The sequence below is a fragment of the Streptomyces sp. NPDC127100 genome, assembly GCF_042724095.1.
In the GTDB taxonomy this organism is placed as follows: domain Bacteria; phylum Actinomycetota; class Actinomycetes; order Streptomycetales; family Streptomycetaceae; genus Streptomyces.
In genome coordinates, this window is record NZ_JBHXFL010000040.1 from 1 (window position 1) to 55989 (window position 55989).

General features: G+C 70.3%; 54 protein-coding genes and 5 pseudogenes (1 of these 59 only partly in view). 28 read left to right on the plus strand and 31 right to left on the minus strand.

Features of this window, described 5'->3' with window-relative positions; all coding sequences use genetic code 11:
• Positions 1-519: 519 nt before the first annotated feature.
• A pseudogene (locus ACFWJB_RS27960) lies at positions 520-1153 on the minus strand (helicase associated domain-containing protein); the annotation flags it as partial.
• A gap of 8 nt (positions 1154-1161) precedes the next feature.
• Between ACFWJB_RS27960 and ACFWJB_RS27965 the strand changes: the two are divergent.
• Together ACFWJB_RS27965 and ACFWJB_RS27970 are read left to right on the plus strand one after the other, a co-directional pair.
• Positions 1162-1566 (plus strand): hypothetical protein, encoded by a 405-nt coding sequence (locus ACFWJB_RS27965; RefSeq protein ID WP_386925576.1) that lies wholly within the window; start codon positions 1162-1164, stop codon positions 1564-1566.
• 260 nt (positions 1567-1826) lie between these two features.
• Entirely contained in the window at positions 1827-3380 is a 1554-nt protein-coding gene (locus ACFWJB_RS27970; RefSeq protein WP_386925578.1) for an alpha/beta hydrolase, read from the plus strand.
• Positions 3381-3546: 166 nt separating this feature from the next.
• On the opposite strand, the gene ACFWJB_RS27975 is transcribed toward ACFWJB_RS27970, so the two are convergent.
• Both ACFWJB_RS27975 and ACFWJB_RS27980 read right to left on the minus strand, forming a co-directional pair.
• Positions 3547-4008 carry a hypothetical protein gene (locus ACFWJB_RS27975; protein WP_386925580.1) on the minus strand — a complete coding sequence of 154 codons (462 nt, stop codon included), beginning with the start codon at positions 4006-4008 and terminating at the stop codon, positions 3547-3549.
• A gap of 141 nt (positions 4009-4149) precedes the next feature.
• Complete coding sequence (locus tag ACFWJB_RS27980; RefSeq protein ID WP_386925582.1) at positions 4150-4779, minus strand: helix-turn-helix domain-containing protein; 630 nt, start codon at positions 4777-4779, stop codon at positions 4150-4152.
• Between the two features lie 227 nt (positions 4780-5006).
• Between ACFWJB_RS27980 and ACFWJB_RS27985 the strand changes: the two are divergent.
• Positions 5007-5617: pseudogene (locus ACFWJB_RS27985) on the plus strand (IS5 family transposase); the annotation flags it as partial.
• Between the two features lie 12 nt (positions 5618-5629).
• On the opposite strand, the gene ACFWJB_RS27990 reads toward ACFWJB_RS27985, so the two are convergent.
• Complete coding sequence (locus ACFWJB_RS27990; protein ID WP_386925584.1) at positions 5630-6025, minus strand: hypothetical protein; 396 nt, start codon at positions 6023-6025, stop codon at positions 5630-5632.
• 131 nt (positions 6026-6156) lie between these two features.
• Between ACFWJB_RS27990 and ACFWJB_RS27995 the strand changes: the two genes are divergently transcribed.
• The 3 genes from ACFWJB_RS27995 to ACFWJB_RS28005 all read left to right on the plus strand — a co-directional run bounded on the left by ACFWJB_RS27995 (position 6157) and on the right by ACFWJB_RS28005 (position 8257).
• Positions 6157-6963 (plus strand): class I SAM-dependent methyltransferase, encoded by an 807-nt coding sequence (locus ACFWJB_RS27995; protein WP_386925586.1) that lies wholly within the window; start codon positions 6157-6159, stop codon positions 6961-6963.
• Positions 6964-7254: 291 nt separating this feature from the next.
• Complete coding sequence (locus ACFWJB_RS28000; RefSeq protein WP_386925588.1) at positions 7255-7983, plus strand: alpha/beta fold hydrolase; 729 nt, start codon at positions 7255-7257, stop codon at positions 7981-7983.
• Between the two features lie 19 nt (positions 7984-8002).
• Positions 8003-8257, plus strand: coding sequence for a transposase (locus ACFWJB_RS28005; RefSeq protein ID WP_386925590.1), 255 nt, complete (start codon positions 8003-8005; stop codon positions 8255-8257).
• Here ACFWJB_RS28005 and ACFWJB_RS28010 read toward each other — a convergent pair.
• On the minus strand, positions 8175-8528 hold the full coding sequence (locus tag ACFWJB_RS28010) for a hypothetical protein (protein WP_386925685.1): 354 nt from the start codon (positions 8526-8528) through the stop codon (positions 8175-8177). The genes ACFWJB_RS28005 and ACFWJB_RS28010 overlap by 83 nt on opposite strands.
• Positions 8529-8871: 343 nt before the next feature.
• Here ACFWJB_RS28010 and ACFWJB_RS28015 point away from each other — a divergent pair, with 343 nt between their 5' ends.
• The 7 genes from ACFWJB_RS28015 to ACFWJB_RS28045 all read left to right on the plus strand — a co-directional run bounded on the left by ACFWJB_RS28015 (position 8872) and on the right by ACFWJB_RS28045 (position 16715).
• The gene (locus tag ACFWJB_RS28015; RefSeq protein ID WP_386925592.1) at positions 8872-9387 is read left to right on the plus strand and encodes a lytic polysaccharide monooxygenase auxiliary activity family 9 protein; all 516 of its coding nucleotides are present in this window, start codon (positions 8872-8874) and stop codon (positions 9385-9387) included.
• 680 nt (positions 9388-10067) lie between these two features.
• Positions 10068-10853, plus strand: a complete 786-nt coding sequence (locus tag ACFWJB_RS28020; RefSeq protein WP_386925594.1) for a calcium-binding protein — start codon at positions 10068-10070, stop codon at positions 10851-10853.
• Between the two features lie 369 nt (positions 10854-11222).
• On the plus strand, positions 11223-11762 hold the full coding sequence (locus ACFWJB_RS28025; RefSeq protein ID WP_386925596.1) for a hypothetical protein: 540 nt from the start codon (positions 11223-11225) through the stop codon (positions 11760-11762).
• Between the two features lie 198 nt (positions 11763-11960).
• Positions 11961-14054 carry a hypothetical protein gene (locus ACFWJB_RS28030; protein ID WP_386925598.1) on the plus strand — a complete coding sequence of 698 codons (2094 nt, stop codon included), beginning with the start codon at positions 11961-11963 and terminating at the stop codon, positions 14052-14054.
• Positions 14055-14406: 352 nt separating this feature from the next.
• On the plus strand, positions 14407-15159 hold the full coding sequence (locus ACFWJB_RS28035) for an alpha/beta fold hydrolase (RefSeq protein ID WP_386925600.1): 753 nt from the start codon (positions 14407-14409) through the stop codon (positions 15157-15159).
• A gap of 354 nt (positions 15160-15513) precedes the next feature.
• Positions 15514-15834, plus strand: a complete 321-nt coding sequence (locus ACFWJB_RS28040; protein WP_386925602.1) for a hypothetical protein — start codon at positions 15514-15516, stop codon at positions 15832-15834.
• 257 nt (positions 15835-16091) lie between these two features.
• Entirely contained in the window at positions 16092-16715 is a 624-nt protein-coding gene (locus tag ACFWJB_RS28045) for a hypothetical protein (protein ID WP_386925604.1), read from the plus strand.
• An 80-nt stretch (positions 16716-16795) separates the two neighbouring features.
• Here ACFWJB_RS28045 and ACFWJB_RS28050 read toward each other — a convergent pair whose 3' ends face one another.
• Both ACFWJB_RS28050 and ACFWJB_RS28055 read right to left on the minus strand, forming a co-directional pair.
• A complete protein-coding gene (locus ACFWJB_RS28050) occupies positions 16796-17677 on the minus strand; it encodes a restriction endonuclease (protein WP_386925606.1) in 882 nt (293 codons plus the stop codon).
• Between the two features lie 123 nt (positions 17678-17800).
• Complete coding sequence (locus ACFWJB_RS28055; RefSeq protein ID WP_386925608.1) at positions 17801-18799, minus strand: ArsR/SmtB family transcription factor; 999 nt, start codon at positions 18797-18799, stop codon at positions 17801-17803.
• A gap of 243 nt (positions 18800-19042) precedes the next feature.
• Between ACFWJB_RS28055 and ACFWJB_RS28060 the strand changes: the two genes are divergently transcribed.
• The 6 genes from ACFWJB_RS28060 (at position 19043) to ACFWJB_RS28085 (ending at position 21900) form a co-directional block, all read left to right on the plus strand.
• Positions 19043-19492, plus strand: a complete 450-nt coding sequence (locus ACFWJB_RS28060) for a peptidoglycan-binding protein (protein ID WP_386925610.1) — start codon at positions 19043-19045, stop codon at positions 19490-19492.
• A gap of 37 nt (positions 19493-19529) precedes the next feature.
• Positions 19530-19931: a peptidoglycan-binding protein gene (locus tag ACFWJB_RS28065; protein WP_386925612.1), complete on the plus strand. Its 402-nt coding sequence runs from the start codon at positions 19530-19532 to the stop codon at positions 19929-19931.
• Positions 19932-20083: 152 nt separating this feature from the next.
• Entirely contained in the window at positions 20084-20482 is a 399-nt protein-coding gene (locus ACFWJB_RS28070) for a peptidoglycan-binding protein (RefSeq protein ID WP_385464904.1), read from the plus strand.
• A 310-nt stretch (positions 20483-20792) separates the two neighbouring features.
• Complete coding sequence (locus ACFWJB_RS28075; protein WP_386925614.1) at positions 20793-21263, plus strand: hypothetical protein; 471 nt, start codon at positions 20793-20795, stop codon at positions 21261-21263.
• Entirely contained in the window at positions 21263-21661 is a 399-nt protein-coding gene (locus ACFWJB_RS28080) for an FtsX-like permease family protein (protein ID WP_386925683.1), read from the plus strand. Before ACFWJB_RS28075 ends, ACFWJB_RS28080 begins: the two co-directional genes overlap by 1 nt.
• Positions 21640-21900, plus strand: a complete 261-nt coding sequence (locus tag ACFWJB_RS28085) for a hypothetical protein (protein ID WP_386925616.1) — start codon at positions 21640-21642, stop codon at positions 21898-21900. The genes ACFWJB_RS28080 and ACFWJB_RS28085 overlap by 22 nt, the downstream gene beginning before the upstream one ends.
• 340 nt (positions 21901-22240) lie before the next feature.
• Here the strand turns inward: ACFWJB_RS28085 and ACFWJB_RS28090 are convergent, their stop codons facing one another.
• The 12 genes and pseudogenes from ACFWJB_RS28090 to ACFWJB_RS28145 form a co-directional block, all read right to left on the minus strand.
• Positions 22241-22765 (minus strand): hypothetical protein, encoded by a 525-nt coding sequence (locus ACFWJB_RS28090; protein ID WP_386925618.1) that lies wholly within the window; start codon positions 22763-22765, stop codon positions 22241-22243.
• 69 nt (positions 22766-22834) lie between these two features.
• Positions 22835-23404 (minus strand): GNAT family N-acetyltransferase, encoded by a 570-nt coding sequence (locus ACFWJB_RS28095; RefSeq protein WP_386925620.1) that lies wholly within the window; start codon positions 23402-23404, stop codon positions 22835-22837.
• 101 nt (positions 23405-23505) lie between these two features.
• Positions 23506-23864, minus strand: a pseudogene (locus tag ACFWJB_RS28100) (transposase); the annotation flags it as partial.
• A gap of 49 nt (positions 23865-23913) precedes the next feature.
• Positions 23914-24180 (minus strand): hypothetical protein, encoded by a 267-nt coding sequence (locus ACFWJB_RS28105; RefSeq protein ID WP_386925622.1) that lies wholly within the window; start codon positions 24178-24180, stop codon positions 23914-23916.
• A 180-nt stretch (positions 24181-24360) separates the two neighbouring features.
• Entirely contained in the window at positions 24361-25176 is an 816-nt protein-coding gene (locus ACFWJB_RS28110) for a hypothetical protein (protein WP_386925624.1), read from the minus strand.
• A 223-nt stretch (positions 25177-25399) separates the two neighbouring features.
• Positions 25400-25912, minus strand: coding sequence for an FAD-dependent oxidoreductase (locus tag ACFWJB_RS28115; protein ID WP_386925626.1), 513 nt, complete (start codon positions 25910-25912; stop codon positions 25400-25402).
• A 214-nt stretch (positions 25913-26126) separates the two neighbouring features.
• On the minus strand, positions 26127-28439 hold the full coding sequence (locus ACFWJB_RS28120) for an FdhF/YdeP family oxidoreductase (RefSeq protein ID WP_386925628.1): 2313 nt from the start codon (positions 28437-28439) through the stop codon (positions 26127-26129).
• Between the two features lie 37 nt (positions 28440-28476).
• The gene (locus ACFWJB_RS28125; RefSeq protein WP_386925630.1) at positions 28477-29073 is read right to left on the minus strand and encodes an SRPBCC family protein; all 597 of its coding nucleotides are present in this window, start codon (positions 29071-29073) and stop codon (positions 28477-28479) included.
• A gap of 233 nt (positions 29074-29306) precedes the next feature.
• Entirely contained in the window at positions 29307-30410 is a 1104-nt protein-coding gene (locus ACFWJB_RS28130; protein ID WP_386925632.1) for a terpene synthase family protein, read from the minus strand.
• A 116-nt stretch (positions 30411-30526) separates the two neighbouring features.
• Positions 30527-31387: an ABC transporter permease gene (locus tag ACFWJB_RS28135; RefSeq protein ID WP_386925634.1), complete on the minus strand. Its 861-nt coding sequence runs from the start codon at positions 31385-31387 to the stop codon at positions 30527-30529.
• On the minus strand, positions 31384-31989 hold the full coding sequence (locus ACFWJB_RS28140) for an ATP-binding cassette domain-containing protein (RefSeq protein WP_386925636.1): 606 nt from the start codon (positions 31987-31989) through the stop codon (positions 31384-31386). Before ACFWJB_RS28140 ends, ACFWJB_RS28135 begins: the two co-directional genes overlap by 4 nt.
• A gap of 360 nt (positions 31990-32349) precedes the next feature.
• Positions 32350-34584, minus strand: a complete 2235-nt coding sequence (locus tag ACFWJB_RS28145) for an MMPL family transporter (RefSeq protein WP_386925638.1) — start codon at positions 34582-34584, stop codon at positions 32350-32352.
• 346 nt (positions 34585-34930) lie between these two features.
• Here ACFWJB_RS28145 and ACFWJB_RS28150 point away from each other — a divergent pair, with 346 nt between their 5' ends.
• Entirely contained in the window at positions 34931-36193 is a 1263-nt protein-coding gene (locus tag ACFWJB_RS28150; protein WP_386925640.1) for a sensor histidine kinase, read from the plus strand.
• On the plus strand, positions 36190-36867 hold the full coding sequence (locus ACFWJB_RS28155; protein WP_386925642.1) for a response regulator: 678 nt from the start codon (positions 36190-36192) through the stop codon (positions 36865-36867). Before ACFWJB_RS28150 ends, ACFWJB_RS28155 begins: the two co-directional genes overlap by 4 nt.
• A gap of 259 nt (positions 36868-37126) precedes the next feature.
• On the opposite strand, the gene ACFWJB_RS28160 is transcribed toward ACFWJB_RS28155, so the two are convergent.
• On the minus strand, positions 37127-37624 hold the full coding sequence (locus tag ACFWJB_RS28160) for a cupin domain-containing protein (RefSeq protein WP_386925644.1): 498 nt from the start codon (positions 37622-37624) through the stop codon (positions 37127-37129).
• Positions 37625-37978: 354 nt separating this feature from the next.
• On the opposite strand from ACFWJB_RS28160, the pseudogene ACFWJB_RS28165 reads away from it, so the two are divergent.
• Positions 37979-38614, plus strand: a pseudogene (locus ACFWJB_RS28165) (SDR family NAD(P)-dependent oxidoreductase).
• A gap of 272 nt (positions 38615-38886) precedes the next feature.
• Here ACFWJB_RS28165 and ACFWJB_RS28170 read toward each other — a convergent pair.
• The 10 genes and pseudogenes from ACFWJB_RS28170 to ACFWJB_RS28215 form a co-directional block, all read right to left on the minus strand.
• Positions 38887-39639, minus strand: coding sequence for an ABC transporter ATP-binding protein (locus ACFWJB_RS28170; protein ID WP_386925646.1), 753 nt, complete (start codon positions 39637-39639; stop codon positions 38887-38889).
• A 12-nt stretch (positions 39640-39651) separates the two neighbouring features.
• Positions 39652-40233 carry a hypothetical protein gene (locus ACFWJB_RS28175; protein ID WP_386925648.1) on the minus strand — a complete coding sequence of 194 codons (582 nt, stop codon included), beginning with the start codon at positions 40231-40233 and terminating at the stop codon, positions 39652-39654.
• Positions 40230-41570 (minus strand): hypothetical protein, encoded by a 1341-nt coding sequence (locus ACFWJB_RS28180; RefSeq protein ID WP_386925650.1) that lies wholly within the window; start codon positions 41568-41570, stop codon positions 40230-40232. The genes ACFWJB_RS28175 and ACFWJB_RS28180 overlap by 4 nt, the downstream gene beginning before the upstream one ends.
• A gap of 667 nt (positions 41571-42237) precedes the next feature.
• Positions 42238-42798, minus strand: a complete 561-nt coding sequence (locus ACFWJB_RS28185; protein WP_386925652.1) for a hypothetical protein — start codon at positions 42796-42798, stop codon at positions 42238-42240.
• A 685-nt stretch (positions 42799-43483) separates the two neighbouring features.
• Positions 43484-44293: pseudogene (locus ACFWJB_RS28190) on the minus strand (IS5 family transposase).
• A 249-nt stretch (positions 44294-44542) separates the two neighbouring features.
• Entirely contained in the window at positions 44543-45460 is a 918-nt protein-coding gene (locus ACFWJB_RS28195) for an alpha/beta hydrolase fold domain-containing protein (RefSeq protein WP_386925654.1), read from the minus strand.
• Between the two features lie 17 nt (positions 45461-45477).
• The gene (locus tag ACFWJB_RS28200) at positions 45478-46443 is read right to left on the minus strand and encodes an amidohydrolase family protein (RefSeq protein ID WP_386925656.1); all 966 of its coding nucleotides are present in this window, start codon (positions 46441-46443) and stop codon (positions 45478-45480) included.
• Positions 46433-46684, minus strand: a complete 252-nt coding sequence (locus tag ACFWJB_RS28205; protein WP_386925658.1) for a DUF1427 family protein — start codon at positions 46682-46684, stop codon at positions 46433-46435. The genes ACFWJB_RS28200 and ACFWJB_RS28205 overlap by 11 nt, the downstream gene beginning before the upstream one ends.
• Positions 46681-46827 (minus strand): DUF1427 family protein, encoded by a 147-nt coding sequence (locus tag ACFWJB_RS28210; RefSeq protein ID WP_385465466.1) that lies wholly within the window; start codon positions 46825-46827, stop codon positions 46681-46683. The genes ACFWJB_RS28205 and ACFWJB_RS28210 overlap by 4 nt, the downstream gene beginning before the upstream one ends.
• 9 nt (positions 46828-46836) lie before the next feature.
• Positions 46837-47397 (minus strand): quercetin 2,3-dioxygenase, encoded by a 561-nt coding sequence (locus ACFWJB_RS28215; RefSeq protein WP_386925660.1) that lies wholly within the window; start codon positions 47395-47397, stop codon positions 46837-46839.
• A 455-nt stretch (positions 47398-47852) separates the two neighbouring features.
• On the opposite strand from ACFWJB_RS28215, the gene ACFWJB_RS28220 reads away from it, so the two are divergent.
• On the plus strand, positions 47853-48539 hold the full coding sequence (locus ACFWJB_RS28220) for a helix-turn-helix transcriptional regulator (RefSeq protein WP_386925662.1): 687 nt from the start codon (positions 47853-47855) through the stop codon (positions 48537-48539).
• A 189-nt stretch (positions 48540-48728) separates the two neighbouring features.
• On the opposite strand, the gene ACFWJB_RS28225 is transcribed toward ACFWJB_RS28220, so the two are convergent.
• Positions 48729-49676, minus strand: a complete 948-nt coding sequence (locus ACFWJB_RS28225) for a ScbA/BarX family gamma-butyrolactone biosynthesis protein (protein ID WP_386925664.1) — start codon at positions 49674-49676, stop codon at positions 48729-48731.
• A 1278-nt stretch (positions 49677-50954) separates the two neighbouring features.
• Here ACFWJB_RS28225 and ACFWJB_RS28230 point away from each other — a divergent pair.
• The 5 genes from ACFWJB_RS28230 to ACFWJB_RS28250 all read left to right on the plus strand — a co-directional run.
• The gene (locus tag ACFWJB_RS28230) at positions 50955-52190 is read left to right on the plus strand and encodes a cytochrome P450 (protein ID WP_385470886.1); all 1236 of its coding nucleotides are present in this window, start codon (positions 50955-50957) and stop codon (positions 52188-52190) included.
• A 39-nt stretch (positions 52191-52229) separates the two neighbouring features.
• On the plus strand, positions 52230-53204 hold the full coding sequence (locus tag ACFWJB_RS28235; protein WP_386925666.1) for an HAD family phosphatase: 975 nt from the start codon (positions 52230-52232) through the stop codon (positions 53202-53204).
• Positions 53201-53974, plus strand: a complete 774-nt coding sequence (locus ACFWJB_RS28240) for an SDR family NAD(P)-dependent oxidoreductase (protein ID WP_385470883.1) — start codon at positions 53201-53203, stop codon at positions 53972-53974. Before ACFWJB_RS28235 ends, ACFWJB_RS28240 begins: the two co-directional genes overlap by 4 nt.
• A gap of 121 nt (positions 53975-54095) precedes the next feature.
• On the plus strand, positions 54096-54761 hold the full coding sequence (locus ACFWJB_RS28245) for a ScbR family autoregulator-binding transcription factor (RefSeq protein ID WP_385470881.1): 666 nt from the start codon (positions 54096-54098) through the stop codon (positions 54759-54761).
• Between the two features lie 714 nt (positions 54762-55475).
• On the plus strand, positions 55476-55989 hold the 5' portion of the coding sequence (locus ACFWJB_RS28250; protein WP_386925669.1) for a ScbR family autoregulator-binding transcription factor. It continues 230 nt past the right edge of the window; the window shows 514 of its 744 coding nt (coding positions 1-514); it begins with the start codon at positions 55476-55478; its stop codon lies beyond the right edge, outside the window.

Genomic DNA, 55989 nt, shown 5'->3' on the forward strand with positions numbered 1-55989 from the left:
TCGCAGACCGCTACCGCGCGGGGGTTGTCCTGGCCTCCCTGATCCTCTGGCTCCGTGAAGCGGCCAGGTGATCATTTGTCAGACAGGCTCTAGGGCGGAGGTCTCGTCGAGTGTTTGACGCTGGCAAGACCCAAGCCCGTCGCCAGCTCTACTGGTCCCACCTCACGGGTCTGCACAAGATTGGCCACCGGTACTACGACCCGTTTCTCGGCCGATGTCGGAGCAGGAGGCCGAGGCCCGGATGGATGTCGTGGTCGACCGCGGCTCACTGCTGCTGGGCACCGACGGCTGTGGCGCGGCCCGCCCCACGGCGCGGCGGCAACCCCGTGTGCTGCCTGACGCCACAGCTGGGCGTCCTGTGCGCGAACATGGTCGGGGAGGCCGCGGAGACCCGGCCAGACGCGGAGGAGGGAAGCCTTCTGCCGCGGCCACGCACCCGTTCCTGCCCCGCCCGCCGGAAAACCCGTATGGAAACGCCGACAGCACCGGGCGACCTACCCGCCGCAGGACAGTCCCACATCGTCCGATGTCGTCGCCGTCGATCTGCACGCCGGGTGCAATGTCGGGCAGCAGGCCGCCGGGCTCGTCGGCGGCGAGGTGGGCGAGGTGGCGGTGGTGGCGTTGCCAGTCCAGTGGCCAGGGGCAGTTCCAGTCGGGGTCGATCGCGGCCAGCTGCGCCGCGCGCGCAGCCGCCCGCTCGGGGTCCTTGCCGAGTCCGCCCTTGCGGCGCAGGTTCGCCAGATACTGCCCGATGGGCACGAGGCCCTCGGCCCCGTTCTCGCCCCAGACGGCATCCTGCCCCCAGCCCGGTGGCGCGCCGGTAGGAGCGCAGCGCCGCGAGCTTGGTCTCCCATGCCTCCTCACCCGGCTCCCACACCATCCCGGCCCCGGTGCGTCCAGCAGGGTCTTGCGCCGCTCCTCCAGTTCCCCGGTCCGCAGTGTCTTTCTCTGCTGGTGGACCTATCAGCCAAGCGGAAGGGCCTTCGTCACTCCGATTTCGACCTCGACGTCGTAGGGAACGGCGTAGAGGCCCGTGGTCTTGTTCTCCTTCCGCCACCGCAGCAGCGCCCGGTAGCCCTCCAGCCACACCAGCGACTCCGACCCGGTAGACCCGGGTACACAGGAACGCGGCGATGGCCGCGACTGGACGTGGTCGGCCAGGTGACCGCGATGGTGGCGCTGGGCGCGCTGACGTACGGCGTGATCAAGGGCGGCGGCCTGTTCCGCCCGCAGGTGGTGGCGGTGTCCCTGGGGTCCGGCTTCATGCTCAACGCCGCCTACTACGGCGGGGTGTTCGTCTTCAGCCTGTACCTGCAACAGGAGCGTGGGCAGTCCACCCTCCACACGGGCCTGATGTTCATTCCGATGACGGCACTGGTCGCCGTGGTGAACCTGGCCTCGGCGAAACTGTCCTCGCTGTTCGGTCCGCACGTGCCGATGGTGGCGGGGCAACTGGTTCTGGCCGGCATGCGCTGGAGCATGCTGATCGCGGCGGCCGGGCTCCTCCTGACGGCCCTTGTGACGTTGACGCTGCCGGGAGGCCGGCGCCGGGAAGCGCAGACATGAGCCAGGCGGTGCGTCACGGCGGGGCCGGCTCCGGGTCACACATCGCGGTCGGTCCGCACGGTCGCCCGCGTCGAGGCCGTGGAGGAGAGCCCGCGCGATGTCCTCAGCGACATCCAGCCGTAAGGCCGTCGCGGACAGATGATTCGCAGGCGGCCGAAGTCGAGGCTTATACCCTGAACGCATTCGGCAATCGGACGATCACGGGTGCGGGCATGCGCGAACGGGGCGGGCGTTCCAAGGGTGGGAGCACGGGGATACAGATGAGTGACCCTCATCCGATACGAAGCCGCACACCGGGCCTCTCGGTCGGTGCGCGGATCATCGCCGTGGTCGTCCTCGCCGCGATCGGAGCCGTCGGCGCCTGGCTCCAGCACGACGCTCCCGGCCGGAGTGCGCAGCCGCGTACGGAGTTCACCGCGAACAATCCGCCCACTGGTCTGCCCACCGCGCTCACCACCGGCCAGCACCTCCACTGGTCCCGCTGTACCTCGCCCCCCACCGCGCGCAAGGGCTACGACTGCGCCGTCATGAAGGCCCCCCTCGACTACCGGAAACCAGATGGCAGGACGATCGACGTCGCCCTGATCCGCCGCAAGGCCACCGGCCCGAACGCCCGGCGCATCGGCTCGCTCGTCCTCAACTTCGGCGGTCCCGGCGTGTCCGGCGTGAGCGGACTGCCCGAACACCTCGACCAGTACAAGCCGCTCCTCGACCGCTACGACCTGGTCTCCTTCGACCCGCGCGGCGTTGGCGCAACCATTCCGGTGCGCTGCGGGAAGACCGCGGACGACACCGGCTACGACGGGGCCGACGCCTGCGCCGAGCACTCCGGGGCGTTCCTTCCGTACATCGGCACTTCGCACACCGCGCGCGACCTCGACCTGATGCGCTACCTCCTCGGCGACGAGCGGCTGCACTACTTCGGCGTCTCGTACGGAACGGCGCTCGGCGCGGTCTACGCCCACCTGTACCCGTCGCACGTCGGACGGCTCGTCCTCGAGGCGTCCGTCGATCCGACCGAGGACCTCGTCGAGGAGCAGGTGTCACAGGTCAAGGCGGTCCAGGCGGCGTTCGACCGGTTCGCCGCGCACTGCGCGGCCCGTATCCGCCGCTGCCCCACCGGTGATGGGCCCGAGGAGGCCGCGCGACGCATGGCGCGCCTGGCCGACCGCCTGGAGAAGAAGCCCGCCCCGGCCGGTGGAGGAAACGACCTCGACGCCGACGATGTCGCGTACGCCGTCAGCGACCATCTCGACCTCGGCACGGACGGCTGGTCGCCGCTCGCCGAGGCCCTCACCGCGCTGATCGACCACAACGACGGCGGTCCGTTGAGCAAGGGCGCGGACGACACCGGCTCCGCCGACCGCGCGGCGACCCCGCGCGACAACAGCGACGCCGCCCAGACCGCGATCACCTGCGCGGACTCCAGCCTGCGCCCCGGCTTCGAACGCCTCGACCGGGACGCGGCCCGCGTCAAGGCCGCCTCACCTGTCTTCGGCGCGGCCTGGTCCATCGGTGTCTATCTCTGCTACGACTGGCCGTTCGACGGCGAGCGCGCCACGCTCCCGGTGAACGCCGACGGCGCGGCCCCCGTCCTGGTGGTCGGCGGCACCGGCGACCCGGTCACCCCCTACGCTGGCGCCCGCCACATGGCCCGCGCCCTGGGCAACGGCGTCGGCTTCCTCCTGACGGCCCAGGAGGAGGGCCACGGCACGTATCCGCAGAACCGCTGCGTCGCGGAAAAGGTCGACCACTACCTCCGCACTGGTCGCACCCCGGCTCCGGGGACGGTGTGCCGAGGCAGCATGTCCTGAGGCTCGTGCGGATCCGCCGGGCGGCTTCGAGAGCCGCACCTCCGACCGCACGACCTGCGCCACTGGCCGGACGGGACGCCCCGCGCGCCGATGGGGCGCGCGTCCGGCGCCGGGCGGGTGGGGAGTACCCGCCCGGCAGGCCGTCGACGCGAGGGCGCCGGGACCGTCAGATGTCGATGACGCGGTAGGCGATGGTGTAGACGCCACCGGACCCCCCGAGCGAGCGGTACTGGATCTCGGCGCCCGCCTCACTGCCCGTCGCCAGCGTCGCACCCAGCTTGTCGTCGCCGCTCGTCGTGTCGTAGTCCCACAGTGTCATGGTGCGCGCCTGCTGCTTGCCGAGGACGAGGGCCGCGTTGCCGTTGCCATCGGTCATCGACCGGACGTAACCCGGGCCCATCGTCTGGTACTTGAGGCTCCCCGGCCACACCTTGACGGCGTTTCCGTTGGCGTCGGTGACCTTCAGGTAGGCCTCGTCGTGATCACCCTCGCTCTGCTGGTGACAGGTCAGCTCCAGCAGTTCGATGCGGACGTAGTCGATCGGCTCGGCCTGGGCCGCCGCGGCGAATCCGGCGACGCTGCCCAGCGAGAGCAGAGCGGCCGTGGCCACTCGAGCGATTCCACGCATGGTTGGTTCCCCCTTGAACGGTGTGGTGGCCCCGCGTTGTCCTGCGAGGCCCGTGCCGTCCCCCGGCACACGTCCACCCTGCCCGCTGTCACCGCCTCGCATCTACGCGCGTCCCACTGAGCGGAACACGGCCGGACGCCCTCACGGACGTACCGCGATCCCGGACCGGCCCAGTGCACGGGTGACGGCGGCGGCTGCTTCGGCGACCCGGTCCGCCATCACCTCCAGCCGCTGGCCGGCCTCGACCATCACGGCCACCGCCCCCACCACGGCTCCCGTCGCGAGCCGCACCGGCAACGCGGCGCAGCAGACCCCGGCCACCACATCCTCCCGGTCCAGGACGGCGCCGCTGCGCACCGGGCCTCGCAGCGCTTTGCCCAGCGCCGTGTCCAGCGAGAACGCCTCGCCGTTGCGGACCGGCACGAGTGGCTCCGTCCGGCCGGGCACCGAGCAGACCGTCAGAGCCCGTTCCTCGTGCATCACCGCCAGCACCGCACTGCCTCCGGTGGCGGCTCTCAGCCGGTGCAGCGGCAGGCGTCCCGCCATGCGCAGTCCTGGGTGCGGCTGCCACGCCTGGCCGAGCCGGTAGAGCTGTGCGCCCAGCCGGTAGCGCACGCCACGGCGCTCCACGGCCCCCAGGGCCACCAACTGCTCCAGCAGTCGGTGAGCCGTGCTCTTGGGCACTCCGCAAGCTACCGCCAGTTCGGTCACCCCTGCCTCATCGCCGTGCTGCCGCAGGGCTTCCAGCAGCGCGAACGCCCCCTCCAGCACTCCGCGTCCTCTGTCCGCCGTTCGTGTACGTACGGCTGTGTCCATGACATCCCCCCGATGGCGTGTCCCGGTCGCGCCCCCCACAACGGCGCGGCCCTCAACGTCCGGGACCATGTTCCCGGGACCGCTGTGCCGGGCGAAACCATTCCGGCGTGTCGCCCCGCACACACCGCGGATGCTCGAAGGCTGCTTCCGCGCCACCTGTCGGCGTACGGACTGTTCTTCGGCTGGAGCCGCACTTGCCGGCGAATCACGGGCGGGGTGGACGCTGGCAATGCCACCGTCGGCTAATCAACGGGATTCTGTTCCGGCAGCGGACCGGCCTCCCCTGGCGGGACCTGCCTCCCTGCTTCGGTAGTTGGAAGACGGTCCACGACCCTCATCGCAGGTGGTCGGCGGACGGCACGTGGGAGAGAGTCCCGCGGGCCGTCCAGGCCGACGCCGATACCGAGGGCCGGATCGACTGGAGCATGGTCAGCGGCGATTCCACGACCTGCCGCGCTCATCAGCACGCGGCCGGCGCCTCCACCCGCGCCCCCAGGATCCCGGGTCGGCGCAGGAATCCGGAGCGTCACCGCCCCGATGAGGCCCTGGGACGCTCGCGAGGCGGGCTCACAAGCAAGATCCACCTTGCCGGGGAAGGCGGGTGCCGCCCGCTCGGGTTTGTCATCACGCCCGGCCAGTGGGGGACGCACTGCAGATGATTTCCGTCCTGGAAGAGATCCGCGTGCCCCGGCAGGCTGGTGGACGACCTCGCACCCGGCCCGACCATGTCGGGGGCGATAGGGCGTACTCGTCACGCCGCGACCGGCGTCACCTGCGCAGACGTCAGATCAAGCAAGTGCCCCGTTCAGAGATCCTCGGTACCCGGGTAGTGGTGGCGAAGTTCGCTAAGTACCCGCTCGTCAACAGCCCTGACGTCCCACGAGGAACTGTCGAACTCGGTCAGGACGATTGCCAGCGTGTCCTCGGCGAACCCACGTGCTTCGGCATCGATCAACTGGAGAAAGGGGGTCGTCAGCGACAACAAGGTCAACGTGTCCATGCCGGCGTCGGCGGACCGTCTCTCCATCTCGACACAGCGAGGATCGACGATCCCGTCGAACTCGATGCGCCAGGTCAGGTCCAGGCCGAAGCTGCCGAGGCGAACCAGTAGCTCAGCCAGCGTCACGTAGTGCTTTCCGTGCCAGGCAGGAAACGTGATCCCCTTCATCCCCGCCTCTGCTTCAGCCCTGTCGCGTGCCATGCGGCCCCCTTCGTTCCAGCGAACAGTAGGCCACCCGCCTGATCAGCCCATACGACTCATCGGACAGGCCGCAGCTCCGGGGTGTGTGGCGGCGCGGCAAGGGTGAGGTTTCCTGACGTGGCGCTACCGTCATGGGGGTGACAGGAATTCATGCCGAGCGGCGATGGTCCGAATCCATGCCGGCGGCCTATGAGCAGTACCTCGTGCCAGTGGTCTTCCGGCCGTTCGCCGAGGACCTGGCCACCCGGGCGGCGGCACTTCGTCCTCGGCTGATCCTCGAACTCGCGGCAGGGACTGGCGTGTTGACAACGGGCCTGCTGGAAGCGGCTCCCTCGGCCGAGGTGACGGCCACCGACCTGAACGAGGCCATGGTCGCTTTCGGGTCGGCCCAGGCTCCAGGCGCGGTGTGGCGGCAGGCCGACGCGCAGCAACTGCCTTTCCCCGACGGAGGCTTCGACTTGGTGGTCTGCCAGTTCGGTGTGATGTTCTTCCCCGCCCGCATCGAGGCCTTCACGGAGATTCATCGGGTGCTGGCCCCGGGCGGCCGGTTCCTGTTCAACACCTGGGGCCCGCTCGGAACGCACGCCTTCGAAGTCGCGCTCCAGGCTGGGCTGGAGAGGGCCTTTCCGGCCGACCCGCCACGGTTCTTCCCGACGGTTCCGCACGGCTATGCCGACCCCGCTGTCGTAGCCGCTGATTTGGCGGCCGCCGGGTTCGCCGTCGAGGACGAGCAGGAGCTGACGCTGCAGGGCCGGGCCCCTTCGACCGCCGACCTTGCCACCGGCTACCTCACCGGGACTCCAGTGCGCGCGGCCGTTGAGGAGCGCGGCGACGGACCGGCTGTCCGGGCCACCGTCATCGAGGAGATGACGGCACGGTTGGGTCCGGGGCCGGTCACCGCCCCGATGGCGGCGTACGTCTTCCGTGCCGCGGCCTGAACGAGGGACGCGCCCGCGCAGAGGAGAGGAACGACGGAATTCGCTGACCTGCTGAAATACGCGGCTGGGCTCGGGTGGATATCTCGCGTGACGATGGGCGACTCCCGGCAGCCCCGATACCTCAGGGCCGGTCGTTGGAAGAAGCGCCACGACTGGCCATCCGGGTGGACCGGCCGTCGCCGCGCGGACGGCCCCATCAGCTCGTGCGACCACTGATCATGCTCTTACACTTCCGATATGCCGGATATCCAGCTCGCCAGTAGCCGCCGCGGCACAGGGCCGCCACTCGTTGTGATCCGGCAGCTGGACCGGGAGGGCTGGGCGCCCGTCATCGAGCTGTTGATCCGCGAACGCGAGGTCGTGGCCGTCGACCTGCCAGGATTCGGCGACAGCCCACCCCTGCCAGGTGGCATCGCCCCTACAATCCAGGCAATCGCCACCGAGGTCGCCACGTGGTTCTCCGCGGTCGGCCTCACACGCCCGCCCGTCGTCGGCAACTCGCTCGGAGGAGCCGTCGCACTCGAACTCGCACGGACCGGCGTGGTAGGCAGCGCCGTCGCCCTGTCCCCGATCGGCCTGTGGACCCGCCCCGAGGCCGCCTACGCCCTCGGCTCGCTCCGGATCGCGCGCACGATGGCAGAGAGCCTCGGCCCTCGCACGGCACGGGTGACCAGCAGCTCCCTGGGCCGCACGCTCACGTTCTGGCAACTCGTTGCGGCTCCCCGGCGGATGACGCCGGAAGCGGCCGACACCGCTCTACGAGACCTGGCCCGTGCGCCCGGCTTCAAAGCCACCCGCCGAGCAGCACGCACCTACCGGCTGACCGGCTTCACCCCCGGCGTCCCGGTCACGGTCGCCTGGGGCACCCGGGACCTTTTGACACCCCAGCACCAGGCCCGCCGGGCAGCCCGACTCCTGCCAGGAGCTCGCCATGTCCAGCTGCCCGGCTGCGGACACTCACCCATGTCCGACGATCCCGGCAGGATCGCCGACCTCCTGCTGTCCGCGAGCAGCGACTGAGAGCGTTGCGGCAAACCGGATGCACGTCGAAGTCGTGCGCCGATCCGACGGGTGGCGCGGATTCGTCGTCCTGGCCCGCAGGTGGGTCGTGGAGCGCACGCTGAGCTGGCTCGCCCGCTCACGCCGCCTCAACCGCCACCACGAACGCCGCCCCGACCACCACGCGGCGATGGTGTGGTGGGCCGCCGTGATCAGGCTGTCGAGGCGCCTGGCCGCAGACGCTCCGCGCTGGCCGGAGAAGCCTCCCGGCCGACTGCCCCGGGTGCGGGCATGAACCGTCCGTCCTTCGTCCGCACCTGCCAGCCCCACTTCTCCAGCACATAGGCACGGTGACGGATCTTCTCCACCTCGTTCGCGATCTCCGCCTCCCGGCCCACCGCCCGCGTCAGCTCCATCCCGTTCACCGGCCCCGCAGCAGCCACCACCGCGGCGAACACCTCCCGACACAGACCGCTGAGCACCTCCTCGCCCATGCCCGACCGCCACACCGGCGGCCTCTCGCCGTGCCCCGCGCCGGAGCCGCCCGACCCCACGGCGGCAGCCACGAGGAATTCGTCGGACCGGACACGGCCGATCCGGCCGCTCGTATCCGGGCCGGCGAAGATGCGGCCGCCTTCTTCCCTGCAGCAACTCGGCTGACGTCTCCGTGCAAGCCACGTGATCACGGTGCTTCAGCTGTTCGAACGCGTTCGTGAGAAGTGCGTGCAAGCTGCGACGAGACCGCTCCGAGACGCATTGGTCGTGCAGGAGCCTAGTTTGGTCTAGACCAAGAAGGGTACGGTTACCTCGCCACCATGGAACGCCCCACGGTCATGGTGGCGCTGCTTGACATGCTCATGCCCATCTACCTTCGGGTGAGCAGGCGCGAACCCCCACACAGGAGTTGTCATGAAGAGCAAGAGGATGCTGGCCGTCGCCATCGGCGCGGGAATCGCCCCGCTGCTGGCCGTGACCCTGCCGGCCGGCAACGCGAGCGCACACGGCTACATCTCCACGCCCCCCAGCCGCCAGGCCCAGTGCGCCGCCGGCACGGTCTCCTGCGGTTCCATCAAGTACGAGCCGCAGAGCGTCGAGGGTCCCAAGGGGCTGATGAGCTGTAGCGGTGGGAATTCCGCCTTCGCCGAACTCGACAACGACAACAAGGGCTGGAAGGTCACCCCGGTCAGCCGGACCACCAGCTTCAACTGGCGGCTGACGGCCCAGCACGCCACCTCCACCTGGCAGTACTACGCGGGCGGCCGCAAGATCGCGGAATTCAACGACGGCGGTGCCCGGCCGGGTGCCACCGTCACCCACCAGGTCAATTTCGGCAGCCTGACCGGCAGGCAGAAGGTGCTGGCCGTGTGGAACATCGCCGACACCACCAACGCCTTCTACGCCTGCGTGGACGTGAACGTGAGCTGACGCGGTTGCCACCACCCGGCCCTGCCAGGCCGGGTGGTGGCACGGTGCCGGGAGCGTTCGTCCCCCCGGGGTCCCGGCACCGGACCGCCTCTCCCTCACCCGGTCGTCCAGCGGTCGGGGACCATCGGACGACCGTACGAAAGGGTGGGTACGACGGTGGAGAGAACCGGCGCGCGAAGCCCTCACCTCCCTCGGCGGTCCGCCCCGGCGGAAGCCGGGAACGGCGGACGGATCACCCGGGCGGTCGGGTCACTGGCCCACCGGATCCAGTGGCGCGGTCCGGCGCTGCTCCTGGTCTCCGTCGGCGCGGTGTTCCTCTGGTTCGGCGTCCTCAAGTTCTTCCCCGCGGCCAGCCCTGCCGAGGGGGTCGCCGTCCGCGCCGCTTCGCCCACATGGCCGGCGTCTTCTCCGCGCTCCTGCTGCTCCCGGGTGAGATGTGGCAGGGGGGCGTGCCGGTCCCCACGCTGGAGGGCCAGTACATCATCAAGAACGTCGTCCTGGTGGCGGCCTGTCTCGTGGTGGCGGCCGACGAGTGGAGCCGGACGGCGTCCGCCCTGAGGACATCAGGGGCACCGGATCGCGCCCGCACGCCGAGCCACCATCCGTCCTGCCCCCCCGCCGCGGCACTTCTTCCCCCTCCAGAGCAACCCACGTGGTTGTCACATCGAATACGAGGTCCCATGAACCGAAACGGAGTCACCGCCGCCACGGCCACCGTGGCCCTGCTGGCCACCGCTCTCGCCACCGGTCTCGCCGCCCGCCCGGCAGCCGCCGCTCCCGCCGCCACCGGGCCGGCGAAGGCCCGCGTCGGCGCCGACTGGGCGACCGGGTCCGTCGTCTTCACCGCCGCCGAGGGGCAGACCAACGACCTCCACGTGATCCCCATGGACCACGGCGCCGGGACCCGGCAGATCGGCTTCCGCGACCAGGTCCCGCTCGCACCCGGTGATCACTGCGCGTACCTCGAACCCGGGGACGACACCTTCGTCGTCTGCGAACTTCCCACCGGCAGCGCCCGGCCGGAGCGGATCGACGTCTTCCTCGGCGACGGTGACGACACGATCGTCACCAGCGACCCCGCGGTGGGCACGGTGCGGGGCGGCCCCGGCGACGACACCCTGCACGCCCACACCGCGCACACGGTGCGCGGCGACGCGGGCGACGACATGGTCATGGGCCGCGCCGTCCTGGACGGCGGCGACGGCGCGGACCACCTGATGGGCGACGACGGCGACCAGTGGCTGGCGGGCGGCCGGGGCGACGACATGATCGAGGCGTACGGCGGCGCGGACAAGGTGCACGCCGGCCCCGGCAACGACCACGCCCTCGGCGGGGACGGTGACGACCTGCTCCTCGGCGGCCCCGGCGACGACACCCTGCACGGTGAGGAGGGTGACGATCTGATCGCCGGCGGCCCCGGGAAGGACACCGTCGAGGGCGGCCCGGGCCGCGACATCGTCCTCTGACACACATCCACGACACGGACTCCGACCGGGCAGACGCGTCGCGGTGCGCCGTCCCCGGCGGCACACCGCGTGGTCCCCTCCGCCAGGGGCAGGCCGGCGGTGGCGAACGCACGCCCACGGCCCCGCACGGTCCGACGAGGCCTTCCTTTACCGCCCCCGGGCGCCGCGGCAGGGTGGTTCCGTCCACGGCGGGCAGCACGGTGCCGCCGCCCGCCGACTCGCCCCATTCGCCTACCTGCAAGCCCGCCCGGCCCGACTGCGACTCGACAGCCGCGCGCGGTCAACGGAAAAAGCGCACTCGGACCGGCTACCGACGAATACCCTGGAGCGCTCGACCACCGACACCTGGACGTGACCGAGCGGGGGCTCATGAGCAGCGAACGGAAAGGCGTCCCGGATACGCCCAACGACCCGGACGACCAGGGCTCTGCCAGCCGTGCTGCGGAAGTGGCATCGGACGTGGTGCTCGTCGTAGTGACCTTGGCAGCCACGCCGTTCCTGCAAGCGATCTCGACGTACTTCGGCAACGCTCTCGCGAAGGGCATGAGCACGGGAACCCGCGAGATCCTGCGCCGATTCATCGGGCGCCAGGCGCGGGCCGGCCTGGACGAGCCCGCCGACGACGTCCACGCCATCCACCTCCGCACGGAGGACGGCTGGCAGATCGAGATGTCAGTCGACATCGCACCCGAAGCCCTCGCCCAGCTCCCCGCACTGTGTGGGGCCGACGCGCCAGTCAGCGACGCCGACCGACGCCCTGGCACGGCAGCGACGATCTGCTGGACACACCCGGGCCACTGGACGGCGATGACGGTACGCAGAAACGGGCACCTCGTCAGATTCGCCTGGGACCCCGAAGCCGAGCAGTGGCGCGAACGCCCCGGCAGACGCCCGATCCTTGTGTCCTGACCCGCGGGCCAGGTACGGCCATCTCGCGCCCGTAGCTGTCGGCCTGCCAGAGCTCGGCGAGGACTCCCGCAGCCGGCGTCCCGGCGTGATGCGCGACGCGCGCGTCCCGGCGAACCTTCCGTGTTCCGCGGTGACCACCCCGTGGCGTCGATGCCAGGATGTCAGTCGGTCGACGTACGGCGGACTTATGGGGTGGCAGTGGCGGGGACTTCGGTCGAGGCGGTGGACGCGGTGGACTGGAGCCGCTTCCGGACGGGCCTGCCGGAGCACCATCCGGTCAAGGAGGTCCCGCGGGCGCTGCGTCGCCTCGTCAGGCAAGGCCCGGCGGCGACGGACGAGGACTGCCACCCGCTGTACTCCTGCCTGTTCGCCCCGGGAGGCGGACTGCCGTCGGCCGCGGCCGCGGCCCTGCCGTTTCTCACGGCGCTCGCCTCCGACCCCGCCAACGGCGCACGAATCACCCTCGTCGAACTGCTCGGCGCCCTGAACGCAGCGGCACGCGAGGCCGGTGAACCGGGCACGCACGGAGCGTGGCGGGAGGAGTGGCGGCGCCAGGGCGACACGATCACGGCGCTCCTCGCGGACCCCGCGCCGAGCGTACGGCGGGCCGCGCTCCCCCTCGCGGACGCCGACGCGTTGCTGGAGCGGTGGCACGCCGAGACGGACCCCGCCGTACGCCTGCCCCTCCTGCTGGCACTCGGCACCCGCGCGGCGACGACCGCCGGCGCGCCCGGGACCGGGTCACCCGGCGGCCGGCACCGGTTCGCCGGCGCGGTGGAGGCAGTGCTGAGCAGGGTGCTGCGCGACGACGAGCCGGTGATGAAGGCGGCAGCCGTGATCGCCCGGGCGTCCCTCGACCGTGACGCCCCCCTCCGGTATGCCGACCTGCTGCTGGACGTCCTCGCCGATCCGGCCGTACGGCCCCGGTTCGAGCAGGTCTGGTGGCTGCCGGGCGGGGAGATCCCCTTCACCCGGGACGACGTGGCCGCATGTGTGTCCGGTCTCCTCGACCACGTACCCGCGGCCGCCCTGTCGTTCGTGACCCGGCTGGCCGAGGCGGCGGAACGCACCGAGGACGACGGGCTGCGCCGGGTCGTCCTGGACGAGGCGTGGCGGCACCTGGTGCTCCGGCGTTCCGCGGCACCGACGGTGCTGCCCCTCGCGGCACGGCTGCTGGACTGTGCCGACGACTGCGTGCGGCTCAAGGCCGCGCACCTCCTCGCGATGCTCGTCCCTGACTCCGGCCCGTACGCCGACCGTCTGGCGGCACTGCTCGACGATCCCGGAACCGACGACATCTCCTGGATCGAGGGGACCGTCGGCGACTTCGCACGCTGGGCCCTGGTCCGGCTGGGCGACCCCCGCGGCCTCCCCGGCCTGGTCGAGTCGCTCTGGGCGCCCTACCGGGAGCAGTACGGGTGCAGTTGGGTGGCAGGCGATCCGCGCCGGCCGGAGATGCACGACGTCCTCGCGCCGCTGCGCGAGCACGCGGACGTCCTGCTGCCCGCGCTGCTGGAGGAGGTGCGGCAGGACCACGAGCGGCACGGCGACCACGGCCAGATCATGGGCACCCTGCTGCACGTCGCCGAGAAGTGGGGGCCGGACGCCCTGCCCGCGCTCCCGGTCGTCCTTCCGCTGCTGAAGGACGCGCGGTACTCGTTGCGGGTGGTCGACGTGCTGCTGGCGATGGGACCCGGTGCCGCTTCGACGGCGCCCGCCGTGCGCGAAGCGGTCGTCCTCGACCACCCGGGCAACCACGACAAGATCGCCTGGGCCGCGTGGCGCATCGCGGGGGGTGACGACGGCACCGCCCTGCGGCGCCTGGGCGAGGCGGTGCACGACGAGCGGGCGTCGCCCCGCGGACCGGTCCTCCTCCTGTCCGACTTCGGTCCCGCCGCCGCGGCGCACGCCGGACGGGTGCGTGAGCTCATGGAGAACGCCGAGTACGGGAAGGCGACGGCGGCGGTCGCCCTGTGGAGGATCACCGGCGACCCGGGGCCCACCCTGGCGGTCCTGGAGGAGGTCGTCGTGCACTTCACCGGCGGCGACGACCGCTACGGCGACCTGACCGAGGCCCTCGGCGCCTTCCTGCGCATCGGCACGGTCACGCCGGCCGCACGGCGGGCCCTACGCCTCGTCGAGGCCCGCGACACGCGGCTTTCCCCCTACCGGGACTACCGGGCCGTCCTCGGCGACCAGGAACTCCGCTCCGCCGTCGCCGCGGTGCTCGCGCTCCCTGACAGTGGCGGCCTCACCCTCCCCCCAGGCGGATCCGCCCACCGGCTGCGCTGACAGCGGTCACCCTTCCGTCCCTCACCTGGGCACGGACACCATGCGGATCACTCTCGGCGGACACCAGGCCAGCCAACACACCCACCCGCCGACCCACCTGTGCCGTACCTGCCTGCTCGCCGTCCAGGCCCTCGTTGCGGGTGGAGCAGCCGTCACCGAGGCGATCACTGCCCTGCCCATGGCGGACGCGTCCCGGGAGTGCTGCCCCCGCGCCCCCTTCCGCCACCGCGGCCGGCCGAATCGGCCGCACGGCCCCCACGGCCGACCACCACTACCCCTTCTGGAAGCCCCATGAAGGCCAACGGGCCGAGGCCGGCGGTGTACAAGTCCTCGCAGCGGTGACAGTGAACGGATGGAACAGCGCATCCACGGCGGTCTCTTCACCCGCGTCCTCGGCCCCCCGCCGTGCGCCGGCGCCCCGACGGTGGTGCTGTTGCACGGGCTCGGACTCTCGGGCCGTTACTTCGTACCGCTGGCGCGGCGGCTGGCGGCGAGGGGATTCACCGTGCTCGTGCCGGACCTGCCGGGCAACGCGTGGTCACGGGCCGCCGTATGCCGGATGCCCGACGTGGCGCGGACCGCCGACGCCCTTGCCCGCTGGCACCGCCGGCTCGTGCCGGGGCCGAGTCTGCTGGTGGCCAACTCGGTCGGCTGCCAGGTGGCCGCGGCCCTCACGGCCCACCATCCGAGTCTGGCCCACCGGCTCGTCCTGCTCGGCCCGGCACTCACGCCGGGGGCGTCCGCCTGGCGCCAGGCAGGCCGGCTGCTCGCGGACGCGCCTCGAGAGCCGCTCTCCCTGATCGTGACGGCCGCGGCGGACTACCTGCTCACCGGCCCCCTACGCTTCGCCGTGTCCCTGCGCCACGCGCTGCGCGACGCCGCCGCGGCATTCGAGGGTCACCTGGCACGGATCGCCGTGCCGACCCTCGTCGTCCGCGGAGCCGGGGACACCATCGCATCCGAGGCCTGGACCCGGCGCATCACAGAGCTGATCGCCTACGGACACGCGAGCGAGGTACCGGACGCCGCGCACGCGGCGCACTACAGCAAGCCGGAAGCCGTGGCCGAGCTGATCGAGACCTTCGCGGCAAGGGAGAACCCATGAAGCCACCGACCCCGTCCGACCCTCCCGACCGCCCTCCGCCCCGCTTCCCGCCCCCGGGTCCTCGGCCGCCGTCATCGCACGGGACCCGCCGCCTGCCGCCCGCCCGGCTCATCGATCGCCCTGGGGGCGCCCTGCTGCGGTCGGGTCGACCGAGCACGGCCGGGCAGCAAGCACCACGTCATCACCGACGGGCTCCGTAACGCCGTATCAGGGGACCAGTCGGTGAAGCGCTGTCCCGTAGTGGTACTCCTCGGCGGTCACTCGAGACTCATCAGGTTCTCGCGTCCGCAACCCGCTTCGATGACTCGGCGTCCAACTCCATGAAGGACGGCTGCCGATCACCCGGGAGAGCACGTGACGAAGAAGGACCAGATGACGGACGCGGCGAGGGAGAAGGACCGCGAAAAGTGGATGGCGCGCTTCCAGGTACGGCTGGCCATGCAGCCGGGCGTGGACCGGGCAGTCGTGCTCCAGGCGGTCAAGGAGGTCACGGCCCACTGCGCGGACACGGGGGAACACCCGCGGACTGCCTTCGGCGACCCGGATGCCTACGCCGTACAGGTCGCCGCGCGGCTGGTGCCGGCGGACCGGGCGGCGCGCGCGAGGCAGCGCAACGCTGTGGTGGACGCGCTCGACTCCGTGCAGAAGAGGGCCGGGGACATCGCCGGTCTGTGACCGGTTGAACCGCCCGTCACGGCCTGGCGCACGGTTCTGACACAGCCCCTGTCCGCCGGCGCTGCTGCGCAGCTCAGGCGATTGGCGGGGGAGCCGGTGACGCCGATCTTGCCTTGCGCGCTGCTCGTGACAGACAGCGTGCCGCCTCGGTGACGACCATCGTGCTTCACCCGGCCGAAGCACGATGGTCAGCCGATGCCGCAGGTGACACGCGCTCGTGTGGAACCGGGCGCTTCAGGCTGCACGTCCCTCCGCACATGCTGACCATGCTGGGGATACTCTTCGCCGTCGCGCCCGCCGTCATCTGGGTGACGATCGCCCGCACCCGCCCCGTCGGTTTCGCGATCGGCGGCGCGCTGCTCGCCGGAGCCAGTCTGCTGGTCTGCGTCCAGCAGGGCTGGATCGACGCCCCCAGGCCCGACGCCCATCTCGTGTTCACGGCTCTCGCGCCCTTGCTCATCGCCTGCGGGGCGGGGCTGGAAGGACGGCACGACAACTCCCCACCCCCGAAATGGCTCTCCCGCCGCAACGGAGCGATCGGCTTCCTGGGAATGCAGTTCGCCCTCACCCTCGTGGCCGGTCTGCTGTACGCGCTGATGATCAGCGAAGGCTCGGACGCCCCGTCGTCCAAGGCGCTCCCCGCATTGCCACCGGGCATCACCATGGTTGAAGAAGGCACCAGCTGCGGTTCTGGCGGCTGCTGGCGTGCCGCGACGGTCATCAGCGAGGACGGTCGGTCCCGCCCGGAGATCATCCGCGAACTGGGCCTCCAGCAGGAGGACTGCCGCGCCAGCGGCTGGCTGCTCGATTGGCGTGACGTGTGCGTCGGAGCCAGGGACAACGCCGAGAAGGTCATCATCTACGCAAGGTGGGATTACTGAGAGGTCGTTCCCAGTCGGCCACGGTGGTCCTGAACGAGGGGCGACGGCGTGGCCGACCGGCCACAGGTGAACGGAACCGTCTAGGACGCTGCCTTGCCCGAGGGGCCGGCCGTGTGGCGGGTGTTCCAGCGGAGCAGCAGGACGGAAGCCGTCAGGGACAGCACGGTGAACGTCGCGGGCACCAGGTCGTCCGCGGTGTCTCCGCGCCACAGCCGTGCGTTGGTGAGCCAGGCGACGGGCAGGTCCACAAGGAGCAGGGCCAGGCCGGTCGGCCAGTAGCGGCGGCGGGACTTCTCCCGGATGCCCGAGACGATCAGGACGGCGGGGACGACGCCCATCAGTAGTGTCACCAGGGCCCGGTTCGGGCGGGGGTCGAAGCTTTCGCTCCCGGGAATGAACAGCGCGACGGCGGTCAGGACAAGGCCCAGCACGATCCGGCCCGTTCCCGGCCGCCTCTCCTGGGCAGGGCCGGCGGCCGGCGCAGAGGTGTGCACCGGCGCCGGTGTCGCCGGTGCTGGTTTCGCCAGAGATATCGCAGGAGCCAGAGCCGGCGCCGCCGTGGCGATGCGGCGGGCCGGGGCGTTTACCGCGGTCATCGTCCCGTCCAGGCCGTAGACGAACAGTGCGACGCCGTTCTCGGTCGCGTACTCGATCGCGGTGGCGGCGTAGCTGCTGCCGGTGAAGAAGAGCAGGTCCTTGTCCAGAGCCCGGCCACGGGCCCCGAACAGTCGCTGCAGCTCGGGCCTGCCCACGGCGGACGCCTGGTACTTCACCTGTCCCAGCGCCCGCCGTGAGCGTACGTCGACTCCGCCGTCGCTACCGCCGGGCTGGGCGCGGGCGTCCTCGTACCCCCAGTGGCGCATCCAGGCCGCGGCATTGTGTTCGGCCTCTTGCCAGGACTGGATCTGACGTCTGGCCGGAGGCTTCGGCCCTCTGACCACCTGGGTGTCTTCATGTGTCACGCCAGGAAGTATCGCCGACGCCATGTGGGGCCGCGCCTCCTGGTCTGCGCGCGATCGTCTTCGTTACGACCATGAACGACGCTTTGCGGCGGCGTAGGGCACCGAGGAGGCGTCCCCCCCCGTCTACCGGCGCCCTGCAAGCCGGGACCCCTCGGGCGTTCGGCGGTAGAGCACAGACCGGCCGGACCGGGAGCGGGCGACGAGACCGGCCCGGTGCAGTATGCCGAGGTGGTAGGAGACCGTGGAGACCCTGAGGAAATGACGTGCCGCCAACTCAGTGGTGGAGGCCGGTTCTGCCAGAGCGGCCAGCAGGGCAGCACGGGTGGGGCCGAGCAGCTGGGCCATCTCGGCAGTGGGGGCTGCTGATGCCATCGCGTTGGCTATGACGTCGTTGCGCATGGGATAGATGAGTATGGGGGGTCGTCCCCCGTCGCGCGTCGGGTCCACGGCCACGACCGACCAACGTGAGACGAGTGACGGTACGACGACCACCAGGGGCACGGGCAGGGCGATCCGGAACCGGCTCTTGACCCGCAGGGTGCCATCGGCCCATCGGATGTCGGGGTGAAGCGAGTTGAAGAGCCTGGCCGCTCCATGTCGGGCGAGCACGTGTGCACATCGGTCGATCTCCGTGTCGAGGGCGGCCTTGGCGGCATCCCAGTGCGGGGCGAAGGCCAGATCCCAATAGCGCCGCATCTCGTCCGCCGCCTGCCGGGCCACATGCGCACCACCCCGCCGCATGGCCCGCCGCACACCGGCCGGCAACTCGCAACCGGCGAGGCCGTTGCGGGGCCGCCCGTCGCGCAAAGCCTCCAACTCGCCCAGGACGCGCAGGGGTGGGGTGCACCGGACCTGTTTCAGTTGCTCCTCCACCGTGGGCGCGGGCCCTGAGGGGTGCGGGCTGAGGAAGTCGGGCACGTATCCGCCCTCGTCCCGTGCCAGTTCCGACAGCAGTGGCAGTCGGGCTCGACGCAGTATGCGCCGGGCGTGAGCGACCCACGGGTCGGTATCAGTAGCCGGTTGCACACCGCAGGGCAGCAGCGTTGAGACCACCTCGTGCAGCGGCGAGACGGCGAAGCGGGACCGGGCGAGCCCGGCGGCGTCCACGGTGAGCTCGATCACGCCTTTTCCGCCCTCCCAATGTCCGGTCCTGCTGGTTCCCCAGGCCTCCTTTCGAACCTGATCGAATCATGGCACGAATGGTCGCGGCGAAAGACCCGATCACCACAGACTGATGGCGTGCGGTGTTGGGGTCCCGACGCTGTGGGGGAGGTGCGATGCGAGGACGCGGGAGATCTCGGGGGAGCCGCAGCACCCGCCCCTCTCCAGGATGAAGCACGTGCCACGAGGAGCAGTCGGAATTCGGTGATCACCACCGGAGCACGGCACAAGAGAAGCGGGACGACGGCTTTGCAGAGAAACATCGCCATGGCCTTGATGGCCGCGACACTGATCGCCGGCACCATTGCCGCCCCCGCGGCATTCGCCGGCCCCGCCGTCGCACAGGCGTACACCTGTAGCTACACCGAATCGTCGAGCGGCAAATGGTATGCCGGCTATTACAACGGCGAAACGATCATTCCGAGCTCCACCGGAGTGTCGAGTGCGGGCATCGAAGCACAGTGCCTGCTCAAGAAGTCGGGGTGGTTCGATCCCGGCACGGTCGACGGTGTCTTCGGTCCCAACTCCCGAGCCGCCACGAGGGAATTCCAGGAGTACATAAATGATTGGGCCAACCGGCCCTTGCTCGTGGTCGACGGCATTGTCGGGTCCAGGACATGGTATTACCTGCGGTGTTGCGCACCCGGGATGTGAGCACCGCCAGACCACACACGAGAGGAATGTGACGACCTTGCGCAGAAACATCGCGATCGCCTTGACGGCCGCGACACTGATCGCCGGCACCATTGCCGCTCCCGCGGCATTTGCCGGCCCCGCCGTGGTTCAGGCATACACCTGCCACTACTCGGAGTCGGGAGTGTATGCCTATGCCGGCTACTACAGCGGCAACACGGTCATTCCGAGCTCCAGCGGGGTGTCGAGCGCGGGCATCGAGGCTCAGTGCCTGCTCAAGAAAGCAGGGTTCAACCCGGGCACGATCGACGGTGTCTTCGGGTCCAACTCCCGAGCCGCCGCCAAAGCATTTCAGGCCTACCTGAACGACAGGGTCGGCTACCACGTACTCGACGTCGATGGCATCGTCGGCAGCGAGACCTGGCCTGAACTGCGGTACTACATAGGCGCCCATTGGTAGACCCGGCCCGTCCGCTCCACTACCACGACTCGAACAGTCCCCTGCGTAGTTCAGGGAAGCAGCGTCGCGACACATCGTGCAGCGGCGCCACTGGTGGCATCCGCCTGCCAGTGACCATCACCGGACCACGACACGAGAGAAGCGAGACGACCTTGCGCAGAAGCATCGCGATTGCCGTGACAGCCGCAACGTTGATCGCCGGCACCGTGGCCGCGCCCGCAGCCTTCGCCGGAACCAGTACCGCTCAGGCGTACACCTGTCGCTACACCGTCTCGGGAGGCAAGGCGTATGCTGGCTACTACAGCGGCAATACGGTCATTCCGAGCTCCAGCGGGGTGTCGAGTGCGGGCATCGAGGCTCAGTGCCTGCTCAAGAGGGCGAAATTCGACCCCGGCAGCATCGACGGTGTCTTCGGGACCAACTCCCGAGCCGCCGCCAAGCGATTCCAGACCCTGATGAACAACGCGTTCGGCTACAACATCGCCGTTGACGGCATCGTCGGCCAGGAGACATGGCCTGCGCTGCGGTGGTACGCCGAGTACAACGCCTGAGCCATCGTCCACGGCTGGTGGAGCAGGAAGTCCGTCCCGGCGCGGTCCGCGCCGGGACGGCGGCGTGCGTGGAGTCTGAGTCTGAGCACACGGTCATCGTCCGTGGCGGCGCCGGGGACCGGACACCCCACGAGCAGGCCGGCCGCTCCGCAGCTTCCCTGCGGAGCATCAACCGGCTCAGCAGCAGGGCGCTCACATCACCGCGCAGTTCGATCCGGCCGGGGCGAGTGCGGCGCAGCTGGCGAAGACCGGGAGGCTGCCCGGCGTCGCCGCGAGCGCGGGACCGTACCCGACCACGACGGTCCGCCCGGTGGACCGGTCGGGCTTCCAGCTGCCGACGCTGGCCCTGGTAGGCAGGTCCGGCCCTGACGGCGCCGTGGACCGGGTGGATCTGAAGGCGGGCCGGTGGGCGCAGGAGCCCGGAGAGATCGTGCTCGACACGTCGTTCGAGGGCCCCGCCATGGGGATCGGCACCACCATAAAGACATCGAACGCCAAGGACGCCCCGACCCTTTCGATCGTCGGCTTCGCCGTGTCGGTCAGCGAGACCGCCGACGCCTGGGCGACCCCCGCGCAGGTCGACGCGCTGGCATCGAAGGGCAACCGGGTCTCGAGTCAGATGCTCTACCGCTTCGACTCCGCGAGTACGACGCAGCAGATCCTCGCCGACCGGAAGAAGCTTGCCGCCTCCGTGGGGACCGGAGCGCTTCTCGGGACCCAGTCCTGGCTGGACACCAAAGCGCCGCTGATCAGGGCGCGGCGGCGACCGTCCCGTTCGTGATGGCTTTTGGCGCGCTCGGCATTGTGATGTCGGTGGTCACCGTCAGCAGCGTCATCAGTGGCGCGGTCGGCACCAGCCTGCGCAGGATCGGCATCCTCAAGGCCATCGGCTTCACTCCGCGCGACGTCGTACGCGCCTACATGACTCAGGCGCTGGTCCCGGCCGTCGTCGGCATCACCCTGGGCGTCGTCCTCGGCAACCTCCTGGCAGTTCCATTGTTGTCCGACACCGAGTCGGTGTACGGCGGCGTTCCGCTCTCGGTGGCCTGGTGGGTGGACGTTACCGTGCCGGCCGCCGCCCTGTTCGTCGTGGGGCTCGCGGCGCTGATTCCCGCGCTGCGGTCGTCGGCATGTCGCCGCGGCAGGTCCCGAGCCTCGTGCTCGCCTCGGTGGCCGTGATCGGCGTGTTCGGCGCACTACTCGGCGTCCCTGCGGGGTACGCGCTGCACCACGTCGTCATGCCGGTCATGGGGCGTGCCGTGGGCACCGGACTGCCGTCGCTAGTCCTCGATGTGTACGGGCCTTTCCAACTGCTCCTGCTGGGGCTCGGCGGAGTCGTGATCGCGATGCCGGGCGCGCTGATCCCGGCAGGCTGGGCCGCCAGGGCTCGTACGGCCACGGCGCTGCGCACCGAGTAGCGTCCTGCGGAGTGCAAGCCGCGAGAGCGGTTCCACCGGGCCCGACGGCCTTATCGTTCGAGACCTCGGCATCGGCACGTTACGCAGGTACTGACCGGCCTGCTCGGCTGGAGGAGCGCAAGCACAAGTGCTGGGGCTGGGACCTGCGCTCGATGGCCGTGCCCCGGCCGCCGGGGGGGGCGTCGGCCGGGGAAGCAGGATCTACGTTCAGGCTGAACCGTGCACTGCGTGGGGGAGTGTTCGACCTCAGCAGCTGATACCCCGCACCGCAAGACCATGTCGACCCGGTCGCCGACCATCCGACGGACAGTCCCACAAGCAGCTGGCCCTGACCTGCGTCTCAGTCGGTGAAAAGCGGCTCGTAGGAATGGCCCTCCGGAGTGAAGACCAGAACGAAGTCCTTCCCCAGCCGCGTAGCTACCTCCCTCAAACGAGCCAGGACCTCGGCCCGGTCTGGAAGATCGAGGCCAAGAGCTGTGGCGGCGCGGTTTCTTCGGGCCACGAGGTCTGGCATGTCTTCCAGATACTCGGCCTCGAGCTCGTGACTCTCCTCGTCCGTGAACGCTTGGCAGTCGCGCCACCACGGGACGACCAGCACAAGCCGCACCAACTCCTGCACGCCGATGGCGATCAGAGCTGCACCACCTTCGGAGTCGGCATAGAGGATGGGACGTTCCTCGCCGCCTTCACCGCAGAAGAAGTACGTGCCGCCAGCACCGTCACCGGCGAACCCTTCAAGCGCGGCGCCCGAGGCGAGGTGCACTTCCTCGACATGATCGCCTCGGTCCAGGTCGAAGTCACCCGGCCAAGCGAGAAAACGGGCAGCTTCTGCCTGCTCACGGATGGCAGCGATCAACGATTCCATGGGCCGCAGCCTACGGACCGCGGCCTGCGCCGACCGGCGGCCGATCACGAACGGGAGGCGGCGTCGGGCTCATTCGTCTGATCGGCTGCCAAGATCCGCGGACAGCGCCGCGTAGATGTACTCGCTGCCCCAGCGATCCCCGTCGAGGTCGTTCTCGACCAGGTGCGCCTCCCGCCGCATCCCGAGGCGCTCACAGACCCGCACAGACCCGGTGTTCTCCACATCCAGCCGTGCGTAGAGCCGGTGCACGCCCAGCGTGTCGAAGGCGAACCCGGCCAGCGCCGCGGCTGCCTCGGTCGCGTAGCCGTGCCCCTGGTGACCTGGGTCGAGAGTCCAGCCGATCTCGGCCTGGGCGGCGCGGGCATCGGCCAGGGAGAGGCTCACCTCGCCAATGACGCCGGGCTCATCACGTCGGCAGACAGCGAGCGCCAGCTTGTCCCCGTCGGCGCGCCAGGCCGTCTGCGCCGCGCGCTCGGCGGCAACCTGCTCGCTGCGCTCACGCGTGTGCGTCGGCCGGTACAAGTAGCGCGCCACGCTCGGCAGGCTCTGGTAGGCGTACAGGTCGTCGGCGTCGCCGGGAGTGAACAGACGCAGCGACAACCGGGCCGTGGTCAACGGCAGCAGCGAGGCGACGTCCATGCGGACCTCCATGAGGCGGATGTGGATCAAGTTGCGGACTGATTTTCGCATCTCGACTACCCGGCAGCCACGCCTTTCTCAGGAACAGCGCCCGTACGGAGGTCGGCCAGCTTGGCCAGGCTCCAGGTCGAGAACGGCAGGCCATGCTCGGCCGGCTTGGACTTGGTGATCTTCTTGATCTCCCGGCGCTCGGGGAGCGTGAAGGTCTTCGGGCGCCCACCCTTGTACTTCGGGTAGAGCGAGTCGAAACCGTCGGTATTGAAGTTGTGGATCACGTCCGGGATTCGGTCCGCGCTGGTGAACGTCACTTCAGCGATCTTCGCCACGGACGTGCCCTGCGCGGGCAGCATCATCTGGGCCGTCGCCAGGTCACCACCGACCCTGTGCCGCTGCGGATGATCCGCAGCAGATTTCGGCCTTGGTCGTCATCGACCTCACGCACCCGCGCCCGTTGGGTCATGCGCACATCCTGGCAGCGACCGGGACTGCAGGGCGGCGCTGCGACGGCTTCACATCGCTCGGCGCTTCCTCATCTCAGTGAGCCATTCCCGTACCTGTTCGTCATCGTGCAGGTAACCGCCGCCATCGCTCGCGGGAAGGTCGATTCCGTAGAGGCGGTTCAGAGCCCACCAGGAGAGGTCGTCCCAGACGATCCTGTCCTCCGTCACCCACCTCGCCGCCCAACGGTCAGCCCCGTCCCGGGACAACCGGCCCGCGACAACCTCAACGAATCGATCTTCGATCTCATCAAGAGTCGGCTGGCTGCTGGCATCCATGCCCCGACCGTACAGGCAGGGCAAACGTTGCCTGATGCGGCACTAGGGCGATGTGCATGCAAGCGTTGCCGGGTGCAGCGACGCCACGCTGGGTCGGTCACCCCGCTGCTGGCCTGCGGAATGACCGACCGGCCGGGAGTAGGCCGCTGCCGCGCTCCAGTAACTGTTGCGTGGTGGTGGTCAGTAGGCCCCGATAGACCAGAAGACGCCTACCTCTTCGTCGTTCACCGCGATCACACCCAGGTCGTCGAAGATGTCGAGGCCGGCGATGTAGGCGGTGGTGTGGAAGCGGTGGGTGCTGGTGCCCTGGAGCCCTGAGGCGAGGAAGTCGGGGGCCGGGGTGGAGGCGGCGGCTGTCGCGTTGGTCCAGTAGTGCGCGCCGGGTCCGTATCGGTCGAGCAGCAACCGGGCGTCTGCCAGCAGGGCGTCCCGGTTCGGGCGGGAGCGGACGGGGGCCTGCTCCGTCTGCCACTCCTCCGCCATGACGGCCAGCGCGGCCACTGCCGCCTGTGCTTCAAGGGGATGCAGGTGGGCGCACATGTCGGCCGGGGCCGGCGGGTCGAAGGGGTAGGCGGGCACGCCCTGGCGGGCGGGGTCGGGCCGGTCCATGTCCAGCCGGAGCCAGCCGCGGGGATCGGCGACCGTCCGGTGCAGCACGGCGTGGACGTCGTGCGTCCAGTCCTCGTGCCGTCGCGGGCCGGTGGCGACGAAGACGCACTGGTCGTACAGCAGCCGCAGCGCCGCCGCGTTCCAAGGGCTGCGGCGTGAGCGGAATTCCATGATCAGGCCGCCGATCTCACGGGCGAAGGCGTCCTTCGGCTCGCGGGGGATGCTCCGAAGACGACCAAGGGCCCAGTGGACGAGCTCGCCTGCTCCTTCCGCCGCGAGTCCGGACGGCTCGGCCGGAAGCACGTCCGACGCCTCCCACGTCCCCCATAGCGCCTCGAGGTGGGCGTCCAGCAGGTCCAGGGCCGTCCGGTCGGCAGGCGGAATCATTCCGCCACCTTAGGCCGCAGCCGTCACAGGTGCCGGTCCGAGGTGAACGCCGGGGAGGACCAGCCGGCGGAGCACTTCCCTCGCCCCCCTGCCCGCCGTCGCCGCCACCGCCACCGCCGATGACCTCGGACATCCCCGCGCCAGACATCAGGCCGGGCGCGGCAAGCCGTACGGTTTTCATGCGCCGAGCACTGCGGAATCCGTACGGCGTCAGGCCGTTGGTCTACCTGCTGGGGGCAATGATGTCCCGCGCGGTGTCGTTCACGTCGGCGGGCGCCGCGAGGACGGCGCGTGCCGCGCGTTCTCCGGAGGCGAGGGCGCCTTCGACGTGTCCGGCATGATCGGTGGCCGTCTCGGTCGACGCCCAGTGCAGGCTGCCGTCGAGGGCCGGCCGCTGGAAGAGGGGGTGGCCGAAGAGCGAGTAGTCGGCGAGGTGCTCTACGGTGGACGGGGCGGTCCATTGTTCGCCGCTCCAGTCCTGTACGTGTGGGGCCGCGGGGGAGTCGGCTGCCGGGCCGAAGAGCCGGGCGAGTTGGGCGGCGACGACCTGCTCAAAGCCGGGGCGTACGGTGCGGGCGTGGGCGAAGCCGAAGAGCGCGGCGGGCTCGCCGTCGGGCCCGGACATGTCGTGGATCTCCCGGAGCGGGCCGGTCCTGCTGAACGCCGCACCGGCCAGCCCGTCCTCCTGCCAGGACGCGGTCGGGTAGTGGGCGACGACCTTGACGGCCGCGCCCATCCAAACCGGGGTGAACCGGGCCAGGCGTAACCGGCAGCCTGATCAACGTTGGCATCGCCGACTGGGGGGCACGCTCCTCGGCTCCGGATGCTTCTGCGTGGGCGGCCTGCTCCAGCTGTACGAACGTCCCTGACTCCGGCCGCCGGCACGTCACCGCCTTGCGTCCGCGGGCCCGGCCGGGGTACGGCCGTCCCGGCCCCGGCCCCGGCCCCGGTCAGACGGGTGCCGGCCGGGACGGGTCGCCCGTGGGTTCCAGGCGGACGACGATGCCTTTCGACGTGGGCTGGTTGCTCATGTCGGCGACGCTGTCGAGCGGCACCAGGACGTTCGTCTCCGGGTAGTAGGCGGCGGCCGAACCCTTGGCCGCCGGGTAGGACACGACCTCGAAGTTCTCCGCCCGGCGCTCGGTGCCGTCCTCCCAGACGCTCACCAGGTCCACCCGGTCGCCCTGGGCGAGGCCGAGTTCGGACAGGTCGGCCGGGTTGACCAGCACGACGTGGCGGCTGCCGTGGATACCGCGGTAGCGGTCGTTGTTGGTGTACGGGACGGTGTTCCACTGGTCGTGCGAGCGCAGGGTCTGCAGCAGCAGGTGCCCCTGGGGGGCCAGGGGGACCACCCGCTCGTTGCAGGTGAACCGGGCCTTGCCGGTCTCGGTTCTGAACACGCCCTCGTTGACCGGGTTGGGCAGCTGGAAGCCTCCCGGACGGGTCACCCGGGCGTTGAAGTCGTGGAAGCCCGGCACGATCCGGGCGATGCTGTCGCGGATGGTGTTGTAGTCGCCCTCGAACCTGGCCCAGGGAATGTCCCCCACGCCGTCGACGGACAGCCGGGCGAGCCGGCACAGGATGGCGACCTCGCTCAGCAACATGCGCGAGGCCGGTTCGAGCCGCCCTTGGGAGGTGTGCACCTCGCTCATGGAGTTCTCGACGGTGACGAACTGCTCGCCGTCGGCCTGGACGTCACGCTCGGTGCGCCCCAGCGTCGGCAGGATCAGGGCGGTGTCGCCGCAGACGGTGTGCGAGCGGTTGAGCTTGGTGGAGATGTGGGCGGTCAGCCGGCACGAACGCATCGCCTTCTCGGTGACCTCGCTGTCGGGCGCCGCGCGCACGAAGTTCCCGGCCAGGGCGAGGAAGACCTTGACGCGGCCCTCCAGCATCGCCTTGATCGAGTTCACCGAGTCCAGGCCGTGCGGGCGCGGCGGGTTGAAGCCGAACTCCTTCTGCAGGGCGTCCAGGAAGGTGTCCGGCATCTGCTCCCAGATCCCCATGGTGCGGTCGCCCTGGACGTTGCTGTGGCCGCGCACCGGGCAGGCGCCCGTGCCCGCGCGCCCCAGGTTGCCGCGCAGCATCAGGAAGTTGACGATCTCCCGGATGGTGGGCACGCCGTGCTTGTGCTGGGTGATACCCATTGCCCAGCACACGATGACGCGTTCGCTGCGCAGGACCTCGTCGCGGACCTTCTCGATCTCCTGGCGGGTCAGTCCCGTCGCCGTGTGCACGTCGTCCCAGTCGACGGTGCGGGCGTGCCGGGCGAAGTCCTCGAAACCGGAGGTGTGGGCGTTGATGAAGTCGTGGTCCAGGACGGTGCCGGGACGCGCGTCCTCCGCCTCCAGCAGCAGCCGGTTCAGTGCCTGGAACAGGGCGAGGTCCCCGCCCGGTTTGATGTGCAGGAAGCGGTCGGCGATCTGGGTGCCCCGCCCCACGACCCCGCGCGGCTTCTGCGGGTTCTTGAAGCGCCGCAGCCCCGCCTCCGGCAACGGGTTGACCGCCACGATGCGACCGCCGTTGCGCTTGGCCTCCTCCAGGGCCGAGAGCTGCCGCGGGTGGTTGCTGCCCGGGTTCTGCCCCACCAGGAAGATCAGGTCCGCGTGGTGGAGGTCGTCGAGACTTACGGTGCCCTTGCCGACGCCGAGCGTCTCGTTCAGGGCGAAGCCGCTGGACTCGTGGCACATGTTGCTGCAGTCGGGCAGGTTGTTGGTGCCCAGGGCCCGTGCGAAGAGCTGGAAGACGAAAGCGGCTTCGTTGCTGGCCCGGCCGGAGGTGTAGAAGACCGCCTCGTCGGGCGATTCCAGCCCTTTGAGTTCCTGCGCGAGGACGCCCAGCGCGTCGTTCCAGCCGATGGGCTCGTAGTGGTCGGATCCGGGCCGTTTGATCACCGGCTCGGTGAGCCGGCCCTGCTGGTTGAGCCACATGTCGGAACGGGCGGCCAGATCGGACACGCTGTGCTCGCGGAAGAAGTCGGCGGTGATCCGGCGCGTCGTGGCCTCGTCGTTGATGTGCTTGGCGCCGTTCTCGCAGTACTCGTTGCGATGGCGCCGGCCCGGCGCGGGGTCGGCCCACGCGCAGCCGGGGCAGTCGATCCCGCCCACCTGGTTCATGGTGAGCAGGTCGACCCCGGTCTTGCGCGGGGAGGTCTGCTCCAGGGAGTACTCCAGCGCGTGCACGACGGCGGGGACCCCGGCCGCCCACTTCTTCGGCGGTGTCACGGAGAGGGAGGTCTCCGGCTCCTGACCGGGCGGATTCGTCATCGCTTGGCCTTTCTCTTGCCGTGTGCGGGTGTGCGGGTCAGCCGACGGGCCACTGGGCGACACGGCTCCTGGGCGGTTCCGGGGTGTCGTGCTGGACGCGGCCGTTGCGGATGGTGCCGCGCCAGGCGCCGCCCTCCTGGCCGAGCCCTTCGATGAAGTGCTTGAAGTTGACCAGTTCGGCGCGCACCAGCCGGGCGGTCAGCCTTGTGACCCTGGGGGAGCGGGTGAGGACCTTCGCGGCGCCGGGCGGCCGCAGGAGAATCCGGACCGTGATCGCGGTGCCGCCGGACCCCGTGGGCCTGAACTCGACCTCGCCCTCATGGGTGGGGTGCTGCTCCAGACCACGCCAGGCAAGGTAGGCGTCGGGGTCCTGCTCCGCGATCTCGACCGGGAAACGGTGGCGCAGCGGGCCGTAGCCGATCGTCCACGCGGCGACGGTGGGCCTGACCTGCTCGACGTCGCGCACCACGGCCGAGAAGCGCGGGAACGTCTTGAACTGCGTCCACTGGTTGTAGGCCGTGCGGACCGGCACCGCGACCTCGACCGTCTCCTCGACGTGCCACTCACGCAGCGGACGGCGGCGTGTGACGCCGTCGCCGTCGCTGCGCCCGTCGTCCTCTTCGTGCGCCATCATGATCCTTCTTCCGGTGAGTAAGCCGGGCGTCCGGGCACCCGTCCTCCCCTCATGAGTCAGGGCACCACTTCTGGTTCCCCGATCCCGGCCGGACAGGCACGGGCGTCGGGCCGTGCCCCGTTCACCCGGAAAGCCCTGGTGACGCTTGATCCCTGACCGTCAACCCGTACACGGAACCCAAGAACCGGGTACTCGCGTACGGGTTGCGGCGTTCTTTCGTCGGACAGGGGCCTTCAGCAGTGGTCCCACCACCAGGAGATGCTCGGGTAGGGCAGAGGGCTGGTGTCGTTGGTCGACAGTGAGGGCGCCCAGCAGGAGGGGGTCTTGGCGACGTCCTCCAGAGCCATGCGTTGGTCCGCTGACCTGCGGTAGCGCGGCGCGCACCAGTACGTTTCGGTGTTGGCGACGATGAAATGTCCGAGTCGCTCGATGAGGTACCGCAGCGGCGGCTCAGCCGAGGGCATCAGGCGCTCGCGCAGGCGGAGGATGAGGAGCATGAGGCGGTCACGCACCTCGACCGCCTCGGCGATGGCCTGGTCGAAGGAGAGCCCACGAGCCGCTTGCAGGATGCCCACGATATTCGGGGAAGTCTGGCCTTCTGCCTTTTCCTTTCGATAGGAGAAGACATCGTTCTCCACTCCGACGAGCAGAGTGGTGCACTCGATCAGGGCCTGGACTGCCGGTGCGTTCCATTCCTCGTCCGGGATGGGAGCTGGGCCGCACATGGCTATCTGCGCAGCGTACGTGTAACCGCCGATGTCGTGAATGCGCAGGGCGAGGTATTCGTCTTCGTTGGGTTCGTCCAGGTGGAGCTTGTGGACTCCGCTGGTGAGCGTGCGCCTGAGCCCGGCGCTCACACGGGCCACCTGTGTGGGTGTGCACTCCGCGCGCAGTTGCTCCATCGCGTCGTGCATCGCCGCGATGAGGGGGCCGGCGTTCTTCGGTAACCGGCATCCCGGAGATTCCATCACGTGCGTGACCTGGCCTACGAATCGGATGATGTCGCTGGTACGGCTGCTGGCTTCGGGGTGGTCGAGCACGTCGTCGTCGATGACGAGTGCCCACTCGTTCAGGCAGCCGAGGCCGCGGAGCACTTGCTTGCCGGTCTCCGGGGTGGAGACCCTTCCTAGGCACCAGGCCATGACGGTTCCGGGAATGTGATGGGGTTGGGGGCTCAATTCGGCCCACCCGTACGACTCTTTCCACGCTTGGACCTCGGCTGTGACATCCGTGGGAACGTGGGGGAGCTCCGGCATCGGCAGGGGGTAGTGGAAGCGCAGCGCACTTCCCCGCTGTGCCGGAATCGCCGTCTGGCCCACTTCTGGTGTGCTGCTCATGCATGCTCCTTCGTCGGTGCGCAGTCGTGAGGGTGATGGCCTGGAGGTGCGCCCACTGCGATCGGCCGGCGCGCGCTGGTTCCGTCCGGCCGGGTTAATGCGGCGGACGCCACCGGTTACGGCGAGCCCGGTGAGGAGTTCTGGCCGGCAGCTGGTGCCCGCTGAGCTTCGAGGCGCGCAGCGTCGCGTGGTTCCGCGGTCATGGGGCGGCCTGGCACGGGCAGGGCGTTGCGGGTGCGGTGGCAGAAGGCCAGGAGGCCCAGGAGCGCCGTGGCAGCGAACCACATCAACTGCAGCCCGAGGTGGGCGGGCAGGGAGGTGGTGGAGAAGCCGGCCGCGGTGGCGGCCTGGACGGAGCCGTAGGTGGGCAGCAAGCGTGTCAGCGGGTTGTCGGCACCGGCGCTGACCATGGGGTTCTGCAGGGCGACGTCGATGACGCTGGTCATCACCAGGGCGAACATGCCCTCGACCTCGCGGCGCAGCAGGGATCCCAGGACCACGCCCATGGCTCCGTAGGTCAGCGCGGCGCAGAACAGCGCGGCGGCGAGCAGGGAGGGCTGCTCCGGCACCCAGGCGATACGCATGACGGCGGTGGCGTAAGCGGCCAGGAGCGCGGACGCGAGGACCAGGGAGGCGGCCTTGGCCAGGACGAGATGGGCGCGGGGGTAGCCGGCCATGGCCAGGCGTCGGTCGAAGCGCCCGCCGGTGAAGGTGGCGGCGAACATCATGAACCCGGTGACCAGGGTGACGGCGTTGAGGGCCCCGGTGATCTGGGTCAGCTCATTGCCGGCGGGCGCCAGCTTCTCTCCGGTGGAGGCCAGACGAAAGGGGGCCGCCTCGTCGGGGATGGTGAGATAGACCAGGCCCACCCAGGTGGGGATGAAGAAGACGACCAGCAGCATGGCGAACCGGTTGCGGGCGTGCTCGATCAGGTCGTACCGGGTGGCTGTGGTGAACAGGTGCAGGTGAGTCCTCATGCCGGTGCCGCCGTCTCCCGGCGCAGCGCGCCCGCCTCCAGACGCCACAGCTCATCGAGGCGTTCGGTGTCGTAGGCGAGGTGGGAGACCACCAGGACAGAGCGGCCGGCGTCGCGCAGTTGGGCAGCCAGTTCCCAGAACCGCTGGTAGGTGTCCCAGTCGAAACCCTGGTACGGCTCGTCCAGCAGGAGAACCTGCGGATCGTGCATGAGCGCGAGTGTGAGGTTCAGCTTCTGCCGGGTCCCGCCGCTGAGGGCCCCGGCGCGCACATCGGCGTACTGGGAGAACTGCAGAACCTCCATGACCTTCTCGGCATGTCTCAGGTCGGTCAGCGCGAAGGCCGTCCCGAAGAACTCCAGGTGCTGCCGGACGGTCAGGGCGTCGTTGAGGACCACATCCTGAGGGCAGTAGCCAAAGCGACCCCGGTGGCGCACCGTGCCACGGTCCGCACGCAGCTCACCGGAAAGGACCTTCAAGAGGGTCGTCTTGCCCGCACCGTTCTCGCCGACGATCCCGGCCAGCACACCGGACCCGAGGTCCAAATCGACACCCCGCAGGACCACCCGCCGACGGTAGGCGTGATGCACCCCCCTTACCTCCACAGCGCCGCCCCCAGCCCACCTCATAAATACTGTCGCCATGTCATACGCCAATTCAATGGCAGGGAAACGACAAGATCCACAACCTCGGCGCCAAACCGCCCGAAACGGTGAAACAGACGCCCCGTAGTTCGATTGGGAGAGGCCCAGATACATGCCTGCATGAACGGCGACACCCCCGCCGCCCGCATCCGCATCCCGTCCCGCATCGCGGTCGCCAAGTTCGCCCGGCTGCGCCGCGCCGTCGATTGCACCCTCGCCGCTCTCGCGTCGGACGTTCCCTCACGCCAGAGTCGGTCAGCGGTCCAGCCCGCCCCACGGCAGGCCCGCCGGCCGTGTGACGGGCCGGCGGGGTGGGCGCCGTCAGGACCGTCCGGACACCTGCCGGGCAGCCTCGCTCCCGCGTGACAGCTGTTCTGAGGTGTTGGGGCCGGTCCCGTCCCGCCGATCCCGTACTCCGCGCACCGGCCACCACATTCCCCGGCCCAGCAGTGCCGCGGCCGCCGGGACCAGCAGGAGCGACACGACGAAGGCGGACAGGAGGATGCCCAGGGCCGTGGCGAAGCCCAGCTGACGGGTGGAGGGGTCCGCGTTCACCGCGAGGCTGCCGAATGAGGCCGCCAGGACCACGCCCGCCGTGGCGACGGCCGGCGCCGTGTGCCGTACCGCGCGGGTCACGGCGGCGCGGGCCGGGCCCCCGTGGGCCATCTCCTCACGCAGACGGTCGCTGATCAGGATGTTGTAGTCGGTGCCCAGCGCCACCACGAACAGGAACAGCACCAGCGGCAGTACGAAGGTCACGCCCGCCTCGCCGCCGATGTGCTGGAAGACCAGCGTAGAAGCGCCGAATGTCGCCGCGAAACACAGCCCGACCGCGAGCATCAGCACCACCGGCGCCGCCAGACTGCGCAGCAGCACCACGAGGATCAGCGCGATCAGTGCCGCCGCCACCGGGAACACCGTGCGCAGGTCCCGGTCGACCGCCGTCGCCACATCGGCGAACACGGCCGCCGTGCCGCCCACGTGCGTGGTCAGTCCGGCGGGCGTCGCTTCCCGCACGGCTCGGCGTACCGGGCCTGACACGAGGTCCCGCGCGCGCTGGGACTGGGAGTCCACCGTCAGATAGGCGTCCAGCCGAGCGGCGGTACGGTCGGTGTCGAACACGGGGGCGGCCACCTTGCCCACTCCGGCCACCTCCGACAGCGCCCGCTGCACGGCGCCCAGTTCCGCGGGGTCCAGGACCCGGCCGTCGTCGGCGGTGACGTACACCGTCGTCGGGTCGGACACTCCCGTCGGCAGGGCACCGGCGATCTCCCGCGCCGTCGCGGCGGCCGCCGTGTCGCGCGGAGTGCCGCCGGTACCGAAGTCCATGCGGACACCCGCCACCCCGGCCGCCAGCGCGCCGAGGAGGGCCACCGACGCAGCGAGCACCAGCACCGGGCGGCGCGCCACCAACTCGCCGGTGCGGCCCGCCGCGCCGGGCCGCCCGGCCTTCTCCGACAGGATGCGCGAGGGCCAGAACATCTTTCGCCCTGTCACCGCCAGCAGCGCCGGCATCAAAGTCAGACTCGCCACCAGCATCACCAGCACCGACACCGCCACCGACGGGCCGAGCACCCGGAACTGGCCGAACGTCGCCACACCGAGCGTCGCGAAGGCCGCCACGATCGTCAGCGCCGCCGAGGTCACCGCCGCGCCCACCCGCCCGGCCACGTCCGCGGCCACCAGGCGGTGATGCTCTTCCGGGCGCTTTCGCAGCTCCTCGCGGAAGCGGAACAACAGGAAGAGGAAGTAGTCGACGCCGATACCGATCAGCACGGTGCCGATCATGCTCGGGGTGCCCGGGTCCAGGTCGAAGCCGGTCAGGAGGGCTGCACCCACGACCGTGCCGGCGGCGGCGCCTGCCACCACGGTCACCGCGAACAGCGGGACGAACGCGGCCAGGACGCTGCGGAACACGAGCACGTTGATCACGACGATCAGCCCGACCATCAGCAGACCGACCACCACCTGCGTGGTCTCCTCCGCGTCGGCGCGGTCCACCACGTCCGCCAGGCCGCCGGTGAAGCCCGTGCGCAGCCCTGCCTCGCCGAACTCCTGCTGTGCGCGGTCGCGGAAGACCCGGTACAGGGAGTGCATGCCGGGGTCGGTGGAGTTGCCCCGCAGATGTGCGCCGAGCAGCGCGAACGACGAGTCCGGGGCGGTCGTCATGAGGGCCACGCGGGGGACCTGGGAGTAGTCCTCGGACAGCCCCCGTATCTGTTCGTCCGTCCACGGCATCTTCAGGCGCATGGCGCTCAGTTCACGCGCCACGTCCTGTACGCGCTGCTGGTCCGTTTCCCGTAGCGGCTTGCCGTCGCGCCGCGCCACGAGCACCGTCACCGCATCGGCGTCCGGTTCCGCGCCGAACTCCTCCCGGGCGATACGCAGCGCCGCGGCCGCGTCGTACTGCGCCGGCAGGAATCCGGCGCTGTCGGTCTGCGTCACGCGGAAGACGAGCGTCTGGCCCATGAGCGTCACGAAGATGCCGGCCACCGCCCACACGACGATGACCCGCCAAGGTCTGCGGGTAGAGAATCCGGTCAGGGAACGGATCACGGAAAGCCTCCGGGAAGGGGACGGGAATACGGGGAGCAGGTGCCACGGGACCGTGGACGTCCGGGGCGGCGCCCGTGCCGGGTCTCGTCCCGGCACTGGTCCAGCACATCAGCGACGCGCGGCCCGGACCTCGGAGCCAAGGACGAGATGCCCTCTGGGAGCACGGCCCCGGACCGTCAGGCCGCTGGGAGCCTGCTCCCGGTCCCCGCTCCCTCCCGGTCCGGACGCCAGGGGCCCGGCGTATCGGCACCATGGGACACTCGACGGACGAACCGCAGGTCATCGGGCCGGTGCGGCGTCGGCGGGGAAGTATGCATGCGCACTGGGGGTGGAGATGGGACGAAGCGTGACCGAGGGGCGCTCCGGCCGGGCACGGGAGGGGGCCGACGCGCCCGGCGGCGGGCTGCCGGACCGCGCGACCGGGGCGCTTCCCGACCGGGCCGCGACGGGAAACCGGACCGGAGGGCCGGGACTGTGGACCCAGCACGACGGACTCGTCGCCGTCGGCGCCGCGGCCGTCGATCTCGTGGGCTTCACCGTCACCAGCCAGATGGACCAGGGACATGTCCCGGTGGCCGGCTGCGCGGTCGTGGTCGTCGCCTCGCTGTTCCTGCTGGCGCGCCGCCGCGCACCTCTGACGGTCCTCGCGTGCGTCCTCGCGGCGAACCTGTCGGTCAACTGGTTCAGTTCCGTGGGCCAGCACTACGGGGCGGCCATGGTCGTCGCCCTCTACACCGTCGTACGGCACCACCGGGCCGCGGTCGGCGCGGCGGCCGTCGCCGGCTGCGTCGCGGCGCTGCAGCTCGTCCACCCCGGGATGCCCGCGCCGTCCTTGATCGAGCTCGCCCCCAACGCCGCGTCAGCGCTGTTCGTGGCCGGCGCCGCCGTCGCCGTCGGCCGCTGGCAGCGCAACGCCGAGACCCAGCGGCGGCGGCTCGCGGAGCGGGCCGTCTCCGACGAACGGCGCCGTATCGCCCGGGAACTGCACGACATCGTCGCCCACCACCTGACCACGATGCAGCTGCTCGCCGGAGGTGCCCGGGCCAACCTGGACCGGTCCCCGGAGGCCGCACGCGAGGCACTCGTCGCCCTGGAGGGCTCAGGCCGCTCCGCCCTGCGCGAGATGCGTCACCTGCTCGACGTGCTGCGGGCCGGCGACGAGAGCGAGGAGGACGGCGAGGGGAGTGGGACGACCGCACCGCAGCCCGGCATCGGCGACCTGGACCGCATCGTCGGGGACAGCCGCCGCGCCGGCCTTCCCACCACGCTCACCACGGAGGGCGACCCCCGCTCGCTCCCGTCCGGTGTCGCGCTCACCGTCTTCCGCATCGTCCAGGAAGCCCTCACCAACGCCCGCAAGCACGCGGGCGACGGCGCGCACGTCGACGTACGGCTCACCTGTTCGCTGCGCGAGGTGCGGGTCGACGTCACCGACGACGGTCCGCTTCCCGGCCGTTCCGTCGCACGCGGAACGGGCTACGGGCTCGTGGGGATGCGGGAGCGCGTCGCCCTCCACGGTGGCACCCTGCGGGCCGGGCCGGAGGGCGGAGGGTTCGCCGTCCGCGCCTGCCTCCCCCTGCCCGCCGACCGTCAGGAAGCGTACGCGTGAGCACGAGCGTGAAGGTCCTCATCGCCGACGACCAGCCCCTCGTCCGACGCGGTCTCGCCCTGATGCTGGACCCCGAACCCGGCTTTCAGGTCGTGGCCGAGGCAGGGGACGGCGCCGAGGCGGTCCGCCTCGCCCACGCATGCCGACCCGACGTGGTCATCATGGACATTCGCATGCCGGTCCTGGACGGTATCGCCGCCACCGAACGGTTGACCACCGAACTGCCCGGCTGCCGGGTCCTGGCCCTGAGTACCTTCGACATGGACGAGTACGTCGTGGACGCCCTGAGGGCGGGGGCGTGCGGCTTCCTGCCCAAGGACATCTCGCCCGAGGACCTCGTCGCCGCCCTGCGCGTGGTCCACGACGGCGAGTCGATCCTCGCCTCACGGCTTCTGACCCGGCTCATCTCCACGCACGTCAAGGCCCCGGCCCAGCCGTCGCCGGACCCGCTGCCCCTCGGCGCCGAGGGCATCACCCAGCGTGAGCGGGAGGTATGGCGGCTGATCGCCGGAGGCCTGGACAACACGGAGATCGCCGACCGGCTCGGGGTGAGCGCCTCCACCGTGAAGAACCACATCACCGGACTCTTCGCCAAGCTGCGGGTCCGTGACCGGGCTCAAGCGGTCATCGCCGCCTACGAGACGGGCCTGGTCACGGCGCGACGGGAAGCGTAGAACTCGGGCCGGAAAGAATGCTGTACGGCCGTGAGCCGGCGGCCTTCCGTCGTCCTGCCGGCCGGACTCTCGCGTCCGTGTCGACGGCCTGGCGCAGGACGACCGGGACCGCCTCGACCGGTACGTCCCGGAGCTGAAGGACCTGCCGCAGCTGAAGGACCTGCCGCGCTGGATGGACTACAGCGCCCGCGTCAGCCCTGTCGGATCCGCTCCAAGCGGGACTGTCGGTGGCGTCCGGACCTTCCTTGCGGAGCCGGACCTACTCGGCCGCCGTCTCCAGGGCGGCGCGCCAGAGCGGGCTGTCCACGTAGTGGTTGTCGTACAGCTCGGCGGAGTCCTTGATCTCCTGTGCGCTCGCCTCGCCGCGCATGACGCGGCCGAGCAGGCGCAGGTAGTCGAAGCGCGGCATGCCGGGCGTGAAGGTGAACAGCACGTCGGCCGTGGAGCCGGGGGCCGCGGCGAAGGCGTGCGCGGTGTGCGGCGGGACGAGCAGGAAGTCGCCCTCGTTCAGCGTCTTCATCTCGTCGTCCACCAGGACCTGGAGCGCGCCGCCGATCACGAAGAACAGCTCCGAGGCCCGCGTGTGGAAGTGCGCCGGGGCTCCGACCGCGCCCTTCGCGAAGGTCGAACGGTAACTGGTGATCGGGCTGCCGTCGGTACCGCAGTCGGCCAGCAGCGTCATCGTGCTGCTCGGGTCACTGGTCGTCTCCGCCTCGACGGCACGGGTCAGGACGGGCTTCAGCATGTTGGTGCTCATGGTGGCATCTCCCCTGGTCAGCGGCCGTTCTTGTGTTCCCTCCCGGCCTTGCGTCCACAACTCTATGACAGGGAAAGACCCATGAAATGGTTCATTCCTGATGGAAAATCATGGGTCAATCAGCCGACACCGGAGAGGGCCTGGCCCTGGGGATCGGCCCCGTCACGTCGCCGCCGCGACCTGCTCCTGGTTCGCAACCGGGGGACGGGCCTTGGTCAGCATGAGGCGCACGAACTGCTCGGGGTGGCTGCGAAGTGGCTCGCGTCCTCGATCAGCGCGAACTCCCTGTGTGGGGCCTGGAGGACCTGCCCGGAGAGTCGTATGCCCTTGCCAAGGGCACCACCAGTGCGGCGGGTGCCGGTTCTGGATCGCGTTGAGCGGCGCGCTGGGACGGGACTGCGGTGCCTGCACCGCACCCACGCGGCCCGTTTCGAGCCCGCCGACCTGTCCGTCCCCGCGCAGGTGACCACTCTGGCCGAACGCGCCGGACAGGCCGACATCCTGGTCAACAACGCGGGCATCTTCCACTTCGCCCGCACCGCCGACACCACCCCCGCCAGCTTCGACGCCCACATCGCCATCAACCTGCGCGCCCCCTACCTCCTCGTCCAGGCACTCGCCCCCGGCATGACCGAGCGCGGACACGGCGCGATCATCAACGTCAGCAGCGGCGCTGCCGATACCCCCAGCCCCGGCAGTGGCATCTAGGGAGCCACCAAAGCCGCTCTGGAATCCCTCACCCGCGTCTGGGCCGCCGAATACGGACCCGCCGGAGTCCGCGTCAACGCCGTCGCCGCAGGCCCCACTCGCACCGAAGGCACCGCCGTCTATGGCGACGCCTTCGAATCCGCCGGACGAGCCGTTGCTCTTCAGCGTCTCGCCGACCCCGAGGAAATCGCACGAGCCATTGCCTTCATGGCCTCCCCCGACGCCAGCTACGTCAACGGCGCCACACTCAGCGCCATGGGCGGCCAACCCACTCTCGGATAGCGCGCTATTGACAGTCCGGCGTCGCTATTCGGGTGCTCTCGGTAAAGCGGGCACGAGGCGACCTGAGAGGGGAGGCGGCGGCTGCGGACCGTGGACCGCCGAGCCCCACGGATCCCAATAAGTCCTCACCCCCACCCGCTTCCGAGCGCAGGCCGACCTGTTCGCAGATTTCGGCCACGGTGGGTGCGTCTTGTCGTCAGGTGCTGCCCCTTGTGGTTGGCCTGCGACGACGGGACCGCTCAGCAGGCGGTCGGCAGCCGTTGTTGGCACGTCTAACAGGATCCTCCCGCTGGGATGAGTGCGGAGACGGTGGTGTAGGCGGCTTCGGCTCGGCGTGCTTCTGGGGTGTCCTGGGGGGCGTGGGCGAGGAAGTGCTGCGTGGCGCCGGTGAAGGTGATGCGGCCCTGCTGCAGAACGGTGACCTGGTCGGCTTCCTCTGCGAGGTCGGCGACGTCGTGAGTGGACATGAGTACGCGCACTTCGTCGGTGGCGAGGCTGGTGATCAGGTCGCGGAAGACGCGGCGCTGGGTGGGGTCCATGCCGGCGGTCGGTTCGTCCAGGAGGAGGGTGCGGGCCCCGTGGACGAGGGCGGAGGCGACCCCGACGCGGCGGAGTTGGCCTCCGGAGAGTTTCTTGGCTTTGACGTCGGCTCGGTCGGTCATGTCGACCCGGTCCAGGGCAGCGAGTGCGGCGTCCCAGGCGTCGGGCTTTTTCATGCCTTTCAGCCAGCCGGTGTAGGCGACCTGCTCGCGAGCGGTCAGGCCCGTCATCGGGATGATGGTCTGCGGCATCCAGGCCACCTGCCGGAGGTAGGCGGTATCGCGGGAGGTCAGGGCGCCCATGTGCACGGTCCCCGTGCGGGGCTGGTTCAGGCCGCTGGCAAGTTTGAGGAGTGTGGACTTGCCGGCTCCATTGGGGCCGAGAAGGACTGTGAAGCCGTCAGGGACGGTGTAGGTCAGGTCGGAGAGGATCGGCGTGCCGGTACGTCCGTAGCCGAAGGAACAGGACTCGAAGCGGATGGACATGACGAACCCTTTTCAGAGGCGGGGGAAGCGGACGTGAGCGATGAGTCCGGCGGCGAATACGAGCAGGCAGAACCCGAACGTGGGGAGAAAGTCCGCGGGATGGAGCGTGACGGCCCACGGCCAGGGGCGGTCGAAGTCGCGGTATCCGATGAACATCACGGCGAGCACCCAGCCCACGGGTGCGGCAGTGGCGGCTTGTTCGTTCACCGCGCGGGCCAGGAGCATGAGGCCGGTGAGGAACAGGACGTTGCGGCCGGCCGTGGAGGCCTCCGGTGATCCGCTGATGCTTCCGGTGAGGAGGCTGGCCGCGAGGGACGTCGCCATGACAGCAGCGATCAGGGCGGCGTCCATATGCCGCACCTCGCGCTGGGCTACGGCTTCGGTCTCGGTGACCGCCTGGGCGAGGCTGTGGGCGAGCGCGGAAGTGACGACCAGGGGCACCAGCTGCATGAGGAAGACGCGGTTCCCCCGGGCTGTGAGCAGGCTCGGCAGTTGGACGTACTGGTCGTGCGCCACCACGACGAGCACCACGAAAGCCATCAGCGCCGGAATGAGAGCGGCCTGGACCCGGCGGACCTTGAACCAAAGAGTCACGCGGTGGCCTCCTGCATAAGGCGGCATGCCTTCTGCTGCTCTTCCTGGAACCACAGGCTCTGCTGCTTCGGCGCGAGCTTGGCCGCACTGCCGGCTCGCTCCTGGACCTTCGCCAGCACCTCGCGAGGATTCTGGAACGAGGCACCGTACTCGCCGCGCCGCCAGGCCAGGTACGGCTCGTCCGCATCGATGAGCGTGGCGGCCCACAGCATCGCAGCGTCGTGATTGACGATCCAGTTCACCGACCGGCCGGGCTGTATCGACGGGGGGAAGGCGCAGGGGTACTGCACCGCGGTGAGAAGGACTGCGTAGCGCACCCCGACCATGCCCGGCCCGTTCTTCCCGGCCTGCTGCGACAGCGGCAGCCACCACGCCGACCGGGAGGACGGATTCGTATGGCGGCCGGTGAGCAGGCTGTCGGAGACCGTCGTGGGCACGGCCACCTGCACTCCGGCCTGCCGGAGCGTGGTCAGGGAACGGACGATTTCTTCGCGTACCTGGTTGATGCGGTCCTCGGCGCCACCGGCATCGGCGACGCACACCCGGGGGGTCGTACCCGCGCACCGGGCGGAAGCGTGGCCGGCGCTCACCGGCCCGTTCCCGTAACCCCAACCCGAGGCAGTGTCGGCGCACAGAACCATGACCACCACCGCGGCCACAGCCGCACCGGCACGCGCACCGCGCAGTACGGCACGTGAAGCAGGCAGCCACCACACCGCCACGGCCGCAGCCACAGCAGCGGTGAACAGGAACGGGACAAGCAGCGTCAATGGCCGGTACTGCTCACCGAAGGCCAGCGACGTATCAGCGGTGCCGGACACGTGACGCAGCCACACCGGCTCCACCTGCCCGGTCTTCGAGATCAGGTAGTACACCAGCACAGCGGACAGCGGCGCGGAGATCAACCGCGGGGTCACATGGCCCAGCGCGCAGCCCAGCACCGCCCAGGCCACCACGACTCCCATGCCCATCAGCAGCGGCATGAGAGCCTGCGGCGTCGGCACGAGCCGGGTCTCCACCAGACGCATCACAACCGGCAGGACAAGAACCAGCCAGCCGGCCCCGACAACCGGAGCAAGGGTGTGCGCGGCCACCCGAACCCGGGAACGCCCCGGAGTCAGGCCCCACACCCCGTCACGCCTCAGGCGCCCGCCTTCCCACACCGCAAGCCCGCAGGTGATGGCGTAAGCGAAGGCGTAGAAGTAGAAGAGGGACATCTCGACCTGCTGGGGCGCCCACAACGGGCCGGCGATGACCTCTTCGTAGGGATCCTCGAGATGGAGCGCGTGAAAGAAGTAGAAGAGGACGATCCCGGCCCAGATGGGCGCGGTCCACACCGCCGGGCTGGTACGCAGACGGGCTCGAAGGTTCAACGCAGGACACCGTTCTCATAACAGGGACAGGCCGGGAGGCACCGCACGGTGCCTCCCGGCCCCAACGGATGGCACTGAGGTAGACGCTCAATCGGCCGCGGTGGTGTCCACGTAGACCGTCTGCTTCGGACTATCCCAGCGCGTCCTGATCACCGTCTCCGGCCGCAGCGGCGACGTCTCGGAGCTGACCCCGCCGACTCACCACGCTCGCCCACAGACCTCCAGGCCCTCGAGAGGCCATCGTGCGGGCTTTGGCTGCCAGACCTTCCGCGACATCCGCACCGCACTGCCTCCACCGCCCGCTGACCCGCCGTCGCGGAAGGCCGTCGGCTCACCGAGGAACCCGTCGCCCACGCGCACGCGCTCCGCGAGCCTGATGCACGACGTCACCTTCGCCTACCTGTCCAACACCCACGCCGCCGATGTCGTCGCTCCTCTGCGCGAGGAGATCAGCCAGGAATTCGACCAAGGACTCGTCGCCCGCCGCTACGCGATCCTCCGGCGCTCGCCGCGCCCTGCACGGCACCGTCCCGCAGATGACGCTCCAGGCTGGTATTCCTGCGGAGTGAGGGCAACAACCCAGCCAGCACGTCGGCATCCCGACACGGACGAGCGCAGGCACCGCTCTCGCTCAGTGCGCGATGGGCGGCGACATGCAGCCCGTCTCCAGGTACGGCCCGTTGGCCTGCACCCCGTAGTTGGACTTCTGAACGAACGCCGTGACGCAGGCGTCGCGATGGACCCACAATCCGATCATGGCACCCTCCGGAGTGACGTACTCACCGTCCCGGTAGCGCGCATACATCTCCTGGACGGTCAGGCCTCCGACGTCCTCGGACTCCTTGTAGCCGAGCCCGAGCAGGGCCGCCCGCACCGACTCGGGATCCCACTTCCCCTGCTTCCACAGTTGCCTGAGCACCGGCTCGATGCGTTCGGCCTCCCGCTGGGCGTCCTTCTCGTGCGCGGCGGACATCTCGCGGGGCTGACGGTGGGCGTTGTTCTCGTTGTAGTGCGGTGCGCCCTCACCGGCGCCGGGTTCCACGTAAGGGGTCGCGCCCGCAGAAACGGGAGTGGCGGTGCTCGCCACGTCGGCGGCCCGCAGTTTGCCGCAACCGGTCACAGCCAGACAGCCGGCCAAGGCAAGACCGGACGCGGCAAGAAGCCGGCTCTGAAAGGAAGTTGAGAGGAGCATGCGGCGATTGTGCGGGACGGGCGGGGCGTACTGGATGAGTACGAGTACTCAAAGTTCTTGTTCACGGATCCTGCTGATGCATTAGCGCCGATGCATCAGCAATCCCGTACCAGCGGCAGCCACACCGCCGGCACAGCGATCGGGGATGCCGATGCTCGAGGTCGCCCCGGTCTATCTTTCCGGCCCTCCCAATGCGCGGCCGGGGCGGCCTCTTCGCCAGCGCGGCGGTGGGGGCGCCGGCCTTTCTCCACCGCGCGCAGCTGCTCCCAGTCCGGGTGTGCGGGGTCGGGCGCGATGCGAGGAGCAGCTGAGGAAGAGAGCCCGCATTGGGCACTCGCGCTCAGTTCGCGCTCAAATGCCCTCACGGACGGCAGGTGGCACGACCATGAACAAACGTGAGCCGACCAAAGCGGTGCGGGCCTCTCCGGGAGTCCCACGCCCAGGCCGCCGACCCCCGCACCCCGGGCATCCACCGGTGACCATGCGGGGCACGGCGCGCCGGTGTCGATGACGTCCGCCCAGCGATGGCCCTCGTCCGAGAAAGCATTTACCGTTGCCGCTCTCCCTGCTCCCTGTTGATCACGGGGCCAAGAAGGTTCAGGGGGACCGGATGGGACTCATGCTCTGTCCTGCAGACGACGACGTTGCTGGCCCGGACGTCTCGTAGTCGCACTAGGGTCCGTCTTCAAACGGATCTTGCCCGCAGCGGGAACGATGCAAGACTGACTGCTGCTTCGTATGAGGTGGCGGTCTTGTCGTATCTGGTGGCGCTGCCGCGGAAGCCTTTGAGCCGGTTGAAGCAGCGCTCGACGACGTTGCGCCGGCGGTAGGTCTGGCGGTCTGGTCGGACCGCTCCGGGATGGTCTGTGCGATACCGCGTCTGCGCAGGTAGGCGCGGAAGCCTCGGGAGCTGTAGGCCTTGTCGGCGACGACCTGGTCGGGCCTGCAGCGGGGGCGGCCGGGGCCGGTGCGCGGGACACGGATGCGCTCGAGGAGGGGCCGTGCGCAGATGCTGTCGTGGCGCTGTCCCGGGGTCAGCAGGATGGCGAGGGGACGGCCGCGGCCGTCGCAGGCGAGGTGGATCTTTGTGGTCAGGCCTCCTCGGGATCGGCCGAGGGCGTGATCGTCTGGTTCGTCCGGCCGGTGGATCCCCTTTTCGGCCGGTGGCGGCGGCGTGCTGGTGGGCACGGACGATGGTGGAGTCGATCTGGACCAGCCAGTCGATGTCGCCGGCCGCGTCCGAACGGGCCTGGATCTGCTGGAGAGCGTGGGTGAATACGCCGGTCAGAGCGTAGCGGCGGAAGCGGGTGTAGACGGTCTTCCACGGTCCATAGCGTTCCGGCAGGTCACGCCAGGAGATCCCGGTCCGAATCTTGTAGACCATCCCGTTGACGACCTGCCGGTCCGACACACGCGGCCGACCGGTCGCGGCGCGTGGTACCAGCGGAGCAAGTAACTCCCACTCCAGGTCGGTGAGTTCATGGCGGCGAACCACCTCAAAGACGGACCCTAGGTGTAGTGGCTCGCCCAGCCTGGCGCTTCCTGCTCGCCATGCGCCCGCAACCTTCGACGGACCAGGTCCCCGCCACGACGCGGCCCAAGCCGTCCATCTCGTAGTCCGTTCCGTCAGCCATCAACCGTCCTGCGGCGCCAGACCTGTTCGAGGTCCGGCGCCGCATCGGTGGAGAGGCCCACTGAGCAGATATGGAGTCACCCTGGGCAGGCGCCCGTCGTTTCCAGATCTTCACCGCCCTCCAGCGTCAACACAGGCGGTGGCGAATTGCAGGGTGCGGGTGAAGCAGTTCTCCACTTCCGCGTCGGACAGACCGACCCAGAGGTGGTTGCCGCCCTCGACGAGCCACAGGTCGGGGTGGCAGCCTGCCGCTGTCAACGCTTCCGCCAGGCGCACCGACTGCCGGGCAGGCACGAGGGAGTCGTCCGTACCGTGCAGCAGCAGGAAGGGGGGCGCCTGATCGGTGACATGGGCGACCGGGCTCGCGTCGCGTGCCGCACCGGCCGTTTCCGCGGGAGCGCCGCCGAGCATCAGTGCCTCGAAGGTCCCCCCGTCGTGGGCGCTGTAGGAGCTGTCGGGCACGTCCTCGGCGAACACGGTGAGGTTGCTCGGCGCATACCAGGTGACGCAACCGAGGACCGTTCCCGCGGGCTGGGTGAGAGCGGTGAGCGCAGCCAGGTGTCCGCCGGCGGATTCCCCCCAGAGCACGGTCCTGCCCATGTCGAGGCCGATCTCGGGGGCACGGCGGCGCAACCAGGCAAGGGCTGCGGCCACGTCGTCGCGCTGCGCGGGGTGGACGGCTTCCCCACTGAGCCGGTAGTCGAGGCAGGCGACGGCGAACCCCGCCTGGACGAGGCGGACGAAGGGGCTCGGGCGCCAGTCGCGGAAGCGCGGTCCCAGGTCGTCGCGCCGTCCCGTGCGCCAGGCTCCACCGTGGACGTACACAAGGACCGGAAGCAGACCACCGGCGTTCTCCGGCAGCCACAAGTCCAGCGTGAGGGGGCGGCACCCGTCGGGGATGTCATAGACGACACCACGCAGGAGGGCCACGCCGTCACCGAGCCACGTCCGGGGCGGAAGAGGCAGGACCGCGGGGTTCGGTGGGGCCAGCAGGTGCAGGGGGAAGGAGCCGGTGGCAGGCTCGGGCATGGTGGACACTCCTCAGTTCAGCGCGACGTACCGGGCAGGATGCGGCGGGCGTTGGCGGTGGTGAGTGCACGCCAGCTCGTCGCACCCTCGGGAACGGGGGCGGCGTCGAGTCCGGCGACGTGCGCGTCCACTCCGGCAGCGGGCGTCCAGCAGTAGTCGCTGCCGTAGAGCAGGCGGTCGGCGCCGACCAGGCTCAGCAGCGCGGGGAGCTGGCGGGGCAGGGCGGGTCCGGCCAGGTCGTAGTGCAGGCGACGGAGTTGGTCCACGGCGCCGGGGGCCTGGGTACCGGGAGGCATGAACATCTTCATGAACCCGTCGATGCGGTCGGCGAGGACCGGCAGGGCACCTCCGCAGTGCGGGACGATCACCGTGAGGTTCCGGTGACGGTCGAGGGTCCCGGCCATCAGCAGATCAGTGACGGTGCGGGCGGTGTCGAAGATGAACTCGACCATGGGACGCGGGCGTCCGAGGGCGGACCTCTCCCAGCACACGGGCGAGGTGGGGTGCATGAAGACGACGGCCCCGCGAGCGTCCAGCTCCGCCCAGACGGGTTCCAGGGCGCGATCGCCAAGATAGGTTCCGTGGGTGTTCGTCTCCAGCACCACGCCGTCGGCGTGCAGGACGTCGTAAGCGTAGGCGATCTCCGCGAGGGAGCCGTCGACGTCCGGCAGGGGGACGGAAGCGAACAACCCGAAGCGACCTGGGTGTTCGCGGACGGTGTCAGCGCCGGCCTCGTTCACCTCCCGGGCCAAGGCGCGGGCGGCGGAGTCGTCGCCGAAGTGGATGCCCGGCGAGGACACCGACAGCATCGACCTCTCGATGCCGCAGCGGTCCATCAGCTCCAGGTGCGTCTCGGCCGACCAGGACGGCCAAGCGGGAATACCGTCCGGGTGATCGTGCCCGGCTTCCCGGGCACGGCGGACATAGGACTCGGTGACGTAGTGGGCGTGTACGTCGAGGTAACCGACAGTTTCAGTGGACACGTGTGGTCCCTTCATCATGGGGTGGCGAAAGGCGGCGGACCAGGCTGTCGCGCACGGCGGTGGCGGCACGTTCGCCGAGCACGATGCCGGCCAGCCCGGCCAGCCCGGCCAGGCCGAGCAGGGGTGGGGCGGGTGAGCTGAGGTCGAACGCCCAGTACACCGCCCCCATCAACAGGCCGGCGCCGAAGGAGAGCGCGCCCGCGCGGACAGCGGTCCGGCGGCCGGCCTCGGGGGGACTCACAGGGCGTCCAGGACGGTGGGGCCGAGCAACATGCCCAGGAGCCCGATCAGGGCGACCGGTGGTGGTGCGGGCGACTTCACCCGCACCACCACGTACAGCACCCCGATCACTCCGCCCACGATCAGGGCTTTCAGGTACGGCATCGCTCGGACTCAGCCCTCAGTGCGCCACTTGTGATCGGGGAGGAACGTCACGTCGTGGTTCTGCGGCACGGTGGCGAACTTGTGTCCCTCGGGGATGTAAGGCTGCTGCGGCATGGTGAGTTCGTCGGTACGTGTGCCGAGGTTCTCGAAGAACCGCTCGAAAGTGCCGCCGGGGCCGGCTGCGACGCCGACGATGCGGCTGTGGTGGCGTTCGATGCGGTAGGCGTGAGGGCAGTTCTTCGGTACGAAGCCGAAATCACCCACCGTGAGCAGCTTCTCGTGCTGCTCCCCTTCCAGGTCCTCCACGAACAGCCGCACGGCACCGTCGGTTACGTAGAAGACCTCGTAGGTGTCCGCGTGGGAGTGGGCCGGGATGACGTCTCCCTTGGGGCCCTCGCAAGTGAAGAAGTTGAAGGTGTTCTCCGTCTGCTCACCACCGGCGTAGATGGTGAACATGTCGGTGAAGAGATGGGCCCGGTCGCCCATCCCCTTCTCGATGAAGTACGGCTTACCCGGCTCCGGTGGGATGTAGGAGCGCTCGCGGTAGCGGGTGGCGAATTGGATGGTCATGGTGCTCTCCCCGGTAGTGGGACGACATGCCTCGGCCGGACTCGTGCATGCGTATGCCAGCAGTGCAGGCCGCCGCGATCCTGCCCGGCGGACGCAGCCGCGCGGGACGTCGTCGGGGTTCGGCCGTGCCCACCGGCCGCTCGCGGCTGCCTCCCTCGACGTTAGGCCCGATGGAGCGGCCGGAAGGACGTACAGTCGGGCATGCGATGAAGAAAAACGGACAACCGTCGACCGGCGGAACCGCCGCAACCGCACACCGTACGGAGGATCCGGCGGCAACCGGTATCCCGACCGTGAGCTACCGTCCGACACCCGGCAGGCCTCCCGGGCTCGAGGTCCTGGACCTGCCCGGTCTGGCGGCGCGTGCTCTCGTGCAAGGACGCCCCCTCACAGAACCCGCACGACCGGCCTTCCACCTCGTCATCGCCGTACGCGGCGGCCGACTGAGCTGCTCCGTGGACTTCGACTCGTACTGCGCGGTTCAGGGTGACTGGCTGTGGGTGTGGCCGGGGCAGGTGCTGCGGTTTCCCGACAGTCTCGGTGAGTGCGACGCCACTGTGCTGGCCTTCCCCACCGGCTTTCCGAGCGCCGCGACCGACATCCTGATCCGGCACGCCGAGTACGCGCCGCACCGACTCGTCACGCCCGACTCCGCGCGACAGAGGACACTGCTCAGCCTGCTGGCCGCCTTGGTCGAGGAACATACCGGGCTCGGCGATCTTACGCTGGAGGCGCACATTGAGACGCTGCGTGATTTGCTCTCCGTGATTCTCATCCGGCTTGTTCACCTCACTGCCCCTCGGCGGCAGATCCAGGCCGGCGGTGAGCCGTTCCAACGATTTCGCCGAGCCGTCGAGGAGGGCTTCGAACGGACTCACCGGGTCGAGGACTACGCCACTGCGCTCGGCTACAGCTCCCGCACCCTTACCCGTGCCACGAGGGCGGCCCTCGGCTGCGGCGCCAAGCGGTACATCGACGACCGGGTACTCCTGGAGGCCAAACGCCTGCTCGTGCACACCTCGCTGGCGCCGGCGGTCATCAGTGCGCGCATCGGGTTCGCTTATCCGACCGTGTTCAGTGCCTTTTTCCGACAGCACACCGGACTGACACCAACCGAGTTCCGGAGTCTTGCACGAGCGTGACGCACGCATGCCGGTGTACTTGGGACGGAGGCGAGGAAGGGCACCGGCCCGAGTGTGCCCGGCGGGTGGAAGTGCTTCCGCCGGCCTCGGCGGTCGTGCTGATGCAGGGGGTCGTCGGGTAAAGCGGTACATGTGGATGTCGAGCAGCTCGCCCGGCTCCTGTCACCCGGCTCGTCACGTTCCGGGTGGTCATGTGGGTGTGTTGATGGGTCCGTTGATGGTGGTGTTGAAGATGGTGTTGTTGTTTTGGTGGCCGGTGATGTGGATGGTGGTGGTGTTGTTGGGGTGGGTGGTGGTGTGGGTGATGTCGATGTAGGTGGGTTGGTTGTGTTCGGAGTAGTGGTGGAAGTGGGTGGTGGCGTGGGTGGGGGTGAGGGTGTGGGGGGTGGTGGTGTTGGCGGCTTGGCGGGCGGCTTGGAGGAGGACCATGCCGGGGAGGTGGTCGTCGGTGTGGTCGAAGAGGATGGGGTGGTTGTGGTCGGGGGTGAGGAGGTAGCGGTGGGGGGTGGTGGTGGGGGTGAGGAGGACGTCGGTGGTGGTGGTGCGGCCGATGGTGGTGGGGGGGAGGGGGTTGCGGTGGGTGGTGGGGTTGTAGGGGGTGGTGGGTGGTGTGTGGTGGTTGCGGAGGCGTTGGTAGACGGCTGGGGGGATGGCGGAGAAGGTTCCGTTGCCGTGGGCGAGGAGGTGGCCTGCGCGGTGGATGGTGAGTTGCATGTGCATGCGGGTGGCGGTGCCGCGGCGGCGGGTGATGTCGGTGCAGTGGGCGTGGAGGTCGAAGTCGGTGGGGTGGTTGGTGATGGTGAGGTGGTGGGGGTTGGTGGTGTAGGTGAGGTTCCACATGATGAAGCGCTGGCCGAGGGGTACGCCGAGTTCGGCGTGGGCGAGGAACATGCCGGCCTGGCGGAAGGTTTCGGCGACCTGGAGGGGGTCGTGGCTTTTTCCGTCGGGGCTGTTGAAGAGGGCGTGGGTGCGGGGCCATTGGCCGGTGAGGGAGAACTGGTCGTTGCCTTGGGCGGTGCAGCCGGTGAGGAAGACTTCGGCGAGGCTGGCGCGGTGGACGTATTCCTTGGGGACGGTTGTGGTCAGCCGGGGCAGTGCGGGCAGTGCGGTGTCGTGTGCGGCGGTGTGCAGGCTCATGTGTAACCCCCGTCTTGGAACTGTGTTCGAGGACGACGACGCCTCGTAAGATACGGACCTACCGGTTTTGTTGGATGGGCCCTAGAGGTAAAGGCTTGGGCAAGTGTCGGATCGGCATCGAAGGAAACATTCCGTTTCTTTCGGGTCCCGCCGGGGCGGGTTTCTTCATGATCGGCGCTGTTTCCGGGCGGGGGAGGGGGGTGTCGCGGGGGTTGGTGTGCTGGTGAGGGGGCCGGTGGAGAAACTTGAAACAAACCTTGCTTGCGGTTTTCTTCGTGTCGTGCTCCGCTGGATACGCCGGTCCCGCTGGTTTGCGGGGGCTTGCAGGGCCTGACGGGTTCCGGGGGTGGTGGGGTCGGGTGGCTTGTGGGGGCTTGACGGCCTGCCGGGTTTTGTGGGCTCTTGCCGGGGTGTGTCGGTGGGCGGGGGTGGTGGGGTGTGTTCGGGTGCGGGTCTCGCCGTCCCGGCGCGTGCGTCGGGGCCGGCGGTTCGGGGCTTAGCCGGCGGTTCGGGGTCTGCTGGTCACGGGTTTCGTTGGTGTCGGGGCCGGTTGGTGCTGCTGGGGGCGTTGGCCGGGCTGGCCTGCTGGTGTGGTGGCGCTCGGTTCGTGGAGGGTGTGGGGTGCGGCCGGGACGGGGCCAGGGGGCTTATGGCCGGTGCCGGTGCCGGTGCCGCTGTCCGGGGTCGTGTCGGGGGTTGGGGCCGGGGTGGTGGTGTCGAGGGCGGGGTCCGGGGGCCAGGGGGACGTCGTGGGTCAAGGGGCCGGTGACGCCGGCGAACATTGAGGACCGAACACCGAGGCCCGAACACCGAGGACCGAACACCGAGGCCCGAACACCGAGGACGGGTGGCCGAGGCCCGGGGGCGGAGGAGCGGGGCAGGACCGAGGCCCGAGCAGGACCGGGGACCGGGGCAGGACCGGGAGCTGGAGCAGGGCCAGGAACCGGGGCAGGGCCGGGGGCCGGGGTGGGACCGGGAGCTGGAGCAGGGCCGGGGGCCGGGGCAGGACCGGGGCCCGGGGGTGGAGGAGCGGGGCGGGACCGGGAGTTGGAGCAGGGCCAGGGGCGGGGAGCGGGAACCGGGACCGGGCCCGGGCAGGACCGGGGGCCGGGGAGCGGGAACCGGGACCGGGGCCCGGGTAGGACCGGGGGCGGGGCTGGGGGCTGGGGGTGGTGGGCGGGGGTCGGGGGTGGGGCTGGTCCAGGGTGTGGGGGCTGGCTGGGCGGGGGGCTGGTTGTTGGTTTTGTCGGGGTGTCGGTTGTGGTGGGGAGGCTGTTCGTGGCTGGTTCTTCTGTTCCTGTTGTTCTTGATCCGTTCGGTAGGGATCTGTATGGGGAGGCTGCCCGGTTGCGGTCGTTGGGTCCGGTGGTGCGGGTGGTGCTGCCGGGTGGGGTGGGGGCGTGGTCGGTGAACCGGTATGACCTGATCAGGCGGGTGCTGGCGGATGAGCGGGTGTCGAAGGACGCCTACCGGCACTGGCCGGCGTGGATCAGTGGTGAGGTGGATCAGTCGTGGCCGCTGGCGATGTGGGTGTCGGTGCGGAGCATGCTGACGGCTCATGGTGGGGAGCACACGCGGTTGCGGCGGCTGGTGGCGGGGGTGTTCACCGCGCGGCGGGTGGCGGGGCTGGTGCCGCGGGTGGGTGAGATCACGGGGGAGTTGCTGGACCGGCTGGAGGGGGTGCCGGCGGGGGGTGTGGTGGATGTGCGGCGGGCGTTCGCTTTCGAGTTGCCGATCCGGGTGATCGCGCAGTTGCTGGGGCTGGAGGGCGGGGAGGGGGAGGCGTTCCACCGGGTGGTGGAGGGGTTGTTCACGACGTCGGCGGATGCGGATACCGCCCGTCGTCATCAGGTGGAGCTGTATGGGCTGCTGGATGCTCTGGTGGCGCGTAAGCGGGCTCGGCCGGCGGCGGATCTGACCAGTGCGCTGATCGCGATGCGGGACGAGGAGGGGCGGGGGCTGACGGAGAAGGAGCTCGTGGACACGCTGCACCTGATTCTGGGCGCGGGGCACGAGACGACCGTCAATCTCCTCGATCACGCGCTGTGTGCGCTGCTGACGCATCCGGACCAGCGGCGGCTGCTGGAGTCGGGTGCGGTGCCCTGGGAGGCGGCGGTCGACGAGACGCTGCGGCTGCGGGCGCCGGTGGCGACGATTCTGCTGCGGTTCGCCGTGCGGGACATCGAGCTGGAGGGCACGGTGATCGCGGCGGGTGAGCCGATCGTGCTGTCGCTGGTCGCGGCGGGCGGTGACCGGGACACGCACGGCGCCGACGCGGACACCTTCGACGTCACCCGTGCCACCCGCCGTGACCATCTGGCCTTCGGTCACGGGGTCCATCACTGCGTGGGCCGTCCGCTGGCCATGTGTGAGGCGCTGACCGCGCTGCCGGCGTTCTTCACGCGTTTCCCCCGTGCCCGGCTGGCCGTCGATCCAGGAGAGCTGCAGCCGCTGGAGTCGTTCATCTCCAGCGGCCACACCGCGCTTCCCGTGCTGCTCACGCCCGCGTCCTGAGGTCCATTTTTCACGCGTCTCCAGGGAGGGAGCCTTCTCATGCCCCACGCTCCGCTGCACGGCCTTCGGCTGGCCGCCGTGGACATCGACGGCGTCCTGCTCAACGACACCTTCAGCCCCGTCATCCACCGCCTGGCCGCCGCCTACGGGGTCGGCTACACACCCGAGTTCGAGCGTGCCGTCTTCTCCCGGCCCCGCCGGGAGGCCGCCGGGGTGTTCATCGAGGCGGCCCGCACCACCCAGTCCCCGCAGGCGGTGCTCGACGCCTACTTCCGCACGCGTGAACGCTATCTGGCCACGCATCCGGTGCGGCTGCTTCAGGGGGCCGTGGACCTGCTGCGGCGGCTGCGCGCCCGGGGCCTGCGCATCGTGTGCTACGGCGGTCTGGACCGCAGCCACTTCGAGCGGCATCTCGGCGCGTGGGCGTCGTACTTCACCGGCCCCCGCTACATCTGCACCGACGCCTTCCGCCCCGGCATCCCGGAGATCACCCGCGGCGTGTTCGGCCTCGACTACCACCAGGTGCTGTTCATCGACGACGTGGCCACCGTCGCGGAACAGGCCCGCGATCTGAACGTCGCCTTCATCGGCCGCCCCTCCGGCTTCGCCCACGGCTTCCAGCGCCGCCTGATGCGCGAGGCGGGCGTCGCCCACCTGGCCGCCAGCCCGGCCGGCATCGACGACACGATGCTCACCCGCGTCGCCCGCGACGCCGCCGCCGGCACCCTGTGGCCCCCCACCGCCCCACCCACCCCGGCACCCGCCCCCACCGCCCCACCCACCCCGTCGACCGCGTCCCCGGCCCCGCCCGCCGCACGGACCCACCCGCCGGCCCACCCGGCCTCCCCGGCCCACCCGGCCTCTCCGGCCCACCCGGCCTCTCCGGCCCACCCGGCCTCTCCGGCCCACCCTGCCTCCCCGGACCACCCGGCCGGCCCTGCCCACCCGGCCTCTCCGGGCCGTCCGGCCCTCCCGGCCGGGGCGGCGGTGCGGGTGAGACAGGTGCGGTCATGAGCGCCGGTGCGGGGGGTGCGCTGGCCGGGAGGGTCGCGCTCATCACCGGCGCCGGCAGCGGGATCGGGGCCGCCGCGGCCCGGGTGTTCGCCGAACAGGGGGCCGCAGTGGTGCTGGTGGCCCGCCGCGAGGACCGGCTGCGGACGCTGGCGGCGCAGCTGGAGGCGGCCGGCGCACGGGCCGGCTACCGGGCCGCGGACGTGACGGACGCCGAGCAGGTCCGCGGGGCCGTGGAACATGCCGTGGACCGCTACGGCCGGCTCGACGTCGCCTTCAACAACGCCGGGGCCGGGGTGGAGAAAAAGCCCCTGCACCTTCTCGGCGACGCGGCCTACGACACGGTCATGGACACCAACGTGCGGGGCGTGTGGAACTGCCTGCGGCACGAGATCACCGCGATGCTGGCGGCCGGGGGAGGAGCGATCGTGAACACCAGCAGCGTCGGCGGACTGGTCGCCTCCTCGGTGGCCGCGCCCTACATCGCCTCCAAACACGCCGTGATCGGGCTGACCAAGGCCGCGGCGGTGGAATACGCCGCGCACGGCATACGGGTCAACGCCATCGCCCCGGGACTGACCCGCTCGGAGATGGTCGACACCTGGTTCGCCCTCGATGCCACCGCGCAGCAGCGGTCCTGCGCCTCCGCTCCCCAGGCCCGCGCCGCCGACCCCAGGGAAGTGGCCGAGGCGGCGGCCTGGCTGTGCAGCGAACGGGCGAGTTTCGTCACCGGGGCGACACTCGCCGTGGACGGAGGCCGCACCGCCTGGTGAACCACCCCGCCGCCGCGCGGGCCGGGCAGGGGCGATTACCGGCCGGGCCCCGGGGCAGACAGCACACGAGAGGGTAAGGTACGTAACGTTCGGTTTTTTATTTCTCCTCGGGGAGCGCTCCATGGCACGCCAGGAACGTGCAGTACGGACCCGCCGTGCTGTTATCAGGGCCGCGGCGGAGGTCTTCGCCGAGCGCGGCTATGCCGCGGCGACCATCGCGGAGATCCTCGAGCGGGCCGGTGTGACGAAGGGCGCGCTGTACTTCCACTTCGACTCCAAGCAGGCCCTGGCGCGCGGGGTGATCGACTCCCAGCTCACCGCGGACTACTGGGTACCGCGCGAGCTGAAGCTGCAGGAGTGGGTGGACGCGGGCATGACGCTGGCCCACCAGATCCCAAGGGACGCCGTCCTGCTGGCCGGCATACGCCTGTCCGCGGACCTGGAGAGCCGGCGGCTGTTCGGCAGCGCGTGGCCGGCCTGGATCGACCTGTCCCGCGGATACCTGGAAACGGCCAAGGACCGGGGCGAGGTACTGCCCCACGTGGTCCCCGCGCAGACCGCGGAAGTCTTCCTGGGGGCCTGGCTCGGCACACAGATCTTCTCCGAGGCCGTCTCCGACATGGACGACCTCGGCGAACGGGTGATGACCCTCTTCAACCACATCCTGCCCGCCATCGCCACACCCGCGGCCCTGATCAGACTCGACACGTCCGCCGACCGCGGCATACGGGTCATCGAAGAAGTGCAACGGGCACGCGGCACGGAACTCGTACCCACCGACGCCTGACCACCCGCCACCCGGCCGCCCCCGCCCTGCCCGCCGCGCCCGCACCCACCACGCCCACACCCACACCCACACCCACACCCCGGGCCGCGCCCCCGCCGCCCTCCCACCCCCGGCCGTGCCCGGCCGCGCTCCCACCCCCGCCCCCGCGCGCACCGCTGCACCGCGCTCCCGCTCCGCTGCGCGCCCCCGGCAGCGTTCCGCCGCGCCCCGGCCGGGACCCGGTTCGGCGCAGGGGGCCGGTGTCCGCCCGCGGTGAGGAAGCCGGCCGCGCTGAGCCGGGGGCGTGAGCCGGGCCAGGGCAGAGCCGGGGGAGAGACGGCTGAACAAAACCACCCGGACAGTTTCTTCCTCCGTTTTCCCTGCGGCCCCGCAGCGCCGCGGCGTCCCCTCCCGCAGGGGCGGCGGCCCGCACGGCCCGCGGGGCGGGGCCCGCTTCCCGGACGCCCCACCGGAACATACTGAAACAGCCGTTTCACCTCCCTCCCGTTCCCCGGACTGAGCCGGCCCCGCCGGCGGCCGGGCAGGGCCTGGCCACCGGCGGGGCTCCTGCCTGCCGCATCCGGCCCGGGGCTTCCTCCGGGTGGGTCGTGTCGACAACCTGGCAAACAGACCGATCATGCGGTTTGCTATTGTCCCGGGGACGGGACTGCCGCGGGCCCTGCGGCCGGGCGGAGTGATCCATTCCTGTTCCGCTGTGCCCATGAGGAGGGCGTGATGGTCAAGCAGGAGCGGTCGGTGCGCACGCGCCGGGCCCTGGTCCTGGCGGCGGCCGAGGTGTTCGCCGCCGACGGGTACGCGCTGGCCTCGCTGACCGCGATCAGCAGGCGGGCGGGGGTGAGTTCGGGTGCCCTGCATTTCCATTTCGCCAGCAAGGACGACCTGGCCCGGGCGGTGGAGGAGGCCGCCGCGCACGCGGTGCGCGAGCTGGCGAAGGAGGCGGCAGGAGCCGGCGGCGCGCTGCGGTCGCTGGTCGGCGCCACCTCTGCCCTGCTGGCCGCGGTGGCCGGCGATCCGGTGGTGCGGGCCGGTTTCCGCCTCAGCGCCGACCCCTCGCGCAAGAACGGGGGAGAGCTGCTGTGCTGGTGGCACGATCGGGTGCGCCGGTTCGTGCTTCAGGCACACGATGCGGGGGAACTGGCCGGCGACGTCCCGCCGGACGTCGCCACGACGGTGATCGCGGCCGCCACGGCCGGCTTCGAGGCGCTCGGCGCCGCGGACCGCACCTGGC

Bases quoted from the DNA above. Each gene is read 5' to 3' on its own strand.
- ACFWJB_RS27970 (WP_386925578.1), top strand. From the start codon at position 1,827: ATGAGTGACCCTCATCCGATACGAAGCCGCACACCGGGCCTCTCGGTC.
- ACFWJB_RS27975 (WP_386925580.1), bottom strand. From the start codon at position 4,008: ATGCGTGGAATCGCTCGAGTGGCCACGGCCGCTCTGCTCTCGCTGGGC.
- ACFWJB_RS27990 (WP_386925584.1), bottom strand. From the start codon at position 6,025: ATGGCACGCGACAGGGCTGAAGCAGAGGCGGGGATGAAGGGGATCACG.
- ACFWJB_RS27995 (WP_386925586.1), top strand. From the start codon at position 6,157: ATGGGGGTGACAGGAATTCATGCCGAGCGGCGATGGTCCGAATCCATG.
- ACFWJB_RS28005 (WP_386925590.1), top strand. From the start codon at position 8,003: ATGCACGTCGAAGTCGTGCGCCGATCCGACGGGTGGCGCGGATTCGTC.
- ACFWJB_RS28015 (WP_386925592.1), top strand. From the start codon at position 8,872: ATGAAGAGCAAGAGGATGCTGGCCGTCGCCATCGGCGCGGGAATCGCC.
- ACFWJB_RS28020 (WP_386925594.1), top strand. From the start codon at position 10,068: ATGAACCGAAACGGAGTCACCGCCGCCACGGCCACCGTGGCCCTGCTG.
- ACFWJB_RS28025 (WP_386925596.1), top strand. From the start codon at position 11,223: ATGAGCAGCGAACGGAAAGGCGTCCCGGATACGCCCAACGACCCGGAC.
- ACFWJB_RS28035 (WP_386925600.1), top strand. From the start codon at position 14,407: ATGGAACAGCGCATCCACGGCGGTCTCTTCACCCGCGTCCTCGGCCCC.
- ACFWJB_RS28045 (WP_386925604.1), top strand. From the start codon at position 16,092: ATGCTGACCATGCTGGGGATACTCTTCGCCGTCGCGCCCGCCGTCATC.
- ACFWJB_RS28080 (WP_386925683.1), top strand. From the start codon at position 21,263: ATGGCTTTTGGCGCGCTCGGCATTGTGATGTCGGTGGTCACCGTCAGC.
- ACFWJB_RS28090 (WP_386925618.1), bottom strand. From the start codon at position 22,765: ATGGAATCGTTGATCGCTGCCATCCGTGAGCAGGCAGAAGCTGCCCGT.
- ACFWJB_RS28095 (WP_386925620.1), bottom strand. From the start codon at position 23,404: ATGGACGTCGCCTCGCTGCTGCCGTTGACCACGGCCCGGTTGTCGCTG.
- ACFWJB_RS28105 (WP_386925622.1), bottom strand. From the start codon at position 24,180: ATGGATGCCAGCAGCCAGCCGACTCTTGATGAGATCGAAGATCGATTC.
- ACFWJB_RS28110 (WP_386925624.1), bottom strand. From the start codon at position 25,176: ATGATTCCGCCTGCCGACCGGACGGCCCTGGACCTGCTGGACGCCCAC.
- ACFWJB_RS28115 (WP_386925626.1), bottom strand. From the start codon at position 25,912: ATGGGCGCGGCCGTCAAGGTCGTCGCCCACTACCCGACCGCGTCCTGG.
- ACFWJB_RS28120 (WP_386925628.1), bottom strand. From the start codon at position 28,439: ATGACGAATCCGCCCGGTCAGGAGCCGGAGACCTCCCTCTCCGTGACA.
- ACFWJB_RS28125 (WP_386925630.1), bottom strand. From the start codon at position 29,073: ATGATGGCGCACGAAGAGGACGACGGGCGCAGCGACGGCGACGGCGTC.
- ACFWJB_RS28130 (WP_386925632.1), bottom strand. From the start codon at position 30,410: ATGAGCAGCACACCAGAAGTGGGCCAGACGGCGATTCCGGCACAGCGG.
- ACFWJB_RS28135 (WP_386925634.1), bottom strand. From the start codon at position 31,387: ATGAGGACTCACCTGCACCTGTTCACCACAGCCACCCGGTACGACCTG.
- ACFWJB_RS28160 (WP_386925644.1), bottom strand. From the start codon at position 37,624: ATGAGCACCAACATGCTGAAGCCCGTCCTGACCCGTGCCGTCGAGGCG.
- ACFWJB_RS28170 (WP_386925646.1), bottom strand. From the start codon at position 39,639: ATGTCCATCCGCTTCGAGTCCTGTTCCTTCGGCTACGGACGTACCGGC.
- ACFWJB_RS28185 (WP_386925652.1), bottom strand. From the start codon at position 42,798: ATGCTCCTCTCAACTTCCTTTCAGAGCCGGCTTCTTGCCGCGTCCGGT.
- ACFWJB_RS28195 (WP_386925654.1), bottom strand. From the start codon at position 45,460: ATGCCCGAGCCTGCCACCGGCTCCTTCCCCCTGCACCTGCTGGCCCCA.
- ACFWJB_RS28210 (WP_385465466.1), bottom strand. From the start codon at position 46,827: ATGCCGTACCTGAAAGCCCTGATCGTGGGCGGAGTGATCGGGGTGCTG.
- ACFWJB_RS28215 (WP_386925660.1), bottom strand. From the start codon at position 47,397: ATGACCATCCAATTCGCCACCCGCTACCGCGAGCGCTCCTACATCCCA.
- ACFWJB_RS28225 (WP_386925664.1), bottom strand. From the start codon at position 49,676: ATGAGCCTGCACACCGCCGCACACGACACCGCACTGCCCGCACTGCCC.
- ACFWJB_RS28235 (WP_386925666.1), top strand. From the start codon at position 52,230: ATGCCCCACGCTCCGCTGCACGGCCTTCGGCTGGCCGCCGTGGACATC.
- ACFWJB_RS28240 (WP_385470883.1), top strand. From the start codon at position 53,201: ATGAGCGCCGGTGCGGGGGGTGCGCTGGCCGGGAGGGTCGCGCTCATC.
- ACFWJB_RS28245 (WP_385470881.1), top strand. From the start codon at position 54,096: ATGGCACGCCAGGAACGTGCAGTACGGACCCGCCGTGCTGTTATCAGG.